Annotated in this window: 34 protein-coding genes and 1 pseudogene; 16 read left to right on the plus strand and 19 right to left on the minus strand. The window is 64.4% G+C overall.

The window, feature by feature from the left end:
• Positions 1–45: 45 nt before the first annotated feature.
• From ACE039_RS06545 to ACE039_RS06555, 3 genes are all read left to right on the plus strand, one after another.
• The gene (locus ACE039_RS06545) at positions 46–729 is read left to right on the plus strand and encodes a DUF2848 domain-containing protein (protein ID WP_313464885.1); all 684 of its coding nucleotides are present in this window, start codon (positions 46–48) and stop codon (positions 727–729) included.
• Between the two features lie 91 nt (positions 730–820).
• Entirely contained in the window at positions 821–2170 is a 1350-nt protein-coding gene (locus ACE039_RS06550) for an amidase (protein ID WP_485821975.1), read from the plus strand.
• 37 nt (positions 2171–2207) lie between these two features.
• Positions 2208–3014 (plus strand): putative hydro-lyase, encoded by an 807-nt coding sequence (locus ACE039_RS06555; RefSeq protein ID WP_105558268.1) that lies wholly within the window; start codon positions 2208–2210, stop codon positions 3012–3014.
• Between the two features lie 79 nt (positions 3015–3093).
• Here the strand turns inward: ACE039_RS06555 and ACE039_RS06560 are convergent, their stop codons facing one another.
• The 4 genes from ACE039_RS06560 to ACE039_RS06575 form a co-directional block, all read right to left on the minus strand.
• Entirely contained in the window at positions 3094–4167 is a 1074-nt protein-coding gene (locus tag ACE039_RS06560) for a porin (RefSeq protein ID WP_105558267.1), read from the minus strand.
• 335 nt (positions 4168–4502) lie between these two features.
• Complete coding sequence (locus tag ACE039_RS06565) at positions 4503–5804, minus strand: TRAP transporter large permease (protein ID WP_105558266.1); 1302 nt, start codon at positions 5802–5804, stop codon at positions 4503–4505.
• Complete coding sequence (locus ACE039_RS06570) at positions 5797–6297, minus strand: TRAP transporter small permease (RefSeq protein ID WP_448708557.1); 501 nt, start codon at positions 6295–6297, stop codon at positions 5797–5799. Before ACE039_RS06570 ends, ACE039_RS06565 begins: the two co-directional genes overlap by 8 nt.
• A gap of 7 nt (positions 6298–6304) precedes the next feature.
• Positions 6305–7279, minus strand: coding sequence for a TRAP transporter substrate-binding protein (locus ACE039_RS06575; protein WP_485821960.1), 975 nt, complete (start codon positions 7277–7279; stop codon positions 6305–6307).
• A gap of 278 nt (positions 7280–7557) precedes the next feature.
• Between ACE039_RS06575 and nudC the strand changes: the two genes are divergently transcribed.
• The 3 genes from nudC to ACE039_RS06590 all read left to right on the plus strand — a co-directional run bounded on the left by nudC (position 7558) and on the right by ACE039_RS06590 (position 12682).
• Positions 7558–8328, plus strand: a complete 771-nt coding sequence (nudC, locus tag ACE039_RS06580; RefSeq protein ID WP_105558263.1) for an NAD(+) diphosphatase — start codon at positions 7558–7560, stop codon at positions 8326–8328.
• Between the two features lie 139 nt (positions 8329–8467).
• Positions 8468–8977 carry a winged helix DNA-binding protein gene (locus ACE039_RS06585; protein WP_105558262.1) on the plus strand — a complete coding sequence of 170 codons (510 nt, stop codon included), beginning with the start codon at positions 8468–8470 and terminating at the stop codon, positions 8975–8977.
• A 78-nt stretch (positions 8978–9055) separates the two neighbouring features.
• Positions 9056–12682, plus strand: a complete 3627-nt coding sequence (locus ACE039_RS06590) for a hydantoinase B/oxoprolinase family protein (RefSeq protein ID WP_485821961.1) — start codon at positions 9056–9058, stop codon at positions 12680–12682.
• Positions 12683–12707: 25 nt separating this feature from the next.
• Here ACE039_RS06590 and ACE039_RS06595 read toward each other — a convergent pair whose 3' ends face one another.
• Positions 12708–13742 (minus strand): C45 family autoproteolytic acyltransferase/hydrolase, encoded by a 1035-nt coding sequence (locus ACE039_RS06595; RefSeq protein WP_485821962.1) that lies wholly within the window; start codon positions 13740–13742, stop codon positions 12708–12710.
• A gap of 165 nt (positions 13743–13907) precedes the next feature.
• Between ACE039_RS06595 and glnH the strand changes: the two genes are divergently transcribed.
• The 3 genes from glnH (at position 13908) to glnQ (ending at position 16199) form a co-directional block, all read left to right on the plus strand.
• Positions 13908–14660 (plus strand): glutamine ABC transporter substrate-binding protein GlnH, encoded by a 753-nt coding sequence (gene glnH / locus ACE039_RS06600; protein WP_105558259.1) that lies wholly within the window; start codon positions 13908–13910, stop codon positions 14658–14660.
• 157 nt (positions 14661–14817) lie between these two features.
• On the plus strand, positions 14818–15474 hold the full coding sequence (glnP, locus tag ACE039_RS06605; RefSeq protein ID WP_105558258.1) for a glutamine ABC transporter permease GlnP: 657 nt from the start codon (positions 14818–14820) through the stop codon (positions 15472–15474).
• Entirely contained in the window at positions 15471–16199 is a 729-nt protein-coding gene (gene glnQ / locus ACE039_RS06610; protein WP_105558257.1) for a glutamine ABC transporter ATP-binding protein GlnQ, read from the plus strand. The genes glnP and glnQ overlap by 4 nt, the downstream gene beginning before the upstream one ends.
• Positions 16200–16275: 76 nt before the next feature.
• Here the strand turns inward: glnQ and ACE039_RS06615 are convergent, their stop codons facing one another.
• The 4 genes from ACE039_RS06615 to ACE039_RS06630 all read right to left on the minus strand — a co-directional run bounded on the left by ACE039_RS06615 (position 16276) and on the right by ACE039_RS06630 (position 22157).
• Positions 16276–17457 carry an aminotransferase class I/II-fold pyridoxal phosphate-dependent enzyme gene (locus ACE039_RS06615; protein ID WP_485820977.1) on the minus strand — a complete coding sequence of 394 codons (1182 nt, stop codon included), beginning with the start codon at positions 17455–17457 and terminating at the stop codon, positions 16276–16278.
• Between the two features lie 26 nt (positions 17458–17483).
• The gene (locus tag ACE039_RS06620; protein ID WP_485811775.1) at positions 17484–19166 is read right to left on the minus strand and encodes a hydantoinase B/oxoprolinase family protein; all 1683 of its coding nucleotides are present in this window, start codon (positions 19164–19166) and stop codon (positions 17484–17486) included.
• A gap of 10 nt (positions 19167–19176) precedes the next feature.
• Complete coding sequence (locus ACE039_RS06625; RefSeq protein WP_485821963.1) at positions 19177–21276, minus strand: hydantoinase/oxoprolinase family protein; 2100 nt, start codon at positions 21274–21276, stop codon at positions 19177–19179.
• A 194-nt stretch (positions 21277–21470) separates the two neighbouring features.
• Positions 21471–22157 (minus strand): FadR/GntR family transcriptional regulator, encoded by a 687-nt coding sequence (locus ACE039_RS06630; protein ID WP_485821964.1) that lies wholly within the window; start codon positions 22155–22157, stop codon positions 21471–21473.
• Positions 22158–22531: 374 nt separating this feature from the next.
• On the opposite strand from ACE039_RS06630, the gene ACE039_RS06635 reads away from it, so the two are divergent.
• From ACE039_RS06635 to ACE039_RS06645, 3 genes are all read left to right on the plus strand, one after another.
• The gene (locus ACE039_RS06635) at positions 22532–23542 is read left to right on the plus strand and encodes a TRAP transporter substrate-binding protein (protein ID WP_310028260.1); all 1011 of its coding nucleotides are present in this window, start codon (positions 22532–22534) and stop codon (positions 23540–23542) included.
• 57 nt (positions 23543–23599) lie between these two features.
• Positions 23600–24109, plus strand: a complete 510-nt coding sequence (locus ACE039_RS06640) for a TRAP transporter small permease (RefSeq protein ID WP_310028263.1) — start codon at positions 23600–23602, stop codon at positions 24107–24109.
• Positions 24110–24170: 61 nt separating this feature from the next.
• Positions 24171–25484 carry a TRAP transporter large permease gene (locus ACE039_RS06645; RefSeq protein ID WP_485821965.1) on the plus strand — a complete coding sequence of 438 codons (1314 nt, stop codon included), beginning with the start codon at positions 24171–24173 and terminating at the stop codon, positions 25482–25484.
• A 77-nt stretch (positions 25485–25561) separates the two neighbouring features.
• On the opposite strand, the gene ACE039_RS06650 is transcribed toward ACE039_RS06645, so the two are convergent.
• From ACE039_RS06650 to ACE039_RS06670, 5 genes are all read right to left on the minus strand, one after another.
• On the minus strand, positions 25562–27856 hold the full coding sequence (locus tag ACE039_RS06650) for a RelA/SpoT family protein (RefSeq protein ID WP_105558256.1): 2295 nt from the start codon (positions 27854–27856) through the stop codon (positions 25562–25564).
• A 22-nt stretch (positions 27857–27878) separates the two neighbouring features.
• Complete coding sequence (gene rpoZ, locus ACE039_RS06655) at positions 27879–28082, minus strand: DNA-directed RNA polymerase subunit omega (protein WP_006219679.1); 204 nt, start codon at positions 28080–28082, stop codon at positions 27879–27881.
• 44 nt (positions 28083–28126) lie between these two features.
• Positions 28127–28759 carry a guanylate kinase gene (gene gmk / locus ACE039_RS06660; RefSeq protein ID WP_105558255.1) on the minus strand — a complete coding sequence of 211 codons (633 nt, stop codon included), beginning with the start codon at positions 28757–28759 and terminating at the stop codon, positions 28127–28129.
• 129 nt (positions 28760–28888) lie between these two features.
• Positions 28889–29812, minus strand: coding sequence for a c-type cytochrome (locus ACE039_RS06665; protein ID WP_105558254.1), 924 nt, complete (start codon positions 29810–29812; stop codon positions 28889–28891).
• A complete protein-coding gene (locus tag ACE039_RS06670) occupies positions 29809–30513 on the minus strand; it encodes a c-type cytochrome (RefSeq protein ID WP_485821966.1) in 705 nt (234 codons plus the stop codon). Before ACE039_RS06670 ends, ACE039_RS06665 begins: the two co-directional genes overlap by 4 nt.
• 231 nt (positions 30514–30744) lie before the next feature.
• On the opposite strand from ACE039_RS06670, the gene ACE039_RS06675 reads away from it, so the two are divergent.
• Complete coding sequence (locus ACE039_RS06675; protein WP_485811782.1) at positions 30745–31515, plus strand: SDR family oxidoreductase; 771 nt, start codon at positions 30745–30747, stop codon at positions 31513–31515.
• A 110-nt stretch (positions 31516–31625) separates the two neighbouring features.
• Here ACE039_RS06675 and ACE039_RS06680 read toward each other — a convergent pair whose 3' ends face one another.
• The 3 genes from ACE039_RS06680 to ACE039_RS06690 all read right to left on the minus strand — a co-directional run bounded on the left by ACE039_RS06680 (position 31626) and on the right by ACE039_RS06690 (position 34994).
• Complete coding sequence (locus ACE039_RS06680; protein ID WP_485811783.1) at positions 31626–32222, minus strand: C40 family peptidase; 597 nt, start codon at positions 32220–32222, stop codon at positions 31626–31628.
• 214 nt (positions 32223–32436) lie between these two features.
• The gene (locus ACE039_RS06685; RefSeq protein WP_485821967.1) at positions 32437–34563 is read right to left on the minus strand and encodes a TonB-dependent receptor; all 2127 of its coding nucleotides are present in this window, start codon (positions 34561–34563) and stop codon (positions 32437–32439) included.
• Between the two features lie 77 nt (positions 34564–34640).
• Positions 34641–34994, minus strand: coding sequence for a hypothetical protein (locus tag ACE039_RS06690; protein WP_485821968.1), 354 nt, complete (start codon positions 34992–34994; stop codon positions 34641–34643).
• Between the two features lie 170 nt (positions 34995–35164).
• Between ACE039_RS06690 and ACE039_RS06695 the strand changes: the two genes are divergently transcribed.
• Together ACE039_RS06695 and ACE039_RS06700 are read left to right on the plus strand one after the other, a co-directional pair.
• The gene (locus ACE039_RS06695; RefSeq protein WP_485811786.1) at positions 35165–36664 is read left to right on the plus strand and encodes an AMP nucleosidase; all 1500 of its coding nucleotides are present in this window, start codon (positions 35165–35167) and stop codon (positions 36662–36664) included.
• Between the two features lie 132 nt (positions 36665–36796).
• A complete protein-coding gene (locus ACE039_RS06700) occupies positions 36797–38356 on the plus strand; it encodes an amino acid permease (protein ID WP_485811787.1) in 1560 nt (519 codons plus the stop codon).
• 24 nt (positions 38357–38380) lie between these two features.
• Here ACE039_RS06700 and ACE039_RS06705 read toward each other — a convergent pair whose 3' ends face one another.
• Both ACE039_RS06705 and ACE039_RS06710 read right to left on the minus strand, forming a co-directional pair.
• Complete coding sequence (locus ACE039_RS06705) at positions 38381–39547, minus strand: NAD(P)/FAD-dependent oxidoreductase (RefSeq protein WP_485821969.1); 1167 nt, start codon at positions 39545–39547, stop codon at positions 38381–38383.
• A 25-nt stretch (positions 39548–39572) separates the two neighbouring features.
• Entirely contained in the window at positions 39573–40505 is a 933-nt protein-coding gene (locus tag ACE039_RS06710) for a YicC/YloC family endoribonuclease (RefSeq protein WP_105558293.1), read from the minus strand.
• 118 nt (positions 40506–40623) lie between these two features.
• On the opposite strand from ACE039_RS06710, the pseudogene rph reads away from it, so the two are divergent.
• Positions 40624–40852: pseudogene (gene rph, locus ACE039_RS06715) on the plus strand (ribonuclease PH); the annotation flags it as partial.

Consider the following 40852-nt stretch of genomic DNA (forward strand, 5'->3'; position numbering starts at 1 on the left):
GTCCGGGCCCCCCCCGATTCCACCCTTTGATTTCGCAGGACTGATATGAAAGCCGTATTCAACATCGACGACGCCAATCCCCGCCAAGTGGAAGTGGACTTCAACACCCTGATCGTGGCCGGCTGGGCCGGACGCGACATGGCTGCCATCGAGCACCACATCGAAGAGCTGGCCGCCATCGGCGTGCCGCGGCCGACCAGCGTGCCGCTGTACTACCGCATCGCCGACAATCAGCTGACCCAGGCGGAAAGCGTGCAGGCCGTGGGCGAAGATTCCTCGGGCGAGGTCGAAACCTTCGTGTTCGCCGTGGACGGCGAGATGTACGTCAGCATCGCGTCCGACCACACCGACCGCAAGCTGGAGACGGTCAGCGTGGCCATGTCCAAGCAGGTCTGCGTGAAGCCCGTGGCGACCACGGCCTGGCGCCTGGCCGACGTGGCCGACTACTGGGATGAACTCGTCATCCGTTCCTACATCGTCGAGAACGGCGAAAAAGTGCTGTACCAGGAAGGCCCGCTGTCCACGCTGCGCACGCCGCAAGACCTGATCGCCGGCTACACCGGCGGCGCGGCCGTGCTGCCGCAAGGCGCGGGCATGACCTGCGGCACGGTGGGCGCCATCGGCGGCATCCGCGCTGCCGCGGACTTCACCATGGAACTCTTCGATCCGCGCCGCCAGCGCACGCTGCGCCACCGTTATCATGTTGAATCGCTGCCTGTGGTGGCCTGATTCCGGTTTCGCACGGCATTGACCGTCAGGCGCGCCCAGGAAGGCTGCGCCTGTTCGCACTTTTTTGCCGCAAGGCGGCACTAGGACAATGATGGCTTCGACCTTGAATGAACTGAGCTTGGCCCTGCGCGAGGGCCGCACCAGCGCGGTGCAACTGACTGAAGCGGCCCTGGCCCGCGCCCGCGACGAGGCGGGCGAGGGCGCCCGCGTGTTCACCAAGCTGTATGCCGAATCGGCGCTGGCGCAGGCGCGCGCGTCCGACACGTTGCGCGCGGCCGGCATCGTCCGGTCGGCGGTGGAAGGCTTGCCCATCAGCATCAAGGACTTGTTCGACATCGAAGGCGAAACCACGATGGCCGGCTCGGTGGCGCGCGAAGGCGAACCGGCGGCCGACGAGAACGCCGAAGTCGTCCAGCGCCTGATCGCGGCCGGTGCCGTCATCATCGGCCGCACCAACATGACCGAATTCGCGTATTCGGGCCTGGGCATCAATCCGCATTACGGCACGCCGCTGAACCCGTACGACCGCAAGACCGGCCGCATCCCCGGTGGCTCGTCCTCCGGCGCCGCGGTGTCCGTGGCCGACGGCATGGCGGTTGCCGGCATCGGTTCCGATACCGGTGGCTCCGTGCGCATCCCCGCGGCGCTGTGCGGCCTGACCGGCTTCAAGCCCAGCGCCTGGCGCGTGTCGATGACGGGCGTGCTGCCGTTGTCCGCCAACCTGGACTCCATCGGCCCCATCGCCGCCAGCGTGCGCTGCTGCGCCGAGCTGGACGCCATCTTGTCCGGCGACGGCGGTCCGCTGCCGGATGCGCTGCCGCTGCGCGGTCTGCGGCTGGCCGTGCCGACGACGTTGGCGCTGGACGCCATGGAAAAGCACGTCGCCGACACGTTCGCGGCCACCGTGGCGCGCTTGAAAGACGCCGGCGCGTTGGTCGACGAAATTGCCATCCCCGAATTCGCGGAAATGGGCAGCATCAACAGCAAGGGCGGCTTCACCGCCGCCGAAGCCTGGGCCTGGCATCGCGACCTGATCGCCCGCGCGGGCAAGCGCTACGACCCGCGCGTGGTGTCGCGCATCATGCGCGGGCAGGACATGTCCGCCGCCGACTACCTTGACCTGCTGGACGCCCGCGAGGCCTGGGTGGCTGCCGTTGACCACCGCATCGCCGGCTACGACGCCCTGATCATGCCCACCACGCCCATCGTCGCGCCCGCGGTGGCTGACCTGTCGGCTTCCGACGAGGCCTATTACGCGGCCAACGGCCTGATCCTGCGCAATCCCACGCTGATCAACTTCCTGGATGGCTGCGCGTTGTCGCTGCCGTGCCATGCCGCAGGCACGGCGCCGGTGGGCCTGATGATCGCGGGCAGCAACGGCGCCGACCGCCGTATCCTGGCGATCGGCCTGTCGGTTGAAACGCTGCTGGCCGACCGCTGAGCGGCTGCCATTTCACCCTTGCAACGAGAGGATCTCCATGGCGCCCGCCGACGTAGTACGTAACCGTGTCGAGCTAGCCCGCGAGGCGCGCCTGGCGGCGCGCAGCGGGAAACTGACCGGCCCGACCGCCAATCTTGCCCCGGGGCATGTGCAGGCGAATCTGGCGATTCTGCCGCGCGCATTGGCGGCCCAGTTCCTGCACTTCTGCCAACGCAATCCCAAGCCTTGTCCTTTGCTGGCCATGTCTGAACCGGGCGACCCGGCGTTGCCCGAATTGGGCGTGGACATCGATATCCGAACCGACATTCCGCGCTATCGGGTCTGGAAGGACGGGGAATTGGTCGCCGAACCCACGGACGTGCGCGATTACTGGCGCGATGACCTCGTGTCGTTCCTGATCGGTTGCTCGTTTTCGTTCGAAGAGGCGATGCTGGATAACGGTCTGCCCGTGCGCCACATCGAGCAGGGCTGCAATGTGCCCATGTACCGCACCAACATTCCCACCCATCCCGCCGGCGTATTTGGCGGGCCCTTGGTGGTTTCCATGCGGCCGTTGAAAGCGGCGGACGCGATCCGCGCCATCCAGGTGACCTCGCGCTTTCCCTCCGTGCACGGTGCTCCCGTGCACATCGGGGATCCGTCGCTGATCGGTATTTCGAATATCGATCGGCCGGACTACGGTGATGCTGTCGAGATTCGGCCCGGCGAAATGCCGGTGTTCTGGGCTTGCGGCGTGACGCCCCAGTCCGTGGTCGCGTCGGTGCGGCCCGAGTTCTGCATCACGCATGCACCGGGGCATATGCTGGTGACCGACCTCGTCAACAGCCGCATGGCGATGCTGTAGACAAACAAAAAGCCCATCGCTTTGTCGCGATGGGCTTTTTTCCATGCGGCCCAGGCGCGGGCCGCAAGGCAGTCAGGCTTTAGAAAATGTGGCGGAAGCCCACTGCCGCGCCGACCTGATTGCTCTTGCCGGCGATTTCGCCGCTGGCGGCGTCGCTGACTTTGTTCCAGTCCACGGTGCCGTAGACTTGCGAACGCTTGGACAGCGCGTATTCCGCCACCGCGACCAGCGCGTAGCGCTTGCCCTTGTCGCCTTCCGTGACCACGTTCTTGCTCTGGTCGTAGTAGCCGGCGCCGGTGATGGCCCAACGCGGGGTGGCTTGCCAGGTCACGCCGGCGAAGTAGCCGTTGTCCTTGCGATCCAGCCCCGAGGCGGTGGTGGTGCCGCCCATGACGGCGTTGACCCAGCCCGTTTCGTCGCGGCCGTTGTAGTAGCCGGCGAAGATCTTGGCGCTGTCGAACTGGTAGGACGCGTTCAAGTTCCAGACACGCTGGCGCAGATCGGAATCGGTGCCGTCGAAGGTCTGCTGATAGGCGGCGCCCAGGCCCAGCTTGCCAACCATGTAGCGCAGGCTGGCGCCATACTGCTGGCCGGCCTTGTGGTCTTCCCAGCTTTCGCCGTTGGCCCACGACAGCGCCACGGACAAGTCGCCAATGGTGTTGGCGTACTTGGTCATGTTGTTGGTGCGCACGCGGCCCATGGCGGCGGGCATCCAGGCGTTCTGGTCGTAGTTGCCGATGGTCAGCGGGTCGAAGTAGTCGGCCAGCAGATCGTGCATCGGCGTGTTTTGCAGACCCAGGGTCAGTTGGCCGATGCTGCCGCCGTCAAGGCCCACGTAGGCCAGGCGGCCGAACGTCTTGCCGGACGCCGACGAATTGCCGTTCTGCAGGTTGAAGCCATTTTCCAGGCGGAAGAAGGCGCGATTGCCGTTGCCCAGGTCTTCCGAGCCGCGCAGGCCCCAGCGGCTGTTGGAAATGGCGCCGTTCTCCATCGAGACGCGGCTGCCTTCCTGGCCAACGCTGCCGGCGCTGGTGTTCAGGTAGCGGATGCTGACGTCGGCGATGCCGTACAGGGTGACGCTGGTTTCAGCCGAAGCCGAGCCGGCGGCCAGGCCAAGGCCTGCGAGGGCGAGGGATAGGGTGATGCGTTTCACTGAGGACTCCTCCTGTGTAGCTGTTTTTGATTGCACCTGGCTTGTGGCCGGGTGTGTTGCGCCGGGCGGATCGTCTGACGCCGGGCCGCGGCACCGACGCTTTGAGTAAGCGCGGGTCCGGAGCGTTGGCCCGAAAGGTATGACTGCGCCACATTGGTGCAACGTGTAAGCGCCAGGGGATTCTAAAAAAGTTACTGGTTGTGTAGGGCCACTTTTTTTTCGGCGTTTTCCCTGGTTTACAGAATTCGAAAACAGGAGGCGCGCGGAACCGTCGCCGGATGGTCGCCAAAAAAAACCCCGTTCTGAGAACGGGGTTTCGGCAGAGCCACGACGATTTACAAGGTCATGTGCAGTGGCAGCCACGTCGCGATGCCAGGGATGGCATAGAGCAGCAGGACCGCCAGGATCATCAGGAAGAACATCGGCAACGAGGCGCGGGCGATGTAAGGCAGTTCCCGCCCGCTCATGCCCGACAGCACGAACAGGTTGAAGCCCACCGGCGGCGTGATCTGTGCCATTTCCACCACGAAAACGATGAAGATGCCGAACCAGATCAGGTCGATTCCGGCGGCTTGCACCGTCGGCAGCAGCACGCCCATGGTCAGCACCACGATCGAAATGCCGTCCAGGAAGCAGCCGAGCACGACGAAGAACACCATCAACGCCATGATCAGGCCGAATTGCGACAGGCCCAATCCGCCGATCCATTCCGCCAGCGCGCGCGGCAGGCCGATGTAGCCCATGGCCAGTGTCAGGAACTGCGCGCCCGCCAGGATCAGCGCGATCATGCAGTACAGGCGCGTCGCGCCCAGTAGCGATTGCTTGAACGTGGCGCGCGTCAGCGAGCCCTGCAGCCCGGACAGGATCAATGCGCCCACGACGCCTACCGCGGCCGCTTCCGTGGCCGTGGCGATGCCGGAGTAGATCGAACCCAGCACCGCACCGATCAGCAGCATCACGGGGATGAGGTGGCGCGAACGCGACAGTTTCTGCATGAACGTCAGGCCCGGGTCGGCCGCGGGGACCTGGTCGGGGTTGCGGATCGCCCACCAGGCGATGTAGCCCATGAACAGCAGGGCCAGCATGGCGCCCGGAAAGATGCCGGCGATGAACAGCTTGGCGATGGAGACGTCCGCCGCCACGCCGTAGACGATCATGATGATGGACGGCGGGATCAGCAGGCCCAATGTGCCGGCGCCGGACAGCGTGCCCAGGATCTTGTCTTCCGGGTAGCCGCGGCGGGTCAGTTCGGGAATGGTCATCTTGCCGACGGTGGCGCAGGTGGCGGCCGATGATCCCGACACGGCGGCGAAGATGGCGCAACCGATCACGTTCGTGTGCAGCAGCCGGCCGGGCAACCGGTTCAACCACGGGGCCAGGCCCTTGAACAGATCCTCGGACAGCCGGGTGCGGAACAGGATTTCCCCCATCCACAAGAACAGTGGCAGGGCGGTCAGCGTCCAGCTGGACGAAGCGCCCCAGATGGTGACGGCCATGGCGTCGCCCGCCGGCCGGCTGGAAAAGATCTCCATCCCGATCCAGGCCGTGCCCGCCAGCGTCAGGCCGACCCAGACCCCGCAGCCCAACAGCACGAAGATCGAGACGACCAATAGGGTAATGACAAGAAGTTCATTCATGGGTTTGCTGCGAAGAAGCGGCGGGCAGGCCGCGTGTACGGCGGACCAGCTCGTCAAGAAGGGCGACCAGGAACAGGATCGTGCCCACCGCCATGGAGATCTGCGGGATCCAGAGCGGGGTGGCGTCGTTGGACGTGGAGATGTCTTGGAACTGCCAGGAGTCGTAGGTCAACTTGACGCTGAAGAACGCGAAGGCGGAGGCCAGGAGGCAGCCCACGGCCAGCGCGAAAATATCCAGGCGGCGGCTGGGGGCGGGGGCCAGCGAATTCAACAGCAGCGTCACACGGATGTGTTCGCCGTGCTTGAACGTGCTGGCCAATGCCAGGAAGCCTGCCGCCGCCATGAAGTAGCCGGCGTAGGCGTCGGTGCCCGGGATATTGAAGCTGAGCTGGCGGGCGATGATCGCCGCCAGCACCGACACCAGCACGCCGATCGTGCACAAGCCGGCCAACAGGCCGGCCGCGCCGTAAAGACCATCTAGAAAGCGGCGCATGGAACTATCACTGCTTCTTGTAGGCGTCGATCATGGCTTGGCCGTCGGCGCCTGCCTTCTTCAGCCAGTCATCCAGCATGCGCTTGCCGATCACCGACAGGCCTTCCTTCAGCTCGCCCGTGGGCTTGATGGTTTCCATGCCGTTCTTGGCCAGTTCCGCCTGATACCACTTGTTCTTTTCCTGCGACAGCTTCCAGCCGCGTTCTTCGGCTTGGGTGGCGGCCTTCTTCAAGGCATCCTGCGTGGCCGGATCCAGCGCGTCGAAAGCCTTCTTGTTCACGATGATGGCGTTCTTGGGCAGCCAGGCTTGCGTGTCGTAGAACTTCTTGATGTATTCGTAGGTCTTGGTGTCGTAGCCGGTGGATGCCGACGACATGTACGAATCGATCACGCCGGTGGCCAGCGCTTGCGCCAGTTCAGCTTGCTGCACCGTGACCGGTTGCGCGCCGACCAGTTCGGCGATCTTGGCCGTGACCGGGCTGTATGCGCGCCACTTCAGGCCCTTCATGTCGTTGATCTGCTTGATGTCGCGGTTGGCGAAGATGCCCTGGGGCGGCCATGCCACGGCGTACAGCAGGGTCATGCCCTGAGAAGCCAGCTTCTTTTCCAGGAACGGTTTCTGCGCCTGGTACAGCTTGAACGACGCCTCATAGCCGGTGGCCAGGAAGGGCAGGCCGTCCAGTTCGTAGATCGGGTCTTCGTTGGCGAAGTTGGTCAGCAGGATTTCGCCGATTTGCGCCTGGTTGCCTTGCACGGCGCGCTTGATTTCCGGAGCCTTGTACAGCGACGCGTTGTTGTGCAGCTGGATCTTCAGCTTGCCTTGCGACAGGGTGTCGACGTCCTTGATGAACGTCGTCAGGTTTTCCACGTGGAAGTTGCTGGCCGGGTAAGCGCTGGGCAGGTCCCACTTCGTTTGCGCCTGTGCGCCCGCGCTGAACGCCAGGATGATGCTGCCAGCCAGCAGCGAGATTTTCTTGTACATGAGTGGTCCTTCTTTGCGAATGATGAAGACGGGTTGTGCCCGATAGGCATTGCGAAAGAGATGGCCGCGCCGTTGTGGCGCGGCTTGAAAGCCGTGCCATTCTAGGGTGCTGCGGGGCAACATCGCGCACAAAAAAAGGGGTTTTACGGGTTAATCCTAGGCTGACGGACCCGCTATCGTTGAAGGTTGAATCTTTTTGCGTCGCGGCGTCGCCACGCATCCAGGGACCCGTTTTTCTTCTAAGATTGCAAGATCGAAAACGTAGTGCAGAGGCCCGTGTGAATTTCGTATTTCGCCGTGATGAATTGCTGGTTCAAGAAACGTCCAGCGTGTTGCCGGATATGGCGCTGTGTGAACGCATCGGCCTGGCGCCCGCCGCCTTGCAGCCAGTCTGGATCACCCCCGCGTCGCCGTACCGCACGATTCATGTGGACCCGGGGCTGGAAGCGCCCGAGGGTTACGCCTTCAAGAAGCTGCGTTCCTTGTTCGGGGTGCTGGACGACGAACGCATGGCGCTGGCGGGCCGGGCCTACCAGATCGCGGAATGGGCACGCACGCACCGGTTCTGTGGTGTCTGCGGCACGCCAGCCGAACGGGTCGCGCACGAATTCTGCCTTCGCTGCCCGTCCTGCGGTTTCTCGGCGTATCCGCGCATTTCGCCTGCGATGATGGTGCTGATCCGCAAGGGCGACAGCATCCTGCTGGCGCGCCACACCACCACGGCCACGTCCCGCTACACCGCCTTGGCCGGGTTCGTCGAACCGGGCGAGAGCATCGAGCAGACCGTGCACCGCGAGGTCTTCGAAGAAGTCGGCCTGAAGGTCGGTAACCTGCAGTATTTCGGCAGCCAGCCCTGGCCGTTCCCGCATTCGCTGATGGTCGCCTTCACGGCCGACTACGTGTCGGGCGATATCCGGGTGCAAGAAGACGAGATCGCCGATGCCCGCTGGTTCGGCCCGGGGGACGCCATGCCCGACATCGCGCCCCGTATTTCGATTGCGGGCTGGCTGATCCGAGCCAATCTGCCAATGGGCTGGTCTGCCCCCTGAATTCCCGAATTTGCTGGGTAAAACGCTAGGGGATTTCCCTCGAAATGGGGGTTTCCTGTCGTCTGATGGTTATTTTTTATGGATGAAATATCCATAAATTATTAGTATTTCGATCAGATCAACTTGGCTAGCGCCTTCCATGAGCTCTTCTCTGATCGCGTCGTCGTCCCATCTGGCCGACGGCAGCGCGCCCGATCTGTCCGAAGTCGAATTCGGGCTGATGATCGCCAGCCACGCCTTCGACCGGTGGACGGTGCGCTGCATGGCGGCGGCCGGCCTGCCGGAACTGACGCCCACCGACGTCATGGTCTTTCACCATGTCTATCACCGGCAGCGTCCCAAGAAGCTGGCCGACATCTGCTTCACGCTCAACGTCGAAGACACGCATATCGTCAGCTACGCGCTGAAGAAGCTGGATCGCCTTGGCGTGGTGCAAGGCCAGCGCAGCAGCAAGGAAGTGTTCTACAGCGTTACGCCGGAAGGCGCGGCGATCATCAAGCGCTACGGCGAGATCCGCGAACAATGCCTGACCGCCGGCCTCGATGCGCCGGGCGGGGGCGGGCTGGAATTCAGCCGGCAGCTGGCGCACACGCTGCGCGCGTTGTCCGGCCTGTACGACCAGGCGGCCCGGGCGGCAACCTCTCTCTGATTCCCTTTCGGGCACGCCCCGTCACCTGCACTCCGACCGCGGCTTATGCGCCGCGGCCGTTCGTTTTCAAGGACATGTATGAAGAAGTGGCAATTCTGGATTGATCGTGGGGGCACCTTTACCGACATCGTGGCGCGGCGCCCCGATGGCACCACCACCACCGCGAAGATGCTGTCGGAGAATCCCGAGCAGTATCGTGACGCGGCGGTCGCGGGCATCCGCAAGCTGCTGGGCGTGGCGCCCGGGCAGCCGGTGCCTGTCGAGCAGGTCGACTGCGTGAAGATGGGTACCACCGTTGCGACCAACGCCTTGCTGGAACGCAAAGGCGAGCGCACCTTGCTGGTCACGACGCGCGGCTTCCGCGACGGTCTTCGCATTGCCTACCAGAACCGGCCGCGGCTGTTCGACCGCAACGTCATGCTGCCCGAAATGCTGTACGAGTCGGTCGTCGAGGCCGACGAGCGCGTGGCGGCGGATGGCGAAGTCATTCGCGACCTTGACGAGGCGGGCCTGCGCCAAAGCATGCAAGCCGCCTTCGACAGCGGCATTCGCGCCGTTGCCATCGTCTTCATGCATGCCTGGCACGCCACCGGGCACGAGCAGCGCGCCGCTCGCATCGCGCGCGAGATCGGGTTCACGCAGGTATCGGCTTCGCACGAGGTCAGCCCGCTGATCAAGTTCGTGTCGCGCGGCGACACCACGGTGGTGGACGCCTACCTGTCGCCGATCCTGAAGCGCTACGTGGACCAGGTGGCCGGCGAATTGCCGGGCATCCGCCTGATGTTCATGCAATCCAGCGGCGGCCTGACCGACGCGCACCGTTTCCGTGGCAAGGACGCCATCCTGTCCGGGCCGGCCGGCGGCATCGTCGGCATGGTGCGCACCAGCGAAATCGCCGGATTCCCGAAAGTGATCGGCTTCGACATGGGCGGCACCTCGACCGACGTGTCCCACTATGCCGGCGAGTTCGAGCGGGAATTCGAAACGCAGGTCGCGGGCGTGCGCATGCGCGCTCCGATGATGAGCATCCACACGGTGGCGGCGGGCGGCGGCTCGATCCTGCATTTCGACGGCGCGCGTTTGCGCGTCGGCCCCGATTCGGCTGGCGCCAACCCCGGGCCTGCCTGCTATCGCCGGGGCGGCCCGCTGGCCGTGACGGACTGCAACGTGCTGCTGGGCAAGATCCAGCCAGACTTCTTTCCCAAGGTTTTCGGTCCCGACGCCAATCAAGCGCTGGACCGCGACGCCGTGGTGGACCGCTTCACCGCCATGTCGGACGAGGTGCGCGCGGCGACGGGCCGAGAGATGACGCCAGAGCAACTGGCCGAGGGCTTTCTGGAAATCGCCGTGGGCAACATGGCGGAAGCCATCAAGCGCATTTCGGTGCAGCGCGGCCACGACGTGACGGAATATGCGCTGACCGTATTCGGCGGCGCCGGCGGCCAGCATGCCTGCCTGGTGGCCGATGCCCTGGGCATGACGACGGTCTTCGCGCACCCGCTGGGCGGCGTGCTGTCGGCCTACGGCATGGGGCTGGCCGATCAGACGGACATGCGCCAGAAGACCGTCGAAAAAGTGTTGGACGCCAGCCTGATGGGCCAGTTGAAAGACGAGCTGGATGAACTGGCCTCGCAAGCGGTGGGCGAGTTGCGCCGCCAGCACGTGCCGGAGGGCGACATCAGCGTGCAGCGCCGCCTGCACCTGAAGTACCGCGGCACCGACACGGCGTTGGAAGTGGCGTTTTCGGGCCTGGATCAGGCGCGCAGCGATTTTGAAGCGGCGTACCGGCAGCGCTATTCCTTCCTGATGCCGAACCGCGAACTGGTGGTCGAGACCATTTCGGTGGAAGCCACGGGTGGCGGCGAACGCGTTGGCGAAGCGGCCGTGTCGCGCACGCGCGAGGGCGCGCTGGCGCCGCGCCGCGTGGTCGGCATGTACAGTGCGGGCGCCTGGCGCGACACGCCCCTGTATGTCCGCGAAGACATGGCGGGCGGCGACGTGGTGGCGGGCCCCGCCATCATCTCCGAGCCCAACCAGACCACGGTGGTCGAACCCGGCTGGCAGGCGGAATTGACGTTGCAGGACCACTTCGTGATCCGTCGCGTGGAAGTCCGCCAGGAACGCCGCGTGGTCGGCACGCAGGCCGACCCGGTCATGCTCGAGGTATTCAACAACCTGTTCATGTCGATTGCCGAGCAGATGGGCTATCGGCTGCAGAACACCGCGTATTCGGTCAACATCAAGGAACGCCTGGATTTCTCCTGCGCCATTTTCGACGCGCAGGCGCGCCTGATCGCCAATGCGCCGCACATGCCGGTGCACCTGGGGTCGATGGGCGAATCGGTGCGCACGGTCATGAACGCGAATGCGGGCCGCATGATGCCGGGCGACGCGTATGTGGTGAACGACCCCTACCATGGCGGCACGCACTTGCCCGACGTCACGGTCATCACCCCGGTGTTTGATCACGACGGACGCCAGATCCTGTTCTATGTCGGGTCGCGCGGCCACCACGCCGACATCGGCGGCACCACGCCGGGCTCGATGCCGCCAGACTCCAAGACAGTGGAAGACGAGGGCGTGTTGTTCACCAACTTCCAATTGGTGAAGAACGGCGAGTTCCGTGAACAGGCCGCCCGCGACATCCTGGGTTCCGGCCGCTGGCCCGCGCGCAATCCGGACCAGAACATCGCCGACATGCATGCGCAGATCGCGGCCAATGAAAAGGGCGTGCAGGAGCTGCTGCGCATGTGCGACCACTTCGGCCTGGATGTCGTGCGCGCCTATATGGGTCACGTGCAGGACAACGCCGAAGAGGCGGTGCGCCGCGTGATTTCGGTGCTGAAGGACGGCAGCTACGAATACCCGTTGGACAACGGCGCGGTCATTCGCGTGGCCGTGAAGGTGGATACCGCCGCGCGCACTGCCGTGGTGGACTTCACCGGCACGTCGGCGCAGTTGGACAACAACTTCAATGCGCCGGGCGCGATCGCCGTGGCGGCGGTGTTGTATGTGTTCCGCACGCTGGTCAACGACGATATCCCGTTGAACGATGGCTGCCTCGTGCCGCTGTCGATCATCGTGCCGGAAGGTTCGATGCTGCGCCCGAATCCGCCGGCCTCGGTGGTGGCGGGCAACGTCGAGACCTCCATGTGTATCGTCAACGCGCTGTACGGCGCGCTGGGCGTGCTGGCAGCCAGCCAGGGCACGATGAACAACTTCACGTTCGGCAATGCCCGCCATCAGTACTACGAGACCATCTCGGGTGGCACTGGCGCCGGGCCGGTGCGCATCGATGCCGCGGGCCCGCACGACGAGGGCTTCGCGGGCACGTCCGTCGTGCAGGCGCACATGACCAATTCGCGTCTGACGGACCCCGAAGTGCTGGAGTTCCGTTTCCCCGTGCGGCTGGAATCCTACGAGATCCGCAAGGGCTCGGGCGGTGCGGGCCGCTACCCGGGCGGCGAAGGCGGCGTGCGCCGCATCCGCTTCCTGGAAGACATGACGGCGGCCATCCTGTCCAATAACCGGCGGTTTGCGCCGTTCGGTCTGGCGGGCGGGCAGCCGGGGGCGATGGGGCGCAATACGGTCGAACGGGTTGACGGCTCCATCGAGGAGCTTGGTCCGCAAGACAGCGCCCAGCTGCATCCGGGCGATGTGTTCGTCGTGGAAACGCCGGGCGGCGGCGGTTACGGCGCGCCGTAAGGCGGGCCCCGATGTCCGGTCCCGCTCAGTCGGGATCGGACATCACGTCCAATGCGATATCCGCCTTGTCCCGGCGGTCATAGACCCGCAGCGCGACGTCGTCGTCCCGAATTTCAAATACCGCGGTGGCAAGCGTGTTCTCGCCGTCGGGGTCCCTGGCATCCGTGCGCAGGATGGGCAGCGCGCCCAGCGTGTCATGCAGGGCGGCCAGCACGTCGGCGCCGCCGGTGTCGGGCGACCAGCCGTCCACGATCCCTTCGATGCGGTTTTGGCGTTCGCGCGATGATTCGGTGACGACCTGGGGCTGCCCCCGGGTTTCGCGGTGGACCATATGGTTGGCGTGCCCATAGCGCGTGCCGACGTCCAGGATGGACACTCCGCCAGGCGTGGCCTCGACGCTGATCAGGCGCGAGTCCGTGGCGCTGCCCAGCGTATGGTGGAAGCCGCCGGCCCGCGGCAGATCGCGCAGCAGGGTGGTCGCCTGGTCCAGCGTCGTGCAATCCAGCACGGCCCGCGCAAGCAACATGCGCGGCACGCCGGCATGCCGCTGGCGGGTTCGCAGGTTGTTGATGGTCTGCACCAGACCGGCCCGGTTGGCCCCGAAAGTATGTCCGGGCAACGAACCCGGGTAGTAGAAGCTGAGATAACCGGGCGCGTCGTCCAGCGCGACATCCACCAGATGGCAGCGGCCGTACAGATAGGGGTCGCCGTCTTCGTTATGGCCGATCCAGCGTGAACCGTCGGCAGCCTTCAGGGCGACCGAGGTGCAGCCGTCCCCGGTGCTGTGGAGCAGGTCGCCGCGGCAATTCCAGAGCAGCACGTCTTCGACCGGCATGCGCAGGCCGTCCGCCAGCCCTTCAAGTTCTTCCCAAAGCGCCGGCAGCGCCGCGCGCGCCTGTTGTCCAAGTTCGGTCACATAGGCGTGCCCGCGCCAGGGCCGCAGGGCTTCCCAGGTGCTGCTTTGGTTCAAATATACCGACATGAGGGGACGGGCCAGCTTGCCCAGCGCCTGTCCAACCTGACGCCGATTTCCGGCAATGCGTACATATTTGTAGGGCATGGGGATTCTCCGGGTGTCATGGGGATTGTAATTTTTCTAAGCTCTGTCCGGTGGGGACGGATGCGTTAAGATCCCCAATACGTTGCACCGGAGACCCCGGCGTAGCCAGGAATCATGCCCCTACAACAACCCCGGGGTGCCGACGGTCCCCAAGAGGAGAGTTTCATGATCAAACGTAAAGTCGCCGCCGCCTTGGTCGGCCTGTCCGTGGCCATGTTCGGCGCCGTCTCCGGCGCCCAGGCCCAAGGCAAGGAATTGGTGGTGGCCACCGATACCGCTTTCGTGCCGTTCGAATTCAAGCAGGGTAATACCTATGTGGGTTTCGACATTGATCTCTGGGCGGCCGTCGCCAAGGAACTGAACCTGAAGTACAAGCTGCAGCCGATGGACTTCAACGGCATTATCCCCGGCCTGCAAACGAAGAACATCGACGCCGCGCTGGCGGGCATCACGATCCGCGATGACCGCAAGAAGGTCATCGATTTCTCGGACCCGTACTACGAAAGCGGCCTGGCCATTCTGGTCGGCGACAAGAACACCGACATCAAGGACGCCAAGTCGCTGTCTGGCAAGACCGTCGCCGTCAAGACGGGCACCGCCACGGTGGACTTCCTGAAGGCGCAGGTGCCGGACGCCAAGCTGAAGCTGTTCCCCAACATCGACAACGCCTATCTTGAACTGGCCACGGGCCGCGTGGACGCCGCCGTGCACGACACGCCAAACGTGCAGTACTACGCCAATACGGCCGGCAAGGGCCGCGTGAAGGTGGTGGGGTCGGTCAAGAGCGGCGACTTCTACGGCATTGCCTTCCCCAAGGGCAGCGAACTGGTCCCGCAAGTGAACAAGGCGCTGGCCACCCTGAAGGCTAACGGCCAGTACGACGCCATCTACGAAAAGTGGTTCGGTAAAAAGCCGTAATCGATGCGCATACGCTTTGCATTCGGGGCCGCCCGCCGGTAAGGGCGCCGGACGTTCCAACCGGAACGCCGCGCTCGGGCGGACGGCCCCGAGCCGTTTCCGCCGCCCGGCGGTCCCACCATGATGCGGCGCAAGATGGCGCCATAGGGGGAATATCGTGGAGTTTGACTGGGGTGTAATTCAAGCCGCGCTACCCAACTTGCTTGAGGGTACGCTGATGACCGTCAAGATCACGTTCTGGGGCTTGGTGGGCGGTTTCCTGCTGGGCGCGCTATCGGGCGTGACGCGGGCATACGGGCATCCGATCCTGTCGGCCATCGCGCAGGTATATGTGGCGGTCATCCGTGGCACGCCGATCGTCGTGCAGGTGATGTTCATCTACTTCGCCTTGCCGCTGCTGGCCAATCTTCGCGTGGATGCCGAGTGGGCGGCCATCGTCACGCTCATCATCAATTCCGGCGCCTACATTTCCGAAATCGTCCGCGGCGCGCTGCTGTCGGTGCACAAGGGGCTGAAGGAAGCGGGCCAGGCAATGGGTCTGCCGTTTCACAAGATCCTGTTCCATATCATCGGGCCGGTGGCATTTCGCCGCATGATCCCGCCGTTGGGCAATCAGTGCATCATCAGCTTGAAGGATTCCTCGCTGTTCATCGTGATCGGGGTCGCTGAACTGACGCGGCAAGGCCAGGAGATCATGGCCAGCAACTTCCGCGCCGTTGAAATCTGGTCGGCCGTCGCGATCGTCTACCTGATCCTGACCGGCTTGATGGCGCTGGGCCTGCACCTGGTGGAAAGAAGGATGCGCATACTATGAGCATGGTCGAATTTCATAACGTCACCAAGAACTTTGGCGAGTCCATGGTGTTGAACGGCATTTCGCTGAACATCGACGCGGGCGAGGTCGTGGTGGTGGTCGGGCCGTCGGGCTCGGGCAAATCCACGTTCCTGCGTTGCATCAACGTGCTTGAAACGATCAACGGCGGCGACTTGCTCGTTGATGGGCTAAGCGTGAAGGGCGACGCCGCGCAGGTGCGCGAGATCCGTCGCGAGGCCGGCATGGTGTTCCAGCAATTCAATCTGTTCCCGCAGATGACCGCGCTTGAGAATGTCATGTTCGGGCCGGTGCATACGCGTGGGCAAGACCGCGGCGAAGCGCGCGAACTCGCCCAGGGCTTGCTGCACAAGGTCGGGCTGAGCGAACGCATGAACCACTATCCGTCGGAGCTTTCCGGCGGCCAGCAGCAACGTGTGGCGATTGCCCGCGCGCTGGCGATCAAGCCCAAGCTGATGCTGTTCGACGAGCCCACGTCCGCGCTGGATCCCGAACTTCGCCACGAAGTGCTGAAGGTGATGCGCGACCTGGCGGAAGAGGGCATGACGATGGTGGTCGTTACGCACGAAATGGAATTTGCCCGCAAGGTGGGCAGCCGCTTGATCTTCATCGACGCGGGCAAGATCGCGCACGACGGCCCGCCCGCCGAACTGCTTAGCAATCCGCCCAGCCAACGCCTGAAGGATTTCCTGCAACACGTGGCGTGATGCGCCTGGCCCCATAAAAAAGCCCTGTATCTGAATGGATACAGGGCTTTTTATTGGGTGACTGCGATGATGCCCGTCAGGCTGGCTGCAATGCCTTCACTGCCGTTTCAATGGCCGCCAACGCTTCGGATAACGCTTCACGGCTGGCAGCGAACGACAGGCGGAAATAGGGCGACATGCCGAACGCCGCGCCCGGCACTACTGCCACGCCGCCGCTTTCCAGCAGATACGTCGCTACGTCCACGTCCGTCTGCAGCACCTTGCCGTCCGGCGTCTTCTTGCCGATCAGCGCCGAGCATTCGGGATACGCATAGAACGCACCCAGCGGCGCCTGCGCGAGCGTCAGTCCGTTGATACGGCGCAGCCCCGCAACGGTCAGTTCGCCGCGCGCCTGGTATTCGGCACGGCTGGTGGTGACGAAGTCCTGCGGGCCGTCCAGCGCCTGGATGGCCGCCGCTTGCGACACGCCGCTGGCGCTGGTGGTGCTTTGCGATTCCAGCTTGTTCAGTGCGGCGATCAGCCCGTGCGGGCCGGCCGCATAACCCAAGCGCCAACCGGTCATCGCGTAGGCTTTGGACACGCCGTTGATGATCAGCAGACGCTCGCGCAACTGCGGGCACGCTTTTCCAAACGACACGAAGGGCGCATCGCTTAGCAGCACATGCTCATAGATCTCGTCAGAGATGATGAGTACGTCCGGGTGCGCGTCGAGCACGCGGCCCAGTGCTTGCAGCTCGGCGTCGCTATAGAGCGCGCCCGTCGGGTTGCACGGCGAGTTCAAGATGAACCAGCGCGTGCGCGGCGTGATGGCCGCTTCCAATTGGGCGGGCGTGAGTTTGAAGCCTTGCGACGGCGGGCAGGGCAGAACGACGGGCACGCCGCCGTGCAGGCTGACCATGTCGCTGTATGACACCCAGTACGGCGCGGGAATCACGACTTCGTCGCCGGCTTCCAACGTGGCGAGCCACGCGTTGAAGAGCAGTTGCTTGGCGCCGTTGGCCACGGTGATTTCATCCGCCGCATAGTCCAGCTCGTTTTCCCGCTTGAACTTGCGGACGATGGCGGCGCGCAGTTCCGGGCTGCCAGCGGGCACGGTGTAGCGCGTCCAGCCTAGCCGCATGGCCTCGGTCGCGGCGTGCTGGATATGGTCTGGCGTGTTGAAGTCCGGTTCGCCGACGCTTAAGTCGATGATCTTGCGGCCTTCGGCGCGCAGGGCGCGGGCGCGCGTCGACACCGCCATGCTGGGCGAGGTCGGCAAGTCCCGTGTTCGTCGATTCTCATACTTCATTGTGCTGCCTCGGTGTTCAGCTGTTCGGGCGTCAAGCCGTAGTGTTTCAGCAGGCCCGCTTCGTCGATGTAGCCGTTGGCCAGATCATGGCGCAGCGCATCGCGGTCCCGCTTGGCGGGCGCGCCGAAGCCGCCTCCGCCAGGAAGTTCCAGCACCAGCCGTTCGCCGGGCGGCACATGCTGCGTGCCCTTGCCGCGCAACACGGTGCCGTCGCTCAGCGACACCTTGCCCGGTTCGCCGGACAAGCCGCCGGCGCGCCCGCGTGCAGGGTTGCCGATACGGTCGAACATGGCGTTGAAGCGGAAGACATAGCCGTCGCGCGGACCCAGTTCCATCACCTGGCCCAAGCCGCCGCGGTATTGGCCCGCGCCGCTGGAGTGTTCACGCAGTTCCTTGCGCCATACGACGATGGGGCCGGTTTGTTCGGTGGCTTCGGCCGACATGGCGTGCACGCCGCTGGGGAACGCGGTGGACGACAATCCGTCCAGCGTCGGGCGGGCGCCGGTACCGCCGCTGTTGAACATCAGGATTTCGGCGGGCGGCAAACCGGAATCGGCTTGTGCGGGGCGGGCGCTGACGTGCAGGTTCCACAGCGCGCCCGAGCCTTCGGCGGGAATGCGTTCCGGCAGGAAGTGGTGCAGGGCGCCCAGCACCAGATCGGGCACGAAGTGGCCCAGCACGTGGCGCACGGCCACCGGGCTGGGGCGCTGCGCATTCAAGATGCAGCCTTCGGGCGCCGCCACCGAGAATGGCGCGAGCGATGCGGTGTTGTTGGGCACCTCGGGGGCAATCACGCATTTCAAGCCGTAGCACGCGTAGGCCTTGGCGTAGGCCAGCGGCACGTTGATGCCGTATGTGCTGGCGGGCGACGTTCCCGCGAAGTCAGCGACCAAGCCGTCGCTGCCCACTTCCAGTTCCACCTTCAACGTGACGGGCTGGTCGTAGCCGTCCAGGGTCATTTCGTTTTTGTACTTGCCGCGCGGCAACGCCGCGATGCGTTCCAAGGTCGCGGCCAGACTGCGTTCCAGGATGAAGCCGCCAATGCCGTCCAGATCGGTCAGCTCGAACTCATCCATCATCTCCATCAGGCGGCGATGCCCGGTATCATTGCACGCCGCCAACGCGTACAAGTCGCCCACCACCTTGTCCGATTCGCGTACGTTGTTGCGCAGGATGTTGACCAGATCGCGGTTGATGTCGCCACGCACGGCGAACTTCATGATCGGCACGCAAATGCCTTCCTCATAGACTTCGCGCGCGTCCGGGCCGAAGCCGCGTCCGCCGACGTCAACCACGTGAGCCGTTGCAGCGAAGTAGCCAATCAGCTGGCCGTCCCGAAACGAGGGCGTGACGACGGTGAAGTCGTGCAGGTGGCCGGTGCCTTTCCAGGGGTCGTTGGTCAGGTAGACGTCGCCTTCGAAGATGTTCTCCGGCCCGATGTCGGCAATGAACGTGGGCACGGCGTCGGCCATCGTGTTGACGTGGCCCGGCGTGCCCGTCACGGCCTGCGCAAGCATGCGGCCTTGCTGGTCGAAGATGCCGGCGGACAGATCGCCAGCTTCGCGCACGCTGGTGCTGAATGCGGTGCGGATCAGCGCCAGGGCTTGTTCTTCCACGACCGAAATCAGGCGGTTCCACATGACTTGCATGTGAATGTTCTTCAGGTTGTCGGTGCTCATGGCCGGCTCCTTAGGCGGTGGCGGCGGTGCGCTTGCTCGACACGAGCAGGCAGCCGTCGGCTTGGACGATGGCTTCGAAAGACGACGTGATCAGCGTGGACGTTTCGCGTTCCACCACGATCGCAGGCCCGGCGATACGTGCGCCAGTGGGCAGCCCTTCACGTTCGACGATCGCCGCATCGACCATTTCGCGCAGCTTCGCGTCGAAGATTCGGCGCTGCCCGACGGCGGGCGCGTCGGCATTGGCCTTGACCAGCGTCAGGCGCTGCACGGGCGGCAGCGGCGAACTCGCTTTGACGGCCCAACTGATGGCTTCGATATCCAGCCCATCAATCGGCCGTCCGAAGTAGCGCGTATACGCGGCTTCGAAGTCGTCGCGCAGTCGCGTCACGTCACCGTCCGAGAATTGCGTCGTGCGCAGCATCACGGGAATTTCCCAGCCCTGGCCCACATAGCGCATATAGACCTTGGCTTCGACAACGGGTGTCTCGCGTGAATCGCCTTGCAGCGCGAAGGTCATGGCTTCGTCCTGCAACTGCGCCAGCAAGTGGTTGACGGCGGCGCAATCGAAACGCGTCAGCCGGAAGTTGGCGCTGCGCACGCTTTCATAGCCAAAAGGTGATCGCAGGAAGCCGATTGCGGAACCCACGCCCGCGCCGGGCGGCACCAGGAAGCGGTCGATGCCGGTCTTTTCGCACAGGCGCGCAGCGTGCAGGGGGCCGGCTCCGCCAAAGGTGATCATCGTGTACTTGGAGATCTCGCGGCCGCTTTCCACGGTGTGCACGCGCGCGGCGTTGCTCATGTTCTCGTCGACGACTTCGGCGATGCCATACGCACCATCTTGAGCAGACAGTTCAAGCGGCTGCGCGACTTCGTTCAGTACGGCAGTCTGGGCGAATTCGGTGGACAGCGAGATCGATCCGCCCGCGAAATTGTCGGGGTCCAGGCGGCCGAGCAGCAAGTCAGCATCGGTGACAGTGGGCAGCTTGCCGCCGCGGCGGTAGCAGGCGGGGCCGGGTTCGGACCCTGCGCTATGCGGGCCGACGCGAATTTGCCGCATGACGTCCAGCCCGGCAATGGACCCGCCGCCCGCGCCAATCTCCACCATTTCCACAACTGGAATGGAAATCGGCATGCCGCTGCCTTTCTTGAAGCGGTAGGTGCGCGCGACTTCGAACGTGTTGGCGGTTTTGGGGGTTTGCTCGTCGATCAGGCAGATCTTGGCGGTGGTGCCGCCCATGTCGAAGGACAGCACGGAGTCCAGCGCATAGCGCGCGGCGATGTGGGCGGCGAAGATCGCTCCGCCAGCGGGGCCGGATTCCACCAGCCGCACGGGAAAGCGTGATGCGCTGTCCACCGAAATGATGCCGCCACCAGAGTGCATGATGAACACCGGGCAATCGGCGCCGGCCTCATGAATCTTCTTCACCAGCCGGTCCAGGTACGACTGCATCAGCGGGCGCACGTAAGCGTTGGCGCAGACGGTATTGAAGCGTTCGAATTCACGCAGCTGGGGTGAGACTTCGGAAGAGATTGAGATCGACACGTCGGGCAGGCGGCGGCTGAGCACATCGCGCATGCGCTGTTCGTGCGCATCGTTCACATAGGCGTGGATGAAACCGATGGCCACGCTGTCGTAGCCGCCGGCTTCGATCTGTTCGGCCAGCGCTTGCATGTCGGCGTCCGACGGGGCGATCAGTACGCCGCCCGCGGCGTCGATGCGTTCGCGCAGCGTCAGGCGGTCGCGCCTGTCAATCAGCGCCGGGGGCAGCTTGATGTCCAGGTCATATTGTTCGAAGCGGCTTTCCGAGCGCATTTCCAGCACGTCGCGAAAGCCCTCGGTCGTGATGAAGGCGGTGTGCGCGCCGCGCCGTTCTATCAGGGCATTGGTGGCCAGCGTGGTGCCGTGGATGATGATGCCGATGTCCGACAAGGCGATGCCGGCGTCTTTGGCCACATCGCGCAGACCCTGAACGATGGCGCGCTCGGGCGCCTCGTAGTCGGTCAGAACTTTTGTTGAGTGAAGCTTGCCGGCGATTTCAAGGGCCACATCGGTGAAGGTACCCCCGATATCGACCCCCACGCGTGCTTTCTGTTGCGGTGTTGACACTGCTTTCTCCTGGGAAAACAAGGATATACGGCCATGGCGCCGGGTGCGAGATTCCCGGGCTGAATGGCAAGAGCAGACACTAAAGCGGCGATACGTATGATGGGGGTTGTCATACAGGTGGTCAATCAGGGATTTTCCGGCCGCCGAAAAAAAACGGCCATGTGGCCGTTTTCAGGGGTGTTGAATGCAGGGGTTCAGCGCTTGGCAGCCAACTGCTTGCGATAGCGCGCCACGCTTTCCCCCAGGTGGCGCGCCATGGCGGCACGCGCGGCGCCGGGGTCGCCACGCATGATCGCGGCCATGATCACGCCATGCTCGCGCGCGGTGCGTTTTTCATAGTCGCGCAGCTCTTGCTCGGACTTGCCGCCGTGCTTGATTTTCAGGTCCAGCATGACGTCTTTGACCGCCGATTCAAGCAGATGCGCGAAGTGGGGGTTGTTCGATGCGCGCGCAATCGCCAGATGGAAATTGAAGTCGGCCTGCACAGCTGCGGCGCGGTCGCTTTCGGCGGCGTTGAACTCATCGGAGGCTTGAATGATATCGGCCATATTGGCCGGAGTCCGGCGTTCTGCGGCCAATCCCGCCGCTTCGACTTCAAGGCCGACCCGCACTTCCATGATGTGCAGCGCCCAGCGGCTCTCCGCCGGGGGCTGGATGTCGAAGCTGATGGGCGGATCATGATCTTCCGTGACGAACACCCCCAGCCCTGGGCTGCTGACGACGCGGCCGCCCAAACGCAGCGACGCCATGGCCTCGCGGATAACGGTGCGGCTGACCTTGAATTCCGTGCACAGCGCCTGCTCGGAAGGCAGCCGTTGCCCGGGCCGGTAAACCTGCGTATCCAGCCGTTCGGATAGCGTCTGGATAACGACGTCAGTCAAGCGTGTGCGGGGCTTCTTGGGCGTGTTGTTCAAATCGCGGATTCCGTGTTGGATCGGGGGGGCGAACCTTCCGTCTGGGTAGGGCGGATGTCTCGCATTGTAGGGGGCGCAAGGTTGTCATATGGGTTCGTGTAATCCCTATGCCTGGGCATGCCGTTCATGGTGGTGCGCCAATGCGTCATTATGCCGCTATTGCGCGCCATATAAGGGCTAAATGCAGTGCATTGGTGTCTAAAACTGCACCAACTTGGAGGCCATAATTTTGAGTTGTATGACGGCACCTGTATGAATACAATGAATTGCGAGTCGCGTTCAGCGCGCTAAACGGCAGCTTGGAAACAGTATCTTCGTCAGACCACTACAAGGGGATTTCCATGCAGTTCTTACGCAAGCTCTTGGTGACGGCGGCCTGCGCCTGCCCGATGGTTGCGGCCTCTGCCGCCACGACCTGGACCATGGCTTCCGGTTATCCGGAAAGCAGTTTCTTCACGCAAAACATCCGTCAGTTCATCAAGGAAGTCGAAACCGAAAGCCAAGGCCGGCTGAAGGTGGACTTGCGCTCCAACGACACGCTGGTCAAGCACGACGCCATCAAGCGCGCCGTGCAGGCCGGGCAGATCCAGGCCGGTGAGATCCGCCTGGGTGTGTATGGCAACGAAAATCCGATGTATATCCTGGATGGCTTGCCGAACATTTCCGCGAACTACGAAGAAGCCGCGTTGCTGACTGACGCGCAGAAGCCGTACTTCGACAAGCTGCTGGGCAAGAACGGCTTGCGCGCCATCACCTATGTGGCGTGGCCAGGGCAGGGTTTCTTTACCAAGACGCCCGTTTCCGCGCCTGCCGATTTCAAGGGCAAGAAGCTGCGCATCTATTCGCAGCCGACGCAGAAGATGGGCCAGATGCTGGGCTTCCAGGCCACGATTCTGCCGTTCGCAGAAGTGGCGCAGGCGTTTGCTACCGGCTTGATCGACTCACTTTTCACCAGCGCGCAAACCGGTATCGACACCCAGGTGTGGGACAACTGCAAGTACTTCATGTACACCGGCACGTTGCACAACAAGAACGTGGTCATCATCAACGAACGCGCGTTCCGCGCGCTGGAGCCGGACGTGCAGAAGATCGTGCTGGCGGCCGGCGAACGCGCCACCAAGCGCGGCTTTGAAATGAGCCGCAAGGCGGGCGAAGACACCGTCGAGACGTTGCGCAAGAACGGCATCACAGTGACGCAGGCGGGGCCGGAAGTGCAGAACGCCTTGGCCGAAGTGGGCAAGACCATGGTGGAAGACTGGCGCAAGAGCGCCAGCCCCGACGAGCAGAAGGTGCTGGACAACTACCTGGCGGCCAAGGCCGCCCAGGCGCCAGCCAAGACGGCCGCCAACTAGCGGCTGGCGGGGCCACGCGCCCCGCTTTTTCTGCATCTTCGGGAGCGGTACAAGATCATGTTGAGAAAATTTCTTGACGGCCTCTACACGCTTAGCGGCGTGCTGGCCGCGGCATTTCTGGCCGGCATCGCCATCAGCATCATTGCGCAGATCATCGGCCGCGCGCTGGGCTATACGGTGGACTCCACCGAAATCTCGGGGCTGTTCATGGCGGCCTCCACCTTCCTGGGTCTGGCCTACACCTTTCGCGACGGCGGCCACATTCGCGTGGGCCTGATCGTCAGCCGCCTGACCGGCGGTACGCGCAAAGTCGTCGAACTATGGTGCTGCGTGTCCACCGCGCTGTTAATGGGCTACATCGCCTGGCAGGCCGTGCTGTTTGCGTGGCAGTCATTTGAATTCGATGACATCAGCCCCGGCTTGCTTGCCATTCCGTTCTGGATCCCGCAATCGGCATTGGCGGCCGGACTCGTGATCCTGACGATCGCGCTGGTGGATGCGGCCCTTGCCGTCGCGCGCGGCGAAGAGCCGGGCTACGACAAGAACAGCGAGGCAGCGTTGGAATAACGCGCCGGGCGACATGGGCGGGCGCCGCGCGCCGGCCTTCACTTCCTATGCAGGGACAAGCATGGATCAATATTCGACTCTGATCGCATCCGGGGCGTTGCTGGTGGTATTGCTGGTGCTGTTGGCCAGCGGCGTCTGGGTGGCGATTTCGTTGCTGGCGATGGGCGTGGTGGGCTTGGCGGTGTTCACCGACGCGCCGGTGGGATCGCTGATCGTTTCTTCAATGTGGGACGCGAGCTGGGGCTGGCCGATGACGGCGTTGCCGCTGTTCATCTGGATGGGCGAAATCTTGTTCCGTACCCGTCTGTCCGAAGATATGTTCAAAGGCTTGGGGCCGTGGGTCAGCTGGCTGCCGGGGCGCTTGCTGCACGTGAACATTCTGGGCTGCGGCATCATGGCGGCGGTGGCGGGGTCGTCCGCCGTGACGTGTGCAACGGTCGCGCGCATGAGCCTGCCAGAGCTGAAGAAGCGCGGGTACGACGAAGGCATGATGATCGGCACGCTGGCGGGTTCCGGCACGCTGGGGCTGATGATTCCGCCGTCGATCATCATGATCGTCTACGGCGTCACGGCCCAGCAATCGGTGGCGCGTCTGTTCATGGCGGGCATTTTGCCGGGCTTGCTGCTGATCGCGTTGTTCATGGGCTATGTCATCGTCTGGTCGCTGCTGAATCCGTCCAAGGTGCCTCCGCGTGATCCGGCGTTGAGCTTTGGCTCCAAGCTGTGGAACTCGCGGCGGCTGATCCCGGTGGGCTTGCTGATTGCGGCGGTCATTGGCGTCATCTACGGCGGTTGGGCGACGCCAACGGAAGCGGCGACGGTTGGCGTTGTCGGCGCGATGGTGCTGGCCAAGCTGGGCGGCACCTTGTCGCTGAAAAGCTTGGGCGAAAGCCTGATGTCGGCGATGAAGATCTCTTGCATGATCTCGTTCATCGTGGCGTGCGCGGCGGTGTTGTCGATCTCGGTGGGCTTTCTGAACATTCCGCAGGTGCTGGCGGCCAAGGTTGAAAGCATGGCGCTGTCGCCGTATATGCTGCTGGCGGTGCTGACGGTGTTCTTCCTGGTACTCGGTTGCTTCCTGGAAGGGATTTCGATTCTGGTGCTGAGCAGCGCGGTGATCCTGCCGATGGTGCAGGCTGCGGGCATCGACCTGATCTGGTTCGGGATCTACATCGTCATCATCATCGAGATTGCGCAGATCACACCGCCACTGGGGTTCAACCTGTTTGTGCTCCAGTCGATGACGGGCAGGGATATTTGGCAGGTCACCAAGGCGTCGATTCCCTTTTTCCTGCTGCTGGTGATCGCGATTGCGCTCATCACGGTCTTCCCTGGCATCGTGACGTACTTGCCCAATTTGATGTCGCAGAGTTAACGCTGTTTGCCACGTAATGAAAAACGCCCTGCGAGTTGTCCTCGCGGGGCGTTTTCTTGGTGCCGGTCAGAAAAAGATCAGCCTTTGACGCGGACGATCTTCTGCACTTGCGGCACGTGCCGAATGGCGCGGATGACTTGCGCCAGATGCTTGCGGCTGTCGACCTGGATGGTCAGGTGCAAGGACACCGTGGACACCGCGTCGTCGTGCATCGTGACGTGCATGATGTTCGCGTCGGCAGCCGTGACTTCCGCCGCCAGGCGTCCCAGCACGCCGCGCTCATTGCGGGTGACGATGTCCAGGCGCGTGGCCAGGTGCTTGGCGGTGTGTGCGTCCCAGCCCACATTGATCCAGCGTTCGGGTTCGCGCAAGCGCTGGCGCGTGGCCACGGGGCAGTCGGCGGTATGCACCACCAGCCCATGGCCCATGCGCATGCCAGCCACGATCGGGTCGCCGGGCAGCGGGCCGCAGCACGGTGCCAACTGCACGGCCTGGCCTTCGTTGCCCTGGATCAGGATGGGGGCGCTGCGGGCCGACGTCAGTTCGTCCACCGCGGCGGCGGTGGTGGCGACCAATTGGTGCTCGGGCGCGAATCGGCGCGCGACCACGGCGGCCAGGCGCTTGCCCAGGCCGATGTCGGCCAGGATCTCTTCGCGCGAACTGGCGCCGGTGCTGCGCGCCAGTTTCTGCCAGGCCGGGTCGTCGGTGGCGGGCATCGGCATGTGCAGCTCTTGCAGCGCCTGGCTGAGCAGGCGCTCGCCGAAAGCCACCGATTCTTCGTACTTCACGGTGCGAAGGTAGTGGCGAATTTCGGAGCGCGCGCGGCCCGTGCGCACGTAGTTGAGCCATTGCGCATTGGGGCGCGATGCCGGCGACGTCACGATTTCCACCGTGTCGCCGCTATTGAGTTCAGTGCGCAACGGCACGAACTCGCCGTTGACCTTGGCGGCCACCGCCTGGTTGCCGATATCGGTGTGGATCGCGTAGGCGAAGTCGACGGGCGTGGCGCCGCGGGGCAGGGAAATGATCTTGCCGCGCGGGGTGAAGACATACACGGCGTCGGGGAACAGGTCGACCTTGACGTGTTCCAGGAACTCGCCGGAATCGCCGGTCTGGCTCTGGATGTCCAGTAGCGACTGCAGCCACTGGTGCGTGCGCTTTTGCAGGTCGTTCAGGGTCAGGTCGGCGCCCTTGTAGAGCCAGTGCGACGCCACGCCTTCCTCGGCCACATGATGCATGTCGCGCGTGCGGAACTGGAATTCCACCGGCGTGCCGTACGGACCCACCAGCGTCGTGTGCAGGGACTGGTAGCCGTTCACCTTGGGAATGGCGATGTAGTCCTTGAACTTGCCGGGCACCGGGCGATACAGCTGATGCAGCGTGCCCAGCGACAGATAGCACTCGGGCAGCGTATGGACGATGACGCGAAAGCCGTAGATGTCCAGCACGTCGGAAAACGACTTTTTCTGGTCGACCATCTTGCGATAGATGCCATAAAGCGTTTTCTCGCGGCCGGTTACTTCCGCTTCGATACCGGCGGCGGGCAGCGAGGCCCGGACGGAATCGGCGATCTTCGTGATGACTTCGCGGCGGTTGCCGCGCGCCGCCAGCACGGCCTTGTACAGGACCTGGTAGCGGTTCGGGTACATGGCCGCGAAACACAAGTCCTGCAGTTCGCGGAACAGCAGGTTCAAGCCCAGGCGATGCGCGATGGGCGCATAGATGTCCAGCGTTTCGCGGGCGATGCGCCGGCGCTTTTCGGGATTGACCGCGTCCAGCGTGCGCATGTTGTGCAGGCGGTCGGCCAGCTTGATGAGGATGACGCGCACATCGCGCGCCATCGCCAGCAGCATCTTGCGGAAGCTCTCGGCTTGCTGTTCGGCCTTGGTGGCGAAGTCCAGGCGGTCAAGCTTGGACAGGCCGTCGACCAGTTCGGCGACTTCAGGGCCGAATTTCTCGGCAAGCTCGTGCTTGGCGATGCCCTGATCTTCCATCACATCGTGCAGCAGGGCGGCCGACAACGCGTTGACGTCGAGCTTCCAGCCTGCGCAGATTTCCGTGACGGCAATGGGATGCGAGATGTAGGGCGAGCCGCTGGCGCGGAACTGGCCCAGATGCGCCTGGTCCGCGAAGCGATAGGCTTCGCGCACGCGCTCTACATCTTTCTTGTCGAGGTAGCTGCCGATGATTTCGGTCAGCGGTGCCAGCGAAGCCACCGGCGAGGCGGTGGCGTCCGCCGCTTCTTGCGCGGCGACGGACGGTGGCGTAGCGAGTTTTTTGTCTTTCTTGCCCGTGCGGCGCCCAAGACGGGAGCCGGCACGTAGTGCGGCAAGCAGACCAGATGAAGCGTACTTCAGCCCGGGAAAAGCCATGCTTGCCGCCCCCCGGAGAGTATCAGGTGGGAACTTTACGCAGCATTTCCACGCCGGTTAGGCCGCCCGCGATTTCGCGCAGTGCAGTGACCGTGGGCTTGTCTTTGCTGTCCAGGCGCGGGGCATGGCCTTGCGCCAATTCGCGAGCGCGGTACGTTGCAGCCAGCGTGAGCTTGAAGCGATTGGGGATTTGATTCAGACAGTCTTCGACGGTAATGCGAGCCATTAGGACACCTGGTGCTGATGGATGATAGGGAGAATGCGTTCGGCTCAGTGTTCGGCCGGGATGCCAAGTTGCGAGAACAACTGGGCGTGGCGGGCGGCCTGAGACGAAAAGCGCAGCCGCGCGGCACTGACGATTTGTATCAGTTCCGACAAGGCTACGCTAAATTCTTGATTAATAATAACATATTCGCATTCAGGCGCGTGGGCGATTTCGCCGCCCGCGGCCATGAGGCGGCGCGCAATCACCTGCGGCGCATCCTGGCCTCGCGCCTTGAGCCGGCTTTCAAGTTCTTCGATCGACGGCGGCAGCACGAAAATGCCGATTGCGCCCGGGAAACGCTGCTTGACCTGGCGGGCGCCTTGCCAATCGATTTCCAGCAGGACGTCCCGGCCTTCGCGCGTGGCCGCGTCGATGCGGTCGCGCGGCGTGCCGTAGAAATTGCCGTGGACTTCCGCCCATTCCAGCAGGTTCTGCTCTTCGCGCATGCGCTTGAAATCATCGGGCGTCACGAAGCGGTATTCACGACCGTCCTCTTCACCCGGACGGGGCGCGCGGGTGGTGCAGGAAATGGAGAGTTCGATGGAAGGGTCTTGCTGGAGCAAGGCCTTGACCAGGCTGGACTTGCCCGCGCCGCTGGGCGCGACGACCATGAAGACGTTTCCGGAGTTGGCGTGCATGAATATGGCTGGCGTGTGAGGCTAAGACCGGAAGTCTAGCAAATCGCGCGGCGCGGCAGGGGGAAACCCGCTACCGCGCCTGGGCGATTCCGTCGCGCCGATGCGGCGGATTGCCGCCGCATCGGGCGATCAGCCGGCGGGCTTGGCCGCGGCCTGGATCAGCTTGCCGCCGGGCGGCGGGGAATCGCTGCCCAGCAAATGCCCGTTGACCTCGATGCCATACAGGGAATCGTCCGAATCGTGGTACTTGGCCCGGGTCGCCGCAACGGACCCCGCATAGCGCGGATCTTGCGGGCGTTCATGCGCGTTCATGAAATACGCCACGTCCCAGGCTTCCTGGTCGCTCAGCATGCCGGCCTGGCCCAGCGGCATATTGGCCTTGATGAATCCGGCGGCGTTGCCGATCTGGTGCATGCCCGCGCCCCAATTGAACGAGTCGGCGCCCCACAGGGCCGGAAATACCCAGTGTTTTCCGTTCTTCTGGCCTTGCCCGTCTGCGCCGTGGCACACCGCGCAGTACTGGCCGTAGACCTCGCTGCCGCGCACATAGTCGGCCTTCTGCGCCGGCGCCGGCAGCTTGCGGTAGCCCTGGCCCTCGAGCACGACACCGGTGGGCGCTTTGCTGGCCAGCCAGAACATATAGCTTTGCAGCGCCGTCAGCGTGGGGTCGTCGGCGGCAGGCGCCTTGCCGTTCATGCTGAACCGGAAACAGCCCTGCAGGCGCTCGGCCAAGGTATTGACGTGTTCGTTCTTGGCCCGGTAGGCGGGATACAGCACATAGGCCGCCCACATGGGCGCCGAATCGGCACGGCGGCCCGCGTCCAGGTGGCAACTGGCGCAATTCAGATCGTTGCCGACGAACTTGCCGGCCATCTTCGGCGTGTGCAGGAAGATCTGTTCGCCCTGGCGCACGATCTTGCCGAACTCGGTGTCGGGCAGCGATGCCGCCGATGGCGGCGTGAAGGCGGGACGGGGATCGGCGGCAAGCGCGACGGCCGAAAACGCCAGACAGGCGGCGGTGAGTCCCAGGCGGCTAAACGGAAGATGGATCATTGCTTGGCTCCCTCGGCGGCGTTGGCTTGCGAGGCAAGCAGGTCGGCGGCTTTGGGCAGGCCGGCATAGTAGGCGGAGACGGCGTCGATGTCGGCGTCCGTCAGGCGGGTAGCGACGGCGGGCATGAGGCCCAGCGGGCCGGGCGGGCGCTGGCCTTGCCGCCAGGCGCGCAATTGGCCAGCGATGTAGGCGGCGGGCTGGCCAGCCAGCGCGGGAAAGTTGTCGCCCACGCCGATGCCGCCGGGGCCGTGGCATTGATTACAGGCGGGCACGTTCTTGTCCCACGCGCCGCGTGTGGCAAGCCACGCGCCGGTGTCGGCCGGATTGACCGGATGCATGGCCGTGGCAGCCAGGCGATCCACATTCAGCGGGGAGGGCAGGCTGGCGTAGTAGCTGGCCACCGCTTGCTGCTGCGCGGGGTCCAGCGCCTTGGCCGTTGCGGCCATGACGGGGCTGACCCGGGATCCGTTGGCCATGGCTTCCAGCTGCTCCGCCAGATACTTGGCGCCAATGCCTGCCAATTGCGGAAAGCCCGCGGCGGGGTTGCCTTCGCCGCGGGCGCCATGACAGGTGATACAGGCGGGTGCGCCATTGGCGCCCTGGGTGCTGATCTGTTTGCCGTCAGGCGCGGCTTGCGCAGTGCCGAGGGTGGCGATCAATACGCCGAGCGCTAGGGCGCGGGGAAGAGACCGTGAGGTCATGGTTGCCTGCTCCGAGGAATGTTATTGGACTTTGGGTAATAAGCAAATTTCCATAAATTATATAAACACTTGTGACAGATCAACGCGAAATCGTCGGCTTGAGCCTCGGCATTCGGGTTTCTTTTGCTTGCGTGACCGGAGGGAAAAGTGTGTCGCGGCTGCTAACTTTGCTTGCAGCATCGGGGGATTGATTCGGGTAGCATCACGCCGATTGATAACAAGGAGAATCCGATGCACACGAACGAGATCGAACCGCCCCGCGTGGCCCTGGTGACCGGCGCAGGCACGGGAATTGGACGCGCCGTGGCGCTGGAATTCCTGGCCCAGGGTTATCGCGTGGTGTTGGCCGGCCGCCGCCGCGAGCCCCTGGAAGCCACCCGCACCGCGGCGGGCGAAGACGGCGTGAGGGCACTGGTGGTGCCAACCGACGTGACCGACGAAAACGCCGTGCGCGATCTGTTCGACACGGCGCAGCGCGAGTACGGCCGCCTGGACGTGTTGTTCAACAATGCGGGTCGTGGGGCGCCGGCGATGCCTATCGAAGAACTGCCGGTGGCGGTGTGGCGCGATGTCGTCGACACCAACCTGACCGGCATGTTTTTGTGCGCGCAGGCCGCCATCCGCATCATGAAGGCGCAAACGCCGCAAGGCGGCCGCATCATCAATAACGGGTCGATTTCATCGCACGCCCCGCGCCCGTTCTCGATCGCGTACACCGCGACCAAGCATGCGGTGACCGGGCTGACGAAGTCGATTTCGCTGGATTGCCGGCCCTACAGCATTGCTTGCGGCCAGATCGACATCGGCAACGCGGCCACCGAGATGACCGAACGCATGGCGGCCGGCATCTTGCAGGCCGACGGCAGCACCAAGGTCGAACCGCGCATGGATGTGGCGCACGTGGCGCAGGCGGTTGCCGCCATGGCGCGCCTGCCGCTGGAAGCCAACGTGCAGTTCATGACCATCATGGCAACGAACATGCCGTTCGTCGGCCGCGGCTGAACGCACAAAACGCCTGCGGCGGGAAGTTCCCACCGCAGGCTCTGCAAGTTTCCCCAGAAAGGCGCCCCGGCAGGCGCCTTTTTTCCGCCTGGACTTGCCGAAAACCGGATTTAGCGGGAAGCCTGGGCCAGCATCTGGCTTTGCGTCGTATCCAGGTAGCGCCGCGCGCCAACGTAGCGTTTGGTCCAGTAGGGGTTCTTCATCTCGTCGACACGCACTTTGGTGCCACGGCGCGGCGCGTGGACGAACTTGTTCTGGCCGATGTAGATGCCGACGTGCGAGGTCACGCCGCGTCCGCGGGTGGCGAAGAACACCAGGTCGCCGGGACGCAGTTCTTTCTTGTTCGATACGGATTCACCCGATGTGCGCTGCGCGCGCGCCGTGCGGGGAAGTTCGAGCCCGGCGATTTCGCGGAACACATACAGCACCAGCCCGCTGCAATCGAAGCCTTCGGCATCGTCGCCGCCCCAGCTGTAGGGCGTGCCGATGGCGTCCAGGCCGGCTTGCACGACGCGTTCACGCAGGGTGGGAACGGTGGGCTCTTGCGCCAGGCGCAGGCCGCTTAATGTCGGGCGGGCTTGCTCGGAGGGGATGGATGCCTGGGCGGCGCCGGGAATCCAGGAAAGGGTCAGGGCCAGAAGCGGGGCTGACAGGAAAACAGGAATGCTGAAATTGGCAATTCGGACTTTTCGCGTGGGCGGAGTCATTACGTCACTTCAAAAATCGGAGTGGGCGGCATGGCTTTGCCCAGAGGGGGCAAGCCGGCGGAAAGGGGGCATCCGGCGCGCAGGCGCTTTGGATACTCGCAAATTATAATAGAATAAAGTTTCATTACATTTGTAGTGCAATGCAGCATTATTCCGCAGCCGGCGTTACGCCGCCCCCAAGGGCGAACGTAACGGCGGCCGCGAATGGGGCCCCTTAGAAGCTGCCCCGCAAGCCCACCATCACCGCGCGTCCGCCTTCAGGCGCGACGTCTCGCAGCACCGAGGTCGCGTAGCGGATGTCTTGGTTGGTCAGGTTGATGCCGCGCACATAGGCTTGCCACTGCACGCCGGTGGCCCTGAAGCGGTAGCCGGCATTGGCATCCAGGCTGTAGTAGCCCGCCGTCGCCGTGTCATTGGCCGGATGATCGTGCTGCGCGAACGCTTTCGAGACACTGACGCCTGCGCTGTACGGACCGTAGCCGTAATCCAGCGCTACCCGCAGGCGCAGCGGCGGAATGCGGGGCAGGGACCGTCCAGTATCGCGGTTGCGTGAGACGGTGTAGTCGCCCGACAGCTCCAAGTCCAGCGCGTGGCCGTCCCGCTGCAGGATGCGGGTCACGTTCTCGGCTTCAAGGCCGTACAGGCGCGCCGCGACGCCCTGGTAGCGGGCCTCGGGCAGGGCGCCGTCGTCCCCGGCCGTCACGATGCCGCCGTCGTCATTGCGGTAGCGCCCGGTATTCGTTTCCGCCAGGTAGTTGGCGAAGCTGCTGTAGAACACGCCGACGCTGCCATGGTCATTGCCGTTCTTGTAGCGCAGCGACAGATCGCCTGACCATGCCCGCTCTTTGCCCAGGTTCTGGTCGCCGACCAGATACTGGCCGGTGGCCGCGTGGGGGCCGTTGGCATAGAGCTCGTAGAAGGTGGGCGCGCGTTCGGTGTAGGCGCCGTTGGCCGCCAGGGACCACAGAGGGGTCAGCTTGTAGATACCGCCCAGCGAAAAACTGCCGGCCGTGACGCTGCGGCGGGCCGAGTCGTCGAACCGGTCATTGCCGCCTGCGTTGGGGCGCAGCCGCGTGTGGTCCATGCGGGCGCCCGCAGACAGCGTCAGGCGCTCGTTCAGCGTCCATTCCTCCAGGGCGAAGATCGCGGCGGAATCCGTGTCGGTGGTGGGAACCAGCGCTTCGTCGCCCAGTGCTGAAAACCGCGTTTGGCCCAATTGCAAGCCCACGACGCCATGTAGCGGACCGATGTCCGCGTGCCGCGCCTCGATACGCGCCTCGTAGCCGCGGTTCTTGAACACCGTGCCGGTTTCGCCGTCCTCGATTTCCTTGTGCTGGTAGTCGGTGTAGGCGAAATTCAGCTTGATGCTCTGGAACGCCCCGCTCAAGTCGCGTAGTTCGCTTGCGAAACCGAAGCGTTCCTGGTGCATCTTGATGCGGACGTCGGCTTCGGCGACCGAGCCGTAGTTGGCGTCGTACCCGCTGTAGGACAGGCCGGCATAGCCGTGTTCGCCCGTCCAGGACATGCCCAGCGCGCCGCCGCTGGCCTCGCCATCGCTGTTGGGCAGCTGGTCGCGCGCTTGGTCGGCGCCCGCGCCGTCCGCGGCGCGCTGCGTGGCGGTGCGCGCATAGCCGGGGATGCGCAGCGTGCCGGTCTTGCGGCCGAAGGCGTCGGCATGAATCGCGAGCGTACCGTCGCCGCCTTCCAGTTGAATGGCGCCGTTGCGGTCGTTGTTGGCGCCACCATAGCTTCCGCCCACCTCTCCGTGGATGCCATCGACGGGTTCCGTGGGAATGCGATTGTCCAGCGTGTTGACCACGCCCCCGATGGCGTTGCCGCCATACAGCAGCGCGGCGGGTCCGCGCAGGATTTCGACGCGGTTGGTCGACAGCGGGTCTTGCGGCACGGCGTGGTCGAACGACAGCGACGAGGCGTCCAGGGTGCCGACGCCGTTGTTCAGCAGGCGGATGCGGTCGCCGTCCAGCCCCCGGATGATGGGCCGGCCCACCATCGGGCCGTAGCTGGTGGTGGACACGCCAGGCAGTCCGTTCAGCGTTTCGCCCAGGTTGGAGCCGCGCCGCAGGTCCAGTTCCTGGCCCTGGAGCACGGTCGAGGGCGACGCCAGCGCGTCGCTGCCCAGCGGGTTGGCGGTGACGACGACGGGCGACAAGGTGGTGGCTTCGGGGGCGTGCTGTGCGCGCGCGGCACCGGGTAAGGCAAGGGGCACGGCTAGTGGCAGGGCATAGGCGCAAGCCAAGGCAAGCGGGCGCAGGGCAAAAATGCGCAGGGCGCGAGCGCGCAGCGGCACGCTGCCCGGGGCACGGGCGGTCGGGAAATTCATGGTGGATATCCAGGGCGCCGGCGACAAGGCCGGCAAATGAAATCAGGGCCGCCTGCAAGGCGGCGCGATGGCGGATTTCAGGCCTGGGGCGGCGGGGCGCGGGGTTGGAACCAGGTGCCGCCGATGGCGTCGGTGCCAGCGGGCAGGAGGGCGACAGGCGCCGCATGGGCAGCGTGGCCGCCGACCCATGCGAAAGATGATGGGAGCGTGGCGTCCAGCACGTCCCACAATTGGCAAAGGTCGCAGTGCCCCAGCTTTTCATGCGCGTGGGCGTCGTCCTGGCTGGCGCCCGCGGCCTCGCCCAGGTGGGTCAATGCATGCCGCAGGCTGCCCATGGGCGCCAGCAACAGGCAGGCGGACAGCCAGACAAGCACGGCCCAGCGCACGAACAGCGGCGAGGGGGCGTGTCGAAGGCCGGGCAGCGATGGCATGAGGGCGCGCGAAGGGAGGGGCAAAAACGGACAAAACCGGCAAAAACGGAATGATATATTGTTTCTATATCATTGGCGACGGCGGCGCCGCGCAGGCGCGCCGGAATATGACGCTTCATCGACGGCGCGCTCGGGCATAATCGGCAGATAAGAAAGCGGAGTAAAGCTCAATGATGAATGCAGTCCACCCTTTGTCGTCGATGAACCGGCCTGACGCCATGCCCTTTGAACCTTTCCTGGATGCGCAGGCGGCGGTGGACCGGCTGGCTGAAATCTACGCGCGCAACACGGCCTTCCTGCGTGCCGCGTTCCGCGAAGTCTTGAATGGCAGCGGCAACGGCCGCGAGCGTGCCCGCGCCTATTACCCGGCGATCCGCATCGTGGTTGAAACCTACGACCCGATCGACACGCGCCTGTCCTATGGTCATGTGGCCGAGCCCGGCATCTACCAGACCACCGTCACGCAACCCGAACTGTTCCGCGACTACCTGATCGAGCAGGTCGGCCAACTGCTGCAGAACCACCGTGTGGCGGTGGAGGTTGGCGAATCCGATTCCCCCATTCCGTTGCATTTCGCGTTTCCGGAAGGCGCTTATGTCGAAGGCGAACACCTGGAGGCCCTGAAGCGCCCCCTGCGCGACCTGTTCGATGTGCCGGACCTGGCCGTGACCGACGATGCCATCGTCAACGGCTCGTGGCGTGGCAAGGAAGGCGAACCCAAGCCTCTGGCGCCGTTCACCGCCCAGCGCGTTGACTATTCGTTGCACCGCCTGCAGCACTACACGTCGACCGCGCCGGCGCATTTCCAGAATTTCGTGCTGTTCACCAATTACCAGTTCTATGTGGACGAGTTCTGCGCTCGCGCCCGGGCGCTGATGGCCAGTGGCAACGAAGACTACGAAATGCTGGTCGAACCCGGCAACCGCATCACCCGCCGCGGTGAAAGCGGCCCGGGCGACGAAGGGCAGGCCGCCCGCTTGCCGCAGATGCCCGCGTACCACCTGGTGCGCGGCGACCATTCCGGCATCACGCTGGTGAACATCGGCGTGGGCCCGTCCAACGCCAAGACCATCACCGACCACATCGCCGTGCTGCGCCCGCATGCCTGGCTGATGCTGGGCCATTGCGCCGGTCTGCGAGATTCGCAGCGGCTGGGCGACTACGTGCTGGCGCACGGCTATGTGCGCGAGGACCACGTCCTGGATGCCGACCTGCCCACCTGGGTGCCCGTCCCGGCGCTGGCCGAGGTGCAGGTGGCGCTGGAACAGGCGGTGGAAGAAGTGGCGGGGCTGTCCGGGTGGGACTTGAAGCGCATCATGCGCACCGGGACGGTCGCCACCATCGACAATCGCAACTGGGAACTGCGCGACCACGTTGAACTGGTCGAACGCTTTGCGCAGTCGCGGGCGATCGCGCTGGATATGGAGTCGGCCACCATCGCCGCCAATGGCTTCCGTTTCCGCGTGCCTTACGGCACGCTGCTGTGCGTGTCAGACAAACCCTTGCATGGCGAACTGAAGCTGCCCGGGATGGCCAGCGTTTTCTATCGCCGTCAGGTGAACCAGCACCTGGAGATCGGTATCCGGGCGTTGGAGCGGTTGCGCGACATGCCGCCCGAGCGGCTGCATTCGCGTAAATTGCGCACGTTCATGGAAACCGCTTTCCAGTAGCGGGATCCGTCCCCGATGCCCTGCCGTTTTTCGCGGCGGGGCGGTTTGCGCTATTCTCGCGCGTTGCCCGGTAATCCCAAGGCATCCGCAGCGTGTGGCGCGGATGCCTTCACGACGTGAAGGAAAAGCACTTTGGCACCATCGGAACACGATGAACGCCGCGCAAGCGGCACGCGCGCAGCGAAAGCGGGCCAGCCGTCCGAGTTGCGCCGGACGCTGTCGGCGCGCCACCTGACCATGATCGCGGTGGGCGGTTCCATCGGAACCGGCCTGTTCGTCGCCTCGGGGGCGACCATTGCCAAGGCGGGCCCCGGTGGCGCGCTGCTGGGCTATGTGCTGATCGGGGTGATGGTCTATTTCCTGATGACCAGCCTGGGCGAATTGGCCGCGGCGATGCCGGTTTCGGGCTCGTTCTCCACGTATGGCGCCCGCTATGTCGAAGACGGATTCGGCTTCGCGCTGGGTTGGAACTACTGGTACAACTGGGCGGTCACCGTGGCGGTGGACCTGGTGGCGGCGCAGCTTGTCATGGCGTACTGGTTTCCCGATGTGCCCGGCTTCTACTGGAGCGCCTTGTTCCTGGCGATTACCTTTGGCCTGAACGCCATGTCGGCGCGCGGCTTCGGGGAAGCTGAATTCTGGTTCGCGCTGATCAAAGTGGTTGCCGTGCTCGGTTTCGTGGCCATGGGCGTGATGATGCTGCTGGGCATCATCCGCGGCGGCGAAACGGGCGGCCTGGCCAATTGGACCGTCGGCGACGCGCCGTTCGCGGGCGGTTTCGCGGCCCTGATCGGGGTTGCGATGGTGGTGGGTTTTTCGTTCCAGGGAACCGAGTTGATCGGCATCGCCGCAGGCGAATCCAAAGACCCGGCGCGCAATTTGCCGCGTGCGGTGCGCCAGGTGTTCTGGCGCATTCTGCTGTTCTACGTCATGGCCATTCTGGTGATCGGCCTGCTGATCCCCTATACCGACCCGCATCTGCTGCGCAACGAGGTCGAGGACATCAGCGTCAGCCCGTTCGCGCTGATCTTCGAACGCGCCGGCCTGCTGGGGGCGGCGTCGGTCATGAACGCCGTGGTGCTGACGTCGGTGCTGTCGGCGGGCAATTCGGGCATGTATGCGGCCACGCGCATGCTGTACAGCCTGGCCCGTGAAGGCAAGGCGCCGCGCATTTTTGGCCATATTTCGCGCAACGGCGTGCCGCTCTGGGCGCTGCTGGCGACGACCGTGGTGGCGGCGCTGTGCTTCTTCACGTTCATCTTCAGCCCCAATGCGGTTTACATCTGGCTGTTGAACACGTCGGGCATGACGGGCTTCATCGCGTGGCTGGGCATCGCCATCAGCCACTACCGTTTCCGCCGCGGCTACGTGAAGCAGGGCAACAATCTGGCTGATCTGCCGTACGTGTCGCCGTTCTTCCCGTTCGGCCCGATCTTCGCCTTCGTGCTGTGCCTGATCATCACCCTGGGCCAGAACTACCAGGCGTTCCTGCAGGACCGGATCGATTGGGGCGGCGTGGTGGCCACCTATGTCGGCATTCCGCTGTTCCTGCTGATCTGGCTGGGCTATCGGCTGGCGCGCGGATCTCGCTTCATCAGCTACCGGGACATGCGTTTCCCGGACGCGCGCGCCCGCAGCGAATACCTGGATTCGGCCCTGCGCGGCGAACCCGCGGCGGGCGAGGCGCGCTGAACCCCTCCGCGGAAGGGGCATCACTTAGATGATGTTCTTTTCCCGCAGCGGACGGTTGTTCAGAATGCGTTGAAACGACAGGGGCGAAAGGTCCAGGCTGCGGTATTCGCCATGGGCCAGCAGCTCCGCGATGCCGCGTCCCGCGGCGGGCGCCTGTTGCAAGCCGTGGCCCGAGAAACCGTTGACGAAGAACAGGTTGGGGCAGTCGGGATGGGCGCCAATGATGGCGTTCTGGTCGAACAGGTTCATCTCGTAGTAACCGGCCCAGGCGCTTTGGACCCGCACCGCTTCAAACGCGGGCACGCGCTGCGCCAGTAACGGCCACACATGGGAATCAAACGCTTCATGCTGCGCTTCCAGCGGCATGTCGTCGGCATCGTCCGACGGGTCGGGCGCGAAGCCGCACAAGAACCTGCCACCTTCGGGGCGGAACCAGATGCCCGAGGGGTCGATCAGCAAGGGGCACCGGGGCAGCGCTTGCGGGCAACTGAAACTGAATACGGTGCGGCGCCGTGCCCGGACCGGAAGATCGATGCCCGCCCACCGGGCCACACGGGCGGCCCAGGGACCGGCTGCATTGACGACGGCGTCGCAGGCCAGCGCTGCGCCCTTGTCGAGCCAGACGCCGTTGAGCCGGGAACCCTCTCGCAGCAATCCCACCGCCTCGGCGCGCACGTATCGCACGCCCTGGGCAATGGCCTTCTTGCGCAGCGCCTGCATCAGCCCGTAGCCGTCGAACCAGCCTTCGCCGGACAGGCCCAGCGCGCCCAGCGCCAGATCACCGGTATGCAGCCATGGAAAACGCGCGTCCAATTCGGCGGGCTGGAGCAGGGCGACGTCCACGCCGTGCGCGACCTGGGTGGCATGGTTGTCGCGCAGCGCGGCACTGCCCGCCGGGCTGGCCAGGTACAGGTAGCCGGGTTCGGTCAGGCCCACGTCGGGCGCAGGGTCGTCGACATACAGGGTGGAACCCAGCGCGCGAAGAAACGCGATGCCCGCCTGCGACATGCCGATATTGACCGGGCTGGTGAACTGCTGGCGGATCGAACTGGCGGACAGCGCGGAAGAAGCCTGCGCGTAGGTCGGGTCGCGTTCGATCACGGTCACATCGAACGCGCCGGGCACAAGGCTCAGGAAATAAGCCACGGAGCTGCCCATGGCGCCTCCGCCAATGATGACGACACGTTGCATGGACCGGGTTCCGCGTAAGGCGTGATTATTCGATGTTCTGGGCTTGCTCGCGCATTTGCTCGATCAGCAGCTTCAAGTCCATGGCGGCGCGCGTCACTTCCATGCTGCCCGCCTTGGAGCCCAACGTATTGGCTTCGCGGTTCATTTCCTGGAACAGGAAGTCCAGGCGCTTGCCGGCGCTGCCCGCGTTCTTCTTGCCCGTGGCGGACTTGCCGCCGCCGTCGGTCAGCAGATGGCGCAGCTCTTCCAGATGCGAACGCAGGCGCGACAGCTCTTCGGCCACGTCGATGCGCAACGCGAACAGGTTGGCCTCTTGCGAAAGCCGTTCCGACAGTTCCGCGCCCGAGATATGGGTGAAACCGCCCGGAAAGGCCGATTCCACGCTTTCGCGCAGCTTGGCGGCCAGCTTGTCGCGGTGGTCCGACAGCAGTTGGGGCAGATGCGCCTGCACGATGTCGACGACGCGCGCCACGCCATCGGCGCATTCGCGCATCATGCCGGCCAGGCGTTCGCCTTCGCGGGCGCGGCCCTCTTGCAACTGCGTCAGTGCCTGCTGACCCGCCTGCAGGCAGGCTGCGCCCCAGATTTGCGGGTCAAGCGCGTCATTGCCGCGTTGGCCGGGCCAATTGAACAATTCCACCAACCGGGGCGGCGCGATGTCGGGGACGATACGGCGGGCGGCCTGAAGCTGTTCGGCCAGGCTTTCAAGCCAGGCGGGGTCCAGCTTGGACAGGTCGGTGCTGGCGGTGCGGGTGAACGAGACGCGAATTTCGACCTTGCCGCGCGCCAGGTTGGCGGTCAGCAATTCGCGCAGCGGCGTCTCGACGTGCCGCAGTTCGTCGGGCAGGCGGAAATACAGGTCGAGGAAGCGGCTGTTGACGCTGCGCAGTTCGATGGCAAGCGTGCCTTGCTCCAGATCTGCTCGGGCGTTGCCGAAGGCGGTCATGCTGCGAATCATGATGGGCGTTCCCTGGTGATATATCGCGGCAGGATACTCCAAGCGGGGATTTCCTGCGGCGCGTGCCCGTACAATGCCGCGAATCAATGTTCATGTCTGGAGTCTGCCTGTGACCACTATGTCCACCATCGCCCGTCCGTCCGGTCGCGCCGTTGACGAATTGCGGCCGTTCGCCCTGGAACGCGGCTTTACGCGCTACGCAGAAGGGTCGGTGCTGGTGAAGGCCGGCAACACGCATGTGCTTTGCACCGCCAGCGTCCTGGAAAAGGTGCCGCCGTTCCTGAAAGGCAAGGGCGAGGGCTGGGTCACGGCGGAATACGGCATGCTGCCGCGCGCCCCGCACACGC

The sequence above is a fragment of the Achromobacter maghribensis genome (assembly GCF_057334215.1).

Excerpts from the sequence above, each read along its gene's own strand:
- ACE039_RS06545 (WP_313464885.1), top strand. The coding sequence starts at position 46 with ATGAAAGCCGTATTCAACATCGACGACGCCAATCCCCGCCAAGTGGAA.
- ACE039_RS06550 (WP_485821975.1), top strand. The coding sequence starts at position 821 with ATGGCTTCGACCTTGAATGAACTGAGCTTGGCCCTGCGCGAGGGCCGC.
- ACE039_RS06555 (WP_105558268.1), top strand. The coding sequence starts at position 2,208 with ATGGCGCCCGCCGACGTAGTACGTAACCGTGTCGAGCTAGCCCGCGAG.
- ACE039_RS06565 (WP_105558266.1), bottom strand. The coding sequence starts at position 5,804 with ATGAATGAACTTCTTGTCATTACCCTATTGGTCGTCTCGATCTTCGTG.
- ACE039_RS06570 (WP_448708557.1), bottom strand. The coding sequence starts at position 6,297 with ATGCGCCGCTTTCTAGATGGTCTTTACGGCGCGGCCGGCCTGTTGGCC.
- ACE039_RS06575 (WP_485821960.1), bottom strand. The coding sequence starts at position 7,279 with ATGTACAAGAAAATCTCGCTGCTGGCTGGCAGCATCATCCTGGCGTTC.
- ACE039_RS06585 (WP_105558262.1), top strand. The coding sequence starts at position 8,468 with ATGAGCTCTTCTCTGATCGCGTCGTCGTCCCATCTGGCCGACGGCAGC.
- ACE039_RS06590 (WP_485821961.1), top strand. The coding sequence starts at position 9,056 with ATGAAGAAGTGGCAATTCTGGATTGATCGTGGGGGCACCTTTACCGAC.
- ACE039_RS06595 (WP_485821962.1), bottom strand. The coding sequence starts at position 13,742 with ATGCCCTACAAATATGTACGCATTGCCGGAAATCGGCGTCAGGTTGGA.
- glnH (WP_105558259.1), top strand. The coding sequence starts at position 13,908 with ATGATCAAACGTAAAGTCGCCGCCGCCTTGGTCGGCCTGTCCGTGGCC.
- glnQ (WP_105558257.1), top strand. The coding sequence starts at position 15,471 with ATGAGCATGGTCGAATTTCATAACGTCACCAAGAACTTTGGCGAGTCC.
- ACE039_RS06620 (WP_485811775.1), bottom strand. The coding sequence starts at position 19,166 with ATGAGCACCGACAACCTGAAGAACATTCACATGCAAGTCATGTGGAAC.
- ACE039_RS06635 (WP_310028260.1), top strand. The coding sequence starts at position 22,532 with ATGCAGTTCTTACGCAAGCTCTTGGTGACGGCGGCCTGCGCCTGCCCG.
- ACE039_RS06640 (WP_310028263.1), top strand. The coding sequence starts at position 23,600 with ATGTTGAGAAAATTTCTTGACGGCCTCTACACGCTTAGCGGCGTGCTG.
- ACE039_RS06645 (WP_485821965.1), top strand. The coding sequence starts at position 24,171 with ATGGATCAATATTCGACTCTGATCGCATCCGGGGCGTTGCTGGTGGTA.
- ACE039_RS06650 (WP_105558256.1), bottom strand. The coding sequence starts at position 27,856 with ATGGCTTTTCCCGGGCTGAAGTACGCTTCATCTGGTCTGCTTGCCGCA.
- rpoZ (WP_006219679.1), bottom strand. The coding sequence starts at position 28,082 with ATGGCTCGCATTACCGTCGAAGACTGTCTGAATCAAATCCCCAATCGC.
- gmk (WP_105558255.1), bottom strand. The coding sequence starts at position 28,759 with ATGCACGCCAACTCCGGAAACGTCTTCATGGTCGTCGCGCCCAGCGGC.
- ACE039_RS06665 (WP_105558254.1), bottom strand. The coding sequence starts at position 29,812 with ATGATCCATCTTCCGTTTAGCCGCCTGGGACTCACCGCCGCCTGTCTG.
- ACE039_RS06670 (WP_485821966.1), bottom strand. The coding sequence starts at position 30,513 with ATGACCTCACGGTCTCTTCCCCGCGCCCTAGCGCTCGGCGTATTGATC.
- ACE039_RS06675 (WP_485811782.1), top strand. The coding sequence starts at position 30,745 with ATGCACACGAACGAGATCGAACCGCCCCGCGTGGCCCTGGTGACCGGC.
- ACE039_RS06680 (WP_485811783.1), bottom strand. The coding sequence starts at position 32,222 with ATGACTCCGCCCACGCGAAAAGTCCGAATTGCCAATTTCAGCATTCCT.
- ACE039_RS06685 (WP_485821967.1), bottom strand. The coding sequence starts at position 34,563 with ATGAATTTCCCGACCGCCCGTGCCCCGGGCAGCGTGCCGCTGCGCGCT.
- ACE039_RS06690 (WP_485821968.1), bottom strand. The coding sequence starts at position 34,994 with ATGCCATCGCTGCCCGGCCTTCGACACGCCCCCTCGCCGCTGTTCGTG.
- ACE039_RS06695 (WP_485811786.1), top strand. The coding sequence starts at position 35,165 with ATGATGAATGCAGTCCACCCTTTGTCGTCGATGAACCGGCCTGACGCC.
- ACE039_RS06705 (WP_485821969.1), bottom strand. The coding sequence starts at position 39,547 with ATGCAACGTGTCGTCATCATTGGCGGAGGCGCCATGGGCAGCTCCGTG.
- ACE039_RS06710 (WP_105558293.1), bottom strand. The coding sequence starts at position 40,505 with ATGATTCGCAGCATGACCGCCTTCGGCAACGCCCGAGCAGATCTGGAG.